General features: G+C 59.9%; 60 protein-coding genes and 1 tRNA gene (2 of these 61 running past the window's edge). 31 read left to right on the top strand and 30 right to left on the bottom strand.

The annotated features are described in order from the left end of the window. The 3 genes from Q4577_RS13880 to Q4577_RS13870 form a co-directional block, all read left to right on the top strand. Positions 1-411: the 3' portion of a 6,7-dimethyl-8-ribityllumazine synthase gene (locus tag Q4577_RS13880; protein WP_303467904.1), read on the top strand. It extends 141 nt beyond the left edge of the window; 411 of the gene's 552 nt are visible here — the last part of the coding sequence; its start codon lies off the left edge, out of view; it ends in the stop codon at positions 409-411. Further along, positions 408-929, top strand: coding sequence for a transcription antitermination factor NusB (nusB, locus tag Q4577_RS13875; protein WP_303467902.1), 522 nt, complete (start codon positions 408-410; stop codon positions 927-929). Before Q4577_RS13880 ends, nusB begins: the two co-directional genes overlap by 4 nt. A 176-nt stretch (positions 930-1105) precedes the next feature. Continuing rightward, on the top strand, positions 1106-1423 hold the full coding sequence (locus Q4577_RS13870; protein ID WP_303467968.1) for a hypothetical protein: 318 nt from the start codon (positions 1106-1108) through the stop codon (positions 1421-1423). Between the two features lie 484 nt (positions 1424-1907). Here the strand turns inward: Q4577_RS13870 and Q4577_RS13865 are convergent, their stop codons facing one another. Further along, positions 1908-2660: a hypothetical protein gene (locus Q4577_RS13865; protein ID WP_303467900.1), complete on the bottom strand. Its 753-nt coding sequence runs from the start codon at positions 2658-2660 to the stop codon at positions 1908-1910. Then, positions 2657-4012, bottom strand: coding sequence for a hypothetical protein (locus tag Q4577_RS13860; RefSeq protein WP_303467898.1), 1356 nt, complete (start codon positions 4010-4012; stop codon positions 2657-2659). Before Q4577_RS13860 ends, Q4577_RS13865 begins: the two co-directional genes overlap by 4 nt. 114 nt (positions 4013-4126) lie before the next feature. Between Q4577_RS13860 and Q4577_RS13855 the strand changes: the two genes are divergently transcribed. Beyond that, positions 4127-4582, top strand: coding sequence for an MmcB family DNA repair protein (locus Q4577_RS13855; protein WP_303467896.1), 456 nt, complete (start codon positions 4127-4129; stop codon positions 4580-4582). Positions 4583-4621: 39 nt separating this feature from the next. Here Q4577_RS13855 and Q4577_RS13850 read toward each other — a convergent pair whose 3' ends face one another. Further along, on the bottom strand, positions 4622-4810 hold the full coding sequence (locus Q4577_RS13850; protein ID WP_244690225.1) for a DUF6324 family protein: 189 nt from the start codon (positions 4808-4810) through the stop codon (positions 4622-4624). Between the two features lie 95 nt (positions 4811-4905). Here Q4577_RS13850 and Q4577_RS13845 point away from each other — a divergent pair, with 95 nt between their 5' ends. The 5 genes from Q4577_RS13845 (at position 4906) to Q4577_RS13825 (ending at position 7697) form a co-directional block, all read left to right on the top strand. Next, positions 4906-5388 (top strand): GNAT family N-acetyltransferase, encoded by a 483-nt coding sequence (locus tag Q4577_RS13845; RefSeq protein ID WP_303467894.1) that lies wholly within the window; start codon positions 4906-4908, stop codon positions 5386-5388. A 71-nt stretch (positions 5389-5459) separates the two neighbouring features. Then, positions 5460-5536 (top strand) — tRNA-His (locus tag Q4577_RS13840). Between the two features lie 192 nt (positions 5537-5728). After that, a complete protein-coding gene (locus Q4577_RS13835) occupies positions 5729-6385 on the top strand; it encodes a hypothetical protein (RefSeq protein ID WP_303467893.1) in 657 nt (218 codons plus the stop codon). Then, complete coding sequence (locus Q4577_RS13830; protein ID WP_303467892.1) at positions 6382-7212, top strand: DUF3365 domain-containing protein; 831 nt, start codon at positions 6382-6384, stop codon at positions 7210-7212. Before Q4577_RS13835 ends, Q4577_RS13830 begins: the two co-directional genes overlap by 4 nt. Beyond that, the gene (locus tag Q4577_RS13825; RefSeq protein WP_244690216.1) at positions 7209-7697 is read left to right on the top strand and encodes a hypothetical protein; all 489 of its coding nucleotides are present in this window, start codon (positions 7209-7211) and stop codon (positions 7695-7697) included. Before Q4577_RS13830 ends, Q4577_RS13825 begins: the two co-directional genes overlap by 4 nt. On the opposite strand, the gene Q4577_RS13820 is transcribed toward Q4577_RS13825, so the two are convergent. Further along, complete coding sequence (locus Q4577_RS13820; RefSeq protein WP_244690213.1) at positions 7691-8011, bottom strand: DUF6476 family protein; 321 nt, start codon at positions 8009-8011, stop codon at positions 7691-7693. The genes Q4577_RS13825 and Q4577_RS13820 overlap by 7 nt on opposite strands. Here Q4577_RS13820 and Q4577_RS13815 point away from each other — a divergent pair. The 3 genes from Q4577_RS13815 (at position 8010) to Q4577_RS13805 (ending at position 11282) form a co-directional block, all read left to right on the top strand. After that, entirely contained in the window at positions 8010-9032 is a 1023-nt protein-coding gene (locus Q4577_RS13815) for an RluA family pseudouridine synthase (protein WP_303467891.1), read from the top strand. The two genes, Q4577_RS13820 and Q4577_RS13815, sit on opposite strands and share 2 nt — an antisense overlap. Before the next feature lie 258 nt (positions 9033-9290). Next, positions 9291-10187: an RNA polymerase sigma factor RpoH gene (gene rpoH, locus Q4577_RS13810; protein ID WP_303467889.1), complete on the top strand. Its 897-nt coding sequence runs from the start codon at positions 9291-9293 to the stop codon at positions 10185-10187. A 114-nt stretch (positions 10188-10301) separates the two neighbouring features. After that, a complete protein-coding gene (locus Q4577_RS13805; RefSeq protein ID WP_303467967.1) occupies positions 10302-11282 on the top strand; it encodes a Gfo/Idh/MocA family protein in 981 nt (326 codons plus the stop codon). Between the two features lie 94 nt (positions 11283-11376). Here Q4577_RS13805 and phaZ read toward each other — a convergent pair whose 3' ends face one another. Then, positions 11377-12639, bottom strand: a complete 1263-nt coding sequence (phaZ, locus tag Q4577_RS13800; protein WP_244690209.1) for a polyhydroxyalkanoate depolymerase — start codon at positions 12637-12639, stop codon at positions 11377-11379. Between the two features lie 111 nt (positions 12640-12750). Between phaZ and phaC the strand changes: the two genes are divergently transcribed. The 3 genes from phaC (at position 12751) to phaR (ending at position 15961) form a co-directional block, all read left to right on the top strand. Continuing rightward, a complete protein-coding gene (gene phaC, locus Q4577_RS13795) occupies positions 12751-14544 on the top strand; it encodes an alpha/beta hydrolase (RefSeq protein ID WP_303467888.1) in 1794 nt (597 codons plus the stop codon). Between the two features lie 133 nt (positions 14545-14677). Further along, a complete protein-coding gene (locus Q4577_RS13790; RefSeq protein WP_244690205.1) occupies positions 14678-15133 on the top strand; it encodes a phasin family protein in 456 nt (151 codons plus the stop codon). A 273-nt stretch (positions 15134-15406) separates the two neighbouring features. Then, a complete protein-coding gene (phaR, locus tag Q4577_RS13785) occupies positions 15407-15961 on the top strand; it encodes a polyhydroxyalkanoate synthesis repressor PhaR (RefSeq protein WP_303467887.1) in 555 nt (184 codons plus the stop codon). Positions 15962-16065: 104 nt separating this feature from the next. On the opposite strand, the gene Q4577_RS13780 is transcribed toward phaR, so the two are convergent. The 12 genes from Q4577_RS13780 to Q4577_RS13725 all read right to left on the bottom strand — a co-directional run bounded on the left by Q4577_RS13780 (position 16066) and on the right by Q4577_RS13725 (position 28716). Further along, positions 16066-17259: a DegT/DnrJ/EryC1/StrS aminotransferase family protein gene (locus Q4577_RS13780; protein ID WP_303467965.1), complete on the bottom strand. Its 1194-nt coding sequence runs from the start codon at positions 17257-17259 to the stop codon at positions 16066-16068. 111 nt (positions 17260-17370) lie between these two features. Then, positions 17371-18666, bottom strand: a complete 1296-nt coding sequence (locus Q4577_RS13775) for an FAD-binding oxidoreductase (protein WP_303467964.1) — start codon at positions 18664-18666, stop codon at positions 17371-17373. A 102-nt stretch (positions 18667-18768) separates the two neighbouring features. Further along, positions 18769-20127 carry a glutamine synthetase family protein gene (locus tag Q4577_RS13770; protein ID WP_244690201.1) on the bottom strand — a complete coding sequence of 453 codons (1359 nt, stop codon included), beginning with the start codon at positions 20125-20127 and terminating at the stop codon, positions 18769-18771. 1 nt (position 20128) lies between these two features. Then, positions 20129-20818, bottom strand: a complete 690-nt coding sequence (locus Q4577_RS13765; RefSeq protein WP_303467886.1) for a type 1 glutamine amidotransferase — start codon at positions 20816-20818, stop codon at positions 20129-20131. A gap of 34 nt (positions 20819-20852) precedes the next feature. Further along, the gene (locus tag Q4577_RS13760) at positions 20853-22187 is read right to left on the bottom strand and encodes a glutamine synthetase family protein (RefSeq protein WP_244690419.1); all 1335 of its coding nucleotides are present in this window, start codon (positions 22185-22187) and stop codon (positions 20853-20855) included. Positions 22188-22285: 98 nt separating this feature from the next. Next, complete coding sequence (locus tag Q4577_RS13755; protein ID WP_244690196.1) at positions 22286-23092, bottom strand: ABC transporter permease; 807 nt, start codon at positions 23090-23092, stop codon at positions 22286-22288. Positions 23093-23186: 94 nt separating this feature from the next. Beyond that, positions 23187-24071, bottom strand: a complete 885-nt coding sequence (locus tag Q4577_RS13750; RefSeq protein ID WP_303467963.1) for an ABC transporter permease — start codon at positions 24069-24071, stop codon at positions 23187-23189. A gap of 96 nt (positions 24072-24167) precedes the next feature. Further along, positions 24168-24896, bottom strand: a complete 729-nt coding sequence (locus tag Q4577_RS13745) for a transporter substrate-binding domain-containing protein (protein WP_303467884.1) — start codon at positions 24894-24896, stop codon at positions 24168-24170. Positions 24897-24921: 25 nt separating this feature from the next. Further along, entirely contained in the window at positions 24922-25698 is a 777-nt protein-coding gene (locus tag Q4577_RS13740) for an ABC transporter ATP-binding protein (protein WP_303467883.1), read from the bottom strand. Between the two features lie 178 nt (positions 25699-25876). Then, positions 25877-26314 (bottom strand): TerB family tellurite resistance protein, encoded by a 438-nt coding sequence (locus Q4577_RS13735; RefSeq protein WP_303467882.1) that lies wholly within the window; start codon positions 26312-26314, stop codon positions 25877-25879. A gap of 87 nt (positions 26315-26401) precedes the next feature. Beyond that, on the bottom strand, positions 26402-27967 hold the full coding sequence (gene guaA / locus Q4577_RS13730; protein ID WP_303467880.1) for a glutamine-hydrolyzing GMP synthase: 1566 nt from the start codon (positions 27965-27967) through the stop codon (positions 26402-26404). Positions 27968-28005: 38 nt separating this feature from the next. After that, positions 28006-28716, bottom strand: coding sequence for a DUF2270 domain-containing protein (locus Q4577_RS13725; RefSeq protein WP_244690187.1), 711 nt, complete (start codon positions 28714-28716; stop codon positions 28006-28008). A gap of 192 nt (positions 28717-28908) precedes the next feature. On the opposite strand from Q4577_RS13725, the gene Q4577_RS13720 reads away from it, so the two are divergent. The 3 genes from Q4577_RS13720 (at position 28909) to Q4577_RS13710 (ending at position 31291) form a co-directional block, all read left to right on the top strand. Next, positions 28909-29256, top strand: coding sequence for a Lin0512 family protein (locus Q4577_RS13720; RefSeq protein ID WP_303467879.1), 348 nt, complete (start codon positions 28909-28911; stop codon positions 29254-29256). Then, the gene (locus tag Q4577_RS13715) at positions 29253-29624 is read left to right on the top strand and encodes a Lin0512 family protein (RefSeq protein ID WP_303467878.1); all 372 of its coding nucleotides are present in this window, start codon (positions 29253-29255) and stop codon (positions 29622-29624) included. Before Q4577_RS13720 ends, Q4577_RS13715 begins: the two co-directional genes overlap by 4 nt. A 122-nt stretch (positions 29625-29746) precedes the next feature. After that, a complete protein-coding gene (locus tag Q4577_RS13710; RefSeq protein ID WP_303467877.1) occupies positions 29747-31291 on the top strand; it encodes a trimethylamine methyltransferase family protein in 1545 nt (514 codons plus the stop codon). Between the two features lie 86 nt (positions 31292-31377). Here Q4577_RS13710 and Q4577_RS13705 read toward each other — a convergent pair whose 3' ends face one another. Then, on the bottom strand, positions 31378-31701 hold the full coding sequence (locus Q4577_RS13705; RefSeq protein ID WP_303567621.1) for a DUF6477 family protein: 324 nt from the start codon (positions 31699-31701) through the stop codon (positions 31378-31380). Between the two features lie 176 nt (positions 31702-31877). Here Q4577_RS13705 and Q4577_RS13700 point away from each other — a divergent pair, with 176 nt between their 5' ends. Continuing rightward, positions 31878-33068: a DUF6456 domain-containing protein gene (locus Q4577_RS13700; protein ID WP_303467962.1), complete on the top strand. Its 1191-nt coding sequence runs from the start codon at positions 31878-31880 to the stop codon at positions 33066-33068. A gap of 44 nt (positions 33069-33112) precedes the next feature. On the opposite strand, the gene Q4577_RS13695 is transcribed toward Q4577_RS13700, so the two are convergent. Together Q4577_RS13695 and phhA are read right to left on the bottom strand one after the other, a co-directional pair. Beyond that, on the bottom strand, positions 33113-33442 hold the full coding sequence (locus Q4577_RS13695; RefSeq protein WP_303467876.1) for a 4a-hydroxytetrahydrobiopterin dehydratase: 330 nt from the start codon (positions 33440-33442) through the stop codon (positions 33113-33115). Between the two features lie 9 nt (positions 33443-33451). Next, positions 33452-34288: a phenylalanine 4-monooxygenase gene (gene phhA, locus Q4577_RS13690; protein ID WP_303467961.1), complete on the bottom strand. Its 837-nt coding sequence runs from the start codon at positions 34286-34288 to the stop codon at positions 33452-33454. A gap of 79 nt (positions 34289-34367) precedes the next feature. Here phhA and Q4577_RS13685 point away from each other — a divergent pair, with 79 nt between their 5' ends. Beyond that, complete coding sequence (locus tag Q4577_RS13685) at positions 34368-34835, top strand: Lrp/AsnC family transcriptional regulator (RefSeq protein ID WP_244690174.1); 468 nt, start codon at positions 34368-34370, stop codon at positions 34833-34835. A gap of 97 nt (positions 34836-34932) precedes the next feature. Here the strand turns inward: Q4577_RS13685 and Q4577_RS13680 are convergent, their stop codons facing one another. Next, positions 34933-35484 (bottom strand): peroxiredoxin, encoded by a 552-nt coding sequence (locus Q4577_RS13680; protein ID WP_303467875.1) that lies wholly within the window; start codon positions 35482-35484, stop codon positions 34933-34935. A 264-nt stretch (positions 35485-35748) separates the two neighbouring features. Between Q4577_RS13680 and lipA the strand changes: the two genes are divergently transcribed. Next, complete coding sequence (gene lipA / locus Q4577_RS13675) at positions 35749-36699, top strand: lipoyl synthase (RefSeq protein ID WP_244690170.1); 951 nt, start codon at positions 35749-35751, stop codon at positions 36697-36699. 126 nt (positions 36700-36825) lie between these two features. Here the strand turns inward: lipA and Q4577_RS13670 are convergent, their stop codons facing one another. Genes Q4577_RS13670 through Q4577_RS13660 form a run of 3 tightly spaced genes read right to left on the bottom strand, consistent with a single transcriptional unit; the run spans position 36826 to position 39305 of the window. Then, positions 36826-37878: an NAD(P)/FAD-dependent oxidoreductase gene (locus tag Q4577_RS13670; RefSeq protein ID WP_303467874.1), complete on the bottom strand. Its 1053-nt coding sequence runs from the start codon at positions 37876-37878 to the stop codon at positions 36826-36828. A 53-nt stretch (positions 37879-37931) separates the two neighbouring features. Further along, positions 37932-38840 (bottom strand): cytochrome c, encoded by a 909-nt coding sequence (locus Q4577_RS13665; protein WP_303467873.1) that lies wholly within the window; start codon positions 38838-38840, stop codon positions 37932-37934. A gap of 9 nt (positions 38841-38849) precedes the next feature. Continuing rightward, positions 38850-39305: a cytochrome c gene (locus Q4577_RS13660; protein ID WP_303467872.1), complete on the bottom strand. Its 456-nt coding sequence runs from the start codon at positions 39303-39305 to the stop codon at positions 38850-38852. Between the two features lie 96 nt (positions 39306-39401). On the opposite strand from Q4577_RS13660, the gene Q4577_RS13655 reads away from it, so the two are divergent. Beyond that, the gene (locus Q4577_RS13655) at positions 39402-40259 is read left to right on the top strand and encodes a LysR family transcriptional regulator (protein ID WP_303467871.1); all 858 of its coding nucleotides are present in this window, start codon (positions 39402-39404) and stop codon (positions 40257-40259) included. Between the two features lie 50 nt (positions 40260-40309). Here the strand turns inward: Q4577_RS13655 and Q4577_RS13650 are convergent, their stop codons facing one another. Together Q4577_RS13650 and hpt are read right to left on the bottom strand one after the other, a co-directional pair. After that, positions 40310-40489 carry a hypothetical protein gene (locus Q4577_RS13650; RefSeq protein WP_303467870.1) on the bottom strand — a complete coding sequence of 60 codons (180 nt, stop codon included), beginning with the start codon at positions 40487-40489 and terminating at the stop codon, positions 40310-40312. A gap of 135 nt (positions 40490-40624) precedes the next feature. Next, a complete protein-coding gene (gene hpt / locus Q4577_RS13645; protein ID WP_244690158.1) occupies positions 40625-41167 on the bottom strand; it encodes a hypoxanthine phosphoribosyltransferase in 543 nt (180 codons plus the stop codon). A gap of 73 nt (positions 41168-41240) precedes the next feature. Here hpt and Q4577_RS13640 point away from each other — a divergent pair, with 73 nt between their 5' ends. Next, complete coding sequence (locus Q4577_RS13640) at positions 41241-41705, top strand: type II toxin-antitoxin system RatA family toxin (protein WP_303467868.1); 465 nt, start codon at positions 41241-41243, stop codon at positions 41703-41705. 133 nt (positions 41706-41838) lie between these two features. Here the strand turns inward: Q4577_RS13640 and Q4577_RS13635 are convergent, their stop codons facing one another. The 4 genes from Q4577_RS13635 to Q4577_RS13620 form a co-directional block, all read right to left on the bottom strand. Further along, positions 41839-43020, bottom strand: coding sequence for an ammonium transporter (locus Q4577_RS13635; RefSeq protein ID WP_303467866.1), 1182 nt, complete (start codon positions 43018-43020; stop codon positions 41839-41841). A gap of 144 nt (positions 43021-43164) precedes the next feature. Next, complete coding sequence (locus tag Q4577_RS13630) at positions 43165-43638, bottom strand: CinA family protein (RefSeq protein ID WP_303467865.1); 474 nt, start codon at positions 43636-43638, stop codon at positions 43165-43167. After that, a complete protein-coding gene (locus Q4577_RS13625) occupies positions 43638-44126 on the bottom strand; it encodes a phosphatidylglycerophosphatase A (protein ID WP_303467864.1) in 489 nt (162 codons plus the stop codon). The genes Q4577_RS13630 and Q4577_RS13625 overlap by 1 nt, the downstream gene beginning before the upstream one ends. Continuing rightward, positions 44123-45247, bottom strand: a complete 1125-nt coding sequence (locus tag Q4577_RS13620; RefSeq protein WP_303467863.1) for a bifunctional 2-C-methyl-D-erythritol 4-phosphate cytidylyltransferase/2-C-methyl-D-erythritol 2,4-cyclodiphosphate synthase — start codon at positions 45245-45247, stop codon at positions 44123-44125. Before Q4577_RS13620 ends, Q4577_RS13625 begins: the two co-directional genes overlap by 4 nt. A 161-nt stretch (positions 45248-45408) precedes the next feature. Between Q4577_RS13620 and dusB the strand changes: the two genes are divergently transcribed. The 8 genes from dusB to trkA form a co-directional block, all read left to right on the top strand. Further along, a complete protein-coding gene (dusB, locus tag Q4577_RS13615; protein WP_303467862.1) occupies positions 45409-46404 on the top strand; it encodes a tRNA dihydrouridine synthase DusB in 996 nt (331 codons plus the stop codon). Beyond that, positions 46401-47534 (top strand): nitrogen regulation protein NR(II), encoded by a 1134-nt coding sequence (locus Q4577_RS13610; RefSeq protein WP_244690144.1) that lies wholly within the window; start codon positions 46401-46403, stop codon positions 47532-47534. Before dusB ends, Q4577_RS13610 begins: the two co-directional genes overlap by 4 nt. Continuing rightward, a complete protein-coding gene (locus tag Q4577_RS13605) occupies positions 47534-48898 on the top strand; it encodes a response regulator (RefSeq protein WP_244690142.1) in 1365 nt (454 codons plus the stop codon). The genes Q4577_RS13610 and Q4577_RS13605 overlap by 1 nt, the downstream gene beginning before the upstream one ends. A gap of 94 nt (positions 48899-48992) precedes the next feature. Then, positions 48993-51308, top strand: coding sequence for a PAS domain-containing sensor histidine kinase (locus Q4577_RS13600; RefSeq protein ID WP_303467861.1), 2316 nt, complete (start codon positions 48993-48995; stop codon positions 51306-51308). A gap of 21 nt (positions 51309-51329) precedes the next feature. Continuing rightward, positions 51330-52745, top strand: coding sequence for a sigma-54 dependent transcriptional regulator (locus Q4577_RS13595; RefSeq protein ID WP_244690140.1), 1416 nt, complete (start codon positions 51330-51332; stop codon positions 52743-52745). Positions 52746-52749: 4 nt separating this feature from the next. Then, complete coding sequence (locus tag Q4577_RS13590; RefSeq protein WP_303467860.1) at positions 52750-53412, top strand: hypothetical protein; 663 nt, start codon at positions 52750-52752, stop codon at positions 53410-53412. 118 nt (positions 53413-53530) lie between these two features. Further along, entirely contained in the window at positions 53531-54088 is a 558-nt protein-coding gene (locus Q4577_RS13585; RefSeq protein WP_303467859.1) for a hypothetical protein, read from the top strand. A gap of 145 nt (positions 54089-54233) precedes the next feature. After that, positions 54234-55379 carry the 5' portion of a Trk system potassium transporter TrkA gene (trkA, locus tag Q4577_RS13580; protein ID WP_303467858.1) on the top strand. The gene runs 231 nt beyond the window's last position, so the window shows 1146 of its 1377 coding nt (coding positions 1-1146); it begins with the start codon at positions 54234-54236; its stop codon lies off the right edge, out of view.

The following is a 55379-nucleotide window of genomic DNA, read 5'->3' as shown; positions in this document are numbered from 1 at the left end:
GGTGGGACTTGGGATTTGATCGAAGTGCCCGGCGCGCTGGAAGTGCCATCCGCGATTGGCATTGCAGAGCGGATGAGCAATTTTGACGGCTATGTCGCCCTGGGCTGTGTGATCCGGGGCGAGACCACGCATTACGACACCGTCTGCAACGATTCGTCGCGCGGGATTACCCTTTTGGGGTTGCAGGGGCTTTGCATTGGCAATGGCATCCTGACCGTGGAAAACAAACCCCAGGCAGAGGTGCGCGCAGATACGGCGCAGGGCAACAAAGGCGGCGGGGCGGCGGCTGCGGCCTTGCATCTGATCGCGCTCAGCCGTAAGTGGGGCGCTTCCCGCAAGGGGGTGGGTTTCCGCCCCGACCGGGACGAATACCAGATCGCTGGTGAGACAAAAGGCAACCCGACCGCATGAGCCAAGATTTCGACGACACGGCCCCCGACACCCCGGCTGAACCACCGGCCAAACCCCTGTCAGGCAACCAGAAACGCAAGATGAGATCCGCCGCGCGGCTGTATGCCGTGCAGGCGTTGTTCCAGATGGAACACAGCGGCCAATCGGTGCCCAGCATCACGCATGAATTCATCGAGCATCGTTTTGGCGCCACATATGACGGTGACGAAATGAACGAGGGCGATGTCGACATGTTCCGCGCCTTGGTGGGCGATGCGGTGAACAATCAGGCCAGAATCGACCAGATGACCGATCGGGCGTTGGTGGCGAAATGGCCGATTGCCCGGATTGATCCGGTGTTGCGCGGGTTGTTTCGGGCCGCAGGCGCCGAATTGGGGGCCGGCGAAACGCCGCCCCGGGTGGTGATCAAAGAGTTCGTCGATGTGGCCGGGGCGTTTTTCCCCGAAGGCCGCGAGCCGCAATTTGTCAATGCGGTGCTGGATCATATGGCACGCGAGGCCCGCCCGGAGGCTTTTTAAGCAAAAAGCCGCAGGGTAAGCAAAAAGTCGCAGGGCGGCACCGCGCCGCACCCGGATGACGTGCATAGCCCGCAGGAATGTTGTAGAGTCAACCGACCGCGCCGAATCTGGTGCGGCATATGGGGGATGGCATGCAACAACCGAGGCCGCAGCGGCGGGATGTGACCAGACAGGAACTGCCGAAACTGGTGCGTCACTACATCAAACATGTGCTGATCGGCTTTGCCGCTTCTGCGGTGTTTGTTGTCATGCTGCTTGGCTTCAATATCGCCAATCTCTGGCATTTGGTCTCGACCTCGCAGGTCGGGCCGCTGGCGGTATTCATGCTTTGGGTTTTCAACGGGATCGTCTTTGCCGGGGTGCAATTTGGCATCTCTATCATGTCGATGGGCGATGATGATGATGACACCACCCCCGGTGGCGGTCTGCGTGCCCCGCAGACGGACTATGTCCCGGTGCGCATTCCCGTGACGCCCCCGCGCCGGAAACTTTGATCCAGCCCGCTTTTTTCAGGCCCCTTTGATCGCCAGCCCGTCGGCAATAGGCTGACAAAAGTGGCGCTTCGGAGTTATGCCGATATTCGACGCCCTTCTGCGTTATGCCGAAAGGGGTTTCCCGGCGGCGTCGTGCCGAAAACCAGGCAGTTTGTTTTCAATAGGTAAAAGTGGCGGGCCCGCAAACGCGACCGTGGGGTTATCTCATTCCCGAGGACCTGTTTGTACAGGTGGGCGCCAGGTAACCAGGCCAGGACCAGGACAGAGCCAGCTCCCTCGGAATTGCTTAAGGCCACCGGAATGCAACCATTCACGGGAAGGGCAGAACCCGCCTTGAACGAAAATAGGGACTTGCGCGGCGGGGGGCAAGGGCCGGCGTGAAATTAACCGCGGGCGGGCCTTGGTGCCGGGTCGGGAAGGGGGCCAGCCCCCTCGGGCTTTGCCCGACCCCCGGGATATTTTTGAACAGAAGAAGGTCTTGGGTCTAATTTGCCGGGGCGTTTGTGGTGAAGCCATAGGTATCCAGCTCTTGCGGCAGCAACACGTAGATTTCATCAGGCGGGGTGGCGAGGGCGTGGCGCATGACCAGCGGGTCGATGCCCATGTCGGACAGATATTGCATGACGTCGGCCTGGCCGCGTTGGATGTCTTCGACCGCGACAAAGGCCGGCAGCAGGCTGCTTTCGCCGAAGTAATGTTGGTGGACGCCGACGGATGCATCTGGGTGGATGTCGCGGGTTGCGCCGCCGGCCAGAAGATATGGACAGGCGGAATAACAGAATTCGCCAGCCAGCATTTCGGTGGCGATGCCACTGTCATGCAGATGTCGGCCCAGCGCCAGCGCCTCTTGCACGGCACCGCCCGGCGATTGCAGGATCAGCCGTTCCGGGCGCGGGTCCGCTGCGGCGAGCTGGGTGATAATGCGCTCTGCATCCCCTTCGGCGATGGCGCCTTCCAGCCGCTGGGTGGTGTCGGTGACAGGGCTGAGCACCAGCCGTTTCGGCAGATCGCCGGGATCGCGGATCGGGGAAACCGCCGGGCGGTCGCGGCGCGGATCAAAGACGCGGCGTTGATCGCCGGGGCGGATCGGTTCGCTGAGCCGCGGCGTGTTGGTCCATATTTTTGGCAACCGCAGACCGCCACGCTGGACATCGCCAAGCACCAGCAGCGCGCCCAGGGCGAGCTGAAAGACCAGCACAGCGGTCAAGATGCGGCGGATTTTGCCGCCGCCGGTCATGGGGTTTTGCCGGGCAGGGGATGGATCTTTGCGGCGTCGGTGGGGGGTGGTGATGGGTCCGTTTCAGCCGGTGGGTTGGATTGCGGGGCGGATGTGTCAGGCGCGGGGTTGGAATGTTGCGGCGTGGTCTGCATTGCGTTTTCCACATCGCGCACTGCCGCCAGCGCGGCGCGCAGCTCTGCCAGGGTCAGCGTGTCTTCGACGGCGGCGCCTTCGCGGCCGGAACGAATGGCGGAATGTGTGATCGCCAGAATGAACACCAGCACAGCCGGCAGAAGGTCGATGGCAATTGCCCCCGCCCAGGAGGGCACAAAATTCCCGGCATAAAGGATCACGGCGTCAGCGGCGGAAATCGGTGCATAGCTGACCTCAGGCGGCGGGGCGAGGGCCAGCACCTGACGTGCCGCGCCTTCCAGCGTTGCGGCGCGTTGGGCCAGGACATCCAGAACGGATGTGATGGTCGCAGCTTGATCGCCGCGGTTTTCCGCTGTCGCCCCGTCGAGTTCCGGCAGCACAACCGAGGCCGCCAGATCCTGCGCCGCGCGTTCCACCAGCGAGGCGACGGACAGCTGGCGGAGTTGCGTGATAAGCCCCTGCAATTGCACGGCCAGTTCTGAAAACTCGACCGAGCGGGGCTCTACCGCGCCGGATTCGACCGTGAGCGCGCGCATGCGGCTGAGCAGGGCGTTGCCTTGGGTGAAGGCGGCATCGACCCTGGGGGTTTGGGCGGCGATCTGGGTTTCCAGTGCGACCAGTTCCGATGATTTCTGTCGCAGGACCCGGAACACCGCGCCGCGCCCGGCCAAGCCGGATAGATTGCCGGTGGCCTCTTGCTCTGAAAGATCTTCGAATCCCTGTCTGGTGCGGGCGACATCGCGTTCCAGGGCCTGACCGCTGAGCGCAACCTCATGTGCCCGTTCGAGCGAGGTTTGATAGCGTTGTACGGTTTCGGCCAGATGTTGTTCCACCGCCGCCGACCCGGCCAGGGCCGCCGCGTTCAGCCAGCTGGACATGGCCACGATCGCCAGCGACCCAAGCCCCATCGCCGCCAACAGGCCGATGCGTGCCTGTGCCGTGCGCACCGCCGGAAACAGCCGCATCATATAGGACCAGAACACGAAAATCCCGACCGAGACCGCCACCGAGTAGGCGATGGCGGCAAAGACCGACATGGCGCCGTTTTCATCCAACAGCGAGGACACCCCTAGATAGGTGTAGATCCCTGATGCCACCGCCAACACGCCAAGCGCGGTGCCGGAAAATGTGTCTAGCCAGGTAATATGGCCCTGTAATTCACGCGCATAGCGCACGCCACGCGCCTGCGCGTCTGACATTCTGGTATCTGTGTCCATCGGGCCCTCAACGGTTCATGGGTTCAAGATATGGCCAAAGCGGCGATTGGCAATGTCTGATCGGGGGCTGGGCGGGGGATTGCATGTGTTCGCGATATGTTCCATGTTTGACCCATGTCCGACCTGACCAACATATCTGCGATTGATGCGATGCAACCCGGCCAGTTGCTGGCGCGCGGGGTCTGTCGCCATATGGCGGCGCTGGGCTTTGTCACGATTGAGGAATTTACCGTCACGCGCGGGCTGCGGGTGGATGTTCTTGCGCTTGGGCCCAAAGGCGAAATCTGGGTGGTGGAATGTAAATCGTCACGCAACGATTTTACGTCGGATCAGAAATGGCAGGGCTATCTGGAATGGGGCGACCGGTATTTTTGGGCGGTGGATGAGGCGTTTCCAACCGATCTTTTGCCCGAAGGCACGGGATTGATCATTGCCGATGCCTATGACGCCGAGGTGCTGCGCATGGGCAAAGAAACCCGGCTGGCCCCGGCACGGCGCAAGAAAATGGTGCATATGTTCGCAACGCAGGCCGCGCGGCGGCTTCAGGCGCTGCGCGATCCGCGCATTTGACGACGCGGTTTTGGGGTCACACCGAAGCTTGTGACCGGCTTATTTGCCCATCTGCTCTGCGGCCATTGCGGCGGCGAGCATTTCTTCGGCGATTTCACGTGCTTCGTCGGGATCGAAATCCATCGGAACCTCGGTATTGCCTGCGCTGATGAACAGACGCACCATGCCGCTATCGGTGGGACCGATCTGAAGATTGGCCTCGATGTCGCGTTCGGTATTGATGCTCATGGTTTTTTTCCTCTGGCCGGGCCCGTATCGGGCGCCCTCGTATCAGGCCCCTGGGGCCGCAATGGGCTACAGCAGCGCGCATGGAAAGGCAAGTGATGACAGACATTGGGTTCCGCGGGCTGGAGGTGGGCGACGCCGGGTGGCTGGTGATGCAACATGGGCTGTTATACGCCCGCGACGAAGGATTTGATTCGACGTTTGAGGCTTTGGTCGCTGAAATCCTCGCTGATTTTATCCGCAATCATGACCCCACCTGTGAACGGGCCTTTATTGCCCATCGGGGGGCAGAGCGGCTGGGCAGTATTTTCTGCGTGCGCCAGGATGACGTCACCGCCAAACTGCGGATGTTTCTTTTGCTGCCAGAGGTGCGGGGGCAGGGGGTTGGCAAAAGGATGTTGGCGGAATGTTTGGCCTATGCCCGCAGCTGCGGATATCGCCGGATGGAGCTGTGGACACACAAGAGCCACCGGGCGGCCTGTGCGCTTTATGCTGCGACCGGATGGACCCTGATGGAGCGCCGGCCGGTGGTCAATTTCGGGGTGGCATTGGAAGAGATGCGCTGGGTTGTGAATTTGTAGCCTTTTTGGGTAATTTTTCCGTGGCAAACGTCTTGCAATCGCCGCGCACCGGGGGTATTCCGCCCGTCAGTGCCGCCTTAGCTCAGTTGGTTAGAGCGCTTGATTGTGGATCAAGAGGTCCCTGGTTCGAGACCAGGAGGTGGTACCATTTCCCTTTAGTGTAAATGATGATGTATCGCCGGTACGCGTGTCGCGGTCGGTGTGTTTTGTTCGTCGAATGTTGCCTATTTGGACACAATTTTGGATAATTTGTCTTATTGTCCCCAGTTAACCATTTGTTAACTAATAGTTAACAACCTGAACGCGATACATTTTCTGCATTGCAACCGGGGGATATTTCATGAATTTGCGCCTTTCGGCGTTCATTGTCGCTGTGCCTGTGGCTTTGCTAGGGGCGGTCGGTATTTGGTCGGAACCGGCCAACCACTGGATGGCGCATGGGCCGATTCAATCTGGCCATGCCGAGGTGTCCTGCCGCGGATGTCATGTGGAAAGCCCCGGCACCACACGCCAGCAAATTCAGGCCAAACTGGCCTATGTGATGGGGCGTCGTGAGGAACCCGCCGATTTCGGCAGATCCGAGGTAACAAGCGATCAATGCCTGGACTGCCACCAGCGCCCGAATGAACGTCACCCGATTTACCGTTTTCGCGAACCGCGTTTCATCGAGGCGCTACAGCAGGTCGAGGCCGACAGCTGCCTTGGGTGCCACACCGAACATGCGGCTGCGCGCGTGTCGAGTGACACCAGAATTTGCAGCGCCTGCCACAGCGATTTGAAATTGGCGAACGACCCGGTGAACGTCCCGCACATCACCCTGATCAAAAATGAAAAATGGGGCACTTGCCTGGGGTGTCATGATTTTCATGGCAACCATTCCTATGAACCGCCGACCCATGTCCGCGATTTGATCCCGGAACCTGAAATCCGGGCGTTTTTTGGCCAGGGCCCCAGCCCTTATGGCCCGTTCAAGATGTTCGAGGGGAAAACCCAATGAGCCTGAAATCCATTATTGCCGTGGGCCTGTTTGGCTGTTTGGCGATCTATTTGTTTGTCACCGCGCCGCCGCCTTTGCCAAGCCAAGCGGCGCAGGGGCTCGATTCGCGGCCTCTGCCGGCGCGGCATTTGTTTGACGCGGCCAATGCAATCAATGATGCGGCGCGGTCGATCTATACCGCGCGCGTTGTGGGCGGCGGGGTGAAGGCCGGGTTGAAGTTCGGCGAAGACTGGGCCGAGCCGGGGGTGGAAAAGGGGCCATTGCCGGCCTTGTTCCTGCGGCTTGCCGCCGCCCGGATGGAGGCCAAGCCACCGCGGTTGGGGCTCTATCTGGGGTCTGATGCGCCGATCAATGCGTCAAACCTGTTCAATGGTTCCCAGGCAGAGGCCTTTCAACAGGTGCGCGCCACCAAAGGCCCGGTGTTTTCCAGCACCGAACGTGGCGATCTGGTTGGCATGTATCCCGATTTTGCCTCGGCTGAACCCTGTGTGACCTGTCACAATGATCACCCCGACAGCCCGCGCCATGATTGGGTTCTGAATGAAATCATGGGGGCCACCACCTGGACCTATCCGCGCGACACCCTGGCCGCTGATGAATATCTGGATGCGACAGAGGCGTTTTATTTCGCGGTTGCAGAGGCTTATCAGGGCTATCTCGACAAGGCGGCGGGGTTTGCCATTCCGGTTCCGATCGGGGCGGAATGGCCGGATGAAGGCGCGCGGGTTCTTCCGGATTTGGCGACCTTCATGGCCGAGGTGCGGGCCAAGGCCGGCGGCACGGTGCTGAGCGCGCTGATCGTGACGGATGCGGAGGTGGGACAATGATTGTCGTTTTGACCCGGCTGCGTCAGCGCCCTTATGCCATGCTGGGGCTGTTCGGATTGGCGCTGATCACCACGGTTTTCACCGCCGGGGTGGCGCTGCGCCCGGCGTTTGATCTGACCCTGTCCTGGCAGATCGTGACCGGGGCGCTTTTGGTCACCGGCATGGCCTATCAATGGATGTTGCTGGTGGCGCGCCAGACCGGCAAGGCGGCAGAGGTGCGGCGGCATTATGCGGCCCATCGCTGGGTCGGGGTTGGCATGACCCTGTTGTTTGCGGTCCATGCGGTGCGGTTTGGCCATGCCTGGACCTCGGTTCTGGCAATGTGTTTCATTGCGGTCGCGGCCACTGGCCTGTTGAACCGCGAAGTGATCCCCTATCGCAGCAAGCTGCTGTATAATGTCTGGCTGTGGCTGCACATCGCGCTGTCTTCGGCATTGATCCCGTTGACTGCCTTGCACATCTGGATTGCGCTTACGTATCAGTGATCGCTGGGCGCGGTGATGGCGACGTCCTGGGTCATGCGCCCGGTGATCCGGTCGAAAATCAGGATGCGGTTGTCCTGTGTGACCACCGCGACCCAACCGGTGCCAAAGGTGACGGCCTGGGCCGTGACACCGGCGGGCAGGGTCAAATCTTCGGGCAGTTGCGGGCCGGTGTCGCGGAAGCGGATGACAAGCAGTGTGATGATCAGTATGACCCCAGCGATCATCACGCCCGTCAACACCGTCACCAACACGCGCAAGAAGCGCAGCGAGGGCGGTTCGGGCATATCCGCCTGCGTATCAGAAGGGTCATCCATGCCGGAACTCCGTTTCACCATTGGCGCCAATCCGCCCGCCCGTCTTGATAAAGCTTTGGCGCGTGATGTGCCAGAGGAGGCCGCATTGTCGCGCACCCGTCTGGGGCGTCTGTTGGAAAGCGGCGCGGTGATGGTTTCAGGTGCGGTCGAGGTCAATCCAAAGGCCAAAGTGGGCGAGGGCGCCGAGGTGGTCATCACCGTGGAGGCGGCCGAAGAAAGCCACATCCTGCCGGAAGATATCCCGCTCGACGTGTTGTTCGAAGACGAACATTTGATTGTGGTCAACAAACCCGTCGGCATGGTGGTGCATCCCGCGCCCGGCACGCCGTCGGGCACATTGGTCAATGCGTTGCTGCATCATTGCGGCGATACGCTGTCTGGGGTGGGGGGGATGAAACGCCCCGGCATCGTGCACCGGATTGATAAGGATACATCCGGCGTGCTGGTGGTGGCGAAATCCGATGCCGCGCACCATGGGCTTGCCGCGCAATTTGAAAAACACACCGCCGAACGCGCCTATCAGGCGATTGTCTATGGTCATCCGGATGCGGCGGATCCGCGGTTGCGTGGCCTGCGCGGCATCAGCTTTGAGCCGGGAAATGTGATGAAGATCACAACTCAACTTGCCCGCCATCGCACGGACCGCCAGAAACAGGCGGTGTTTTTTGAGGGCGGTCGCCATGCGGTGACCCGCGCGCGGGTGGTCGACACCTTTGGCACGCCGCCAGTGGTGACGTTGATGGAATGTCGTCTGGAAACCGGTCGCACCCATCAGATCCGGGTGCATATGGCCCATGCCGGCCATGGTTTGATCGGCGATGCAACCTATGGCGGGAAACGCAAATTGCCGAAAACCGCGCTGAGCGACGTGGCACAGGCCGCGCTGGCGGCATTTCCACGTCAGGCGCTGCATGCGCAGAAACTGGGGTTCGCGCATCCGGTCAGCGGCGAGTGGCACGCGTTTGAAGCGCCGCTGCCCGATGACATGGCTGACCTTCTTTCGACGCTTCGGGCGATTTGAAACATTTAATGTGCGTTTTTGCGTAGTATTCCGGTGTGTCGCCGGGTCTGATGTGCGTCTATGCTATTTTCAGACGATATCTGTAGCAAAAGTAACAGGGTTTGTCGCATCTCGCACATGGGCGTGAGGCAGCGACATGGCGCTGGAAAACTGAACAGATCAGTACAATAATTAACGCAATCGGGTTTATGTGCCCTTGAAGCACAGATTTCCCACACCATATTGAATGTTAACGGTCTAAACATCGGAGGGACGACCATGGCTAATTACGCAAATCTCCCGGCCCCGACGCCGGAAGGCGGAATGTCACGCTACCTGCAAGAAATTCGTAAATTTCCGCTGCTGGAGCCTGAAGAAGAATACATGCTGGCAAAACGCTGGGTTGAGAAACAGGATACCGAAGCGGCGCACAAGATGGTCACAAGCCACCTGCGTCTCGCGGCCAAAATCGCGATGGGCTATCGCGGCTATGGTCTGCCCCAGGCCGAGGTGATTTCCGAAGCCAATGTTGGCCTGATGCAGGCGGTCAAGAAATTTGACCCGGAAAAAGGTTTCCGCCTCGCAACTTATGCGATGTGGTGGATTCGCGCCTCGATCCAGGAATATGTCCTGCGGTCGTGGTCGATGGTCAAACTTGGCACAACCTCGGCGCAAAAGAAGTTGTTCTTTAACCTGCGCAAGGCAAAAGCCCGTATTGGCGCGCTGGAGGAAGGCGATCTTCGCCCCGAAAACGTCAAACGGATTGCCACCGATCTCGGTGTGACCGAGGACGAAGTGATCAGCATGAACCGCCGCATGTCGGGGGGGGATGCCTCGCTGAATGCGACTGTCGGCTCCGAAGGTGAGGGGACGATGCAATGGCAGGATTGGCTGGAAGATGAAGACGCCGATCAGGCTGGCGATTACGAGGCCCGCGACGAGCTGGAAACTCGCCGTGCCATGCTGGCCGAAGCGATGGATGTGCTGAATGACCGGGAAAAGGACATTCTGACCCAGCGCCGCCTGTCGGACGAAACCGTGACACTCGAAGATCTGTCCGGGCAATATGACGTCAGCCGCGAACGCATTCGCCAGATCGAAGTGCGGGCGTTCGAGAAGCTGCAAAAACGGATGCGTGACCTGGCCAAGCAACAGGGCATGCTGGAATCCGCGTAAATCAACGCGACAAGTTCGTGACCAGAGGCCGGGGTGAAAATCCCGGCCTTTTTCGTGTTGTCGGCCAGATGTCTTCGCGCCATGTTACCCCAAACATTTTAGGGGAAGAATATGATGGCGGACCATGTGCGTTGGGGAGTTCTGGGGGCGGCAAATTTTGCCCGCCGGCATATGGCACCGGCCATTCATCTGGCGGGGCGGGGCACGCTTGCGGCGCTTGCGACCTCCAGCGCGGACAAGGCCGCCGGATTTCAGCGATTGAACCCCGACCTTCACCTGTTTGACGATTATGATGCGCTTTTGGCCAGTGACACCATTGATGCGGTCTATGTGCCGCTGCCCAATCACCTGCATGTCGAATGGGCGGAAAAGGCGCTGCGCGCGGGCAAACATGTGTTGGTGGAAAAACCGCTGGCGATGAAGGCCGAAGAATTCGACAGTGTGATTGCGCTGCGCGATGAGACCGGTCTGGTCGCAGCCGAGGCCTATATGGTGGTGCATCACCCGCGCTGGCAGAAGGTGCGCGAGCTGGTGCAGGGTGGCGAGATTGGCGAAATCATGCTGTGGGATACGGTGTTTTCCTATGACAATCGGGCCGACACCGGCAATATCCGCAACCGGGCGGATACCGGCGGCGGCGCAATTCCCGATATCGGCGTCTATACCTATGGCACCGCGCGGTTTGTCACCGGCGAAGAACCGCAAGAGATCCTCAGCACCGCGATCACCTGGGAAAACGGCGTTGATGTCTGGTCACATATCACCGCGCAATTCCCGTCGTTCCATTTTTCCGGTGTCAATTCCATGCGCATGGTGCCGCGGCAAAACGTGACCATTCAGGGCGACAAGGGGATGATCTCGGTGCAAGCGCCGTTCAACGCCGGGGTGTTTGATCAGGCCGAGGTCACATTGGACCGCCCCGGAATGGAGCGGGTGACCTGGCGTTGGCCCGGCGTGAATCACTATGTGCATCAGGTCGAAAATTTCAACGCATCGGTGCTGGATGGGGCGGATTATCCCTGTCCGCTGGAATTTTCGCGCGGCACCCAAGCCATGATTGACATGGTTTTTGCCAAGGCCGGCCCCGCAACATAGGCGCATCCGCCCTTGCGGGGGGGGGCTGGCAGTAAATCGTAATTTGAGGGCTTGTCTGAGGTCGCTGTCCCGCGACCTCAAATGCATATGGCGTTTAAACCGCGCGGATTTTTGTCGCGGGTGTATCGCCGCTGTTGGCATCAATGAAGTCCAGCACCAGTGGCCGGATATTGTTGCGCCAGGATTTGCCGGCAAAGATGCCGTAGTGGCCGGCGTCCGGTTCCAGGTGGCTGGCCTTTTTCGAATCCGGCAGGCCGGTGCACAGGTCGAGCGCCGCAATACATTGGCCGGGGGCCGAAATATCGTCTTTTGCACCTTCGACGGTTTTGACGGCGACGGTGGTGATTTTGCCGATATCGACATGTTTGCCGTCGATCGAAAAGACGTTCTTGGCGATATCCCGGTTTTTGAAGATGCGTTCGACGGTCGACAGATAGAATTCCGCCGGCATGTCCATCACCGCCAGATATTCGTCATAGAATCGGTTGTGGGCATCATGATCGGATGCTTCGCCGCGCGCGACGCGGGCAATCTGGTCGCTGAATGCCTTGGAGTGCCGTTCGCTGTTCATCGACATGAACGACTGCAACTGCAACAGGCCGGGATAAACCTTGCGCCCGACACCGGGGTATTTGAATCCGACGCGCTGGATCATGGATTGTTCCAGCTGGCCCATGGTGACACGATGGCCGAAATCGGTCACATCGGTTGGCGTCGCATCCGGGTCAATCGGCCCACCAATCAGGGTCAGCGACCGCGGCTGGGCCTCGGGGTCTTCGCCTGCAAGATAGGCAGTGGCCGCCAAAGTCAGCGGCGCGGGCTGGCAGACAGCGATAACATGTGTGTCTGGGCCCATATGTCGCATAAAGTCAGCGAGGTAGAGGGTGTAGTCCTCGACATCGAACTTGCCTTCGGAAACCGGAATATCGCGTGCATTGTGCCAGTCGGTCACATAGACTTCGCAATCAGGGAGCAAGGACAGAACTGTCGAGCGGAGGAGCGTGGCATAGTGTCCAGACATCGGGGCAACCAACAAAACCTTGCGGGACGCTGGCGCACGGCCGGCGATCTCAAAGTGAATAAGGTCGCCAAACGCACGGCTGACTTCGGTGCGGACGTTGACCAGATGGTCGCGGCCGTCCGAACAGGTGATCGAATGAATGCCCCAATCGGGCTTGGCGACCATACGTTCAAACGTGCGTTCCGTAACCGACCCCCAAGCCGCAAGCCAGTTCATGGCCGGGTTTGGCCACATGGATACCGCCGGGTACGAGGCCATGGCTTCGGCCGTCGCACCAAGCCATTGGTTCGTGTTTCGAACGGTTTCCATCCAGTCGTAAGTGAGCATATAGCGCATGTGCGTGGCTCCGGAGCTGAGGGGGCACTGTCGTGCCCTGTTGTTCGCCGCTTTGGCCCCTCCTCCAAAACGACTAATTCTGCACACGCACGATAATGAGGATTCGTTAAGATGACAATCAAAGAGACCGAGCAGAGTAATAATATTGCGCATCTCGACGAAAATATAGCCAAAATTGAGGGGTTAACCGAACGTCTGGCGCGTGCGCTGACCAAGCGTCAGCCGACAAATCCCGGCATTGCCGGCCCGGACAAGGAATTATTCGCGCGTGCAGCATCGGCCTATTGGCAGGAGTGGATGCAAAATCCCGCCAAGATTCTGGAGCATCAGGTGGCCTATTGGGGCAAATCGCTGAAGCATATTGTCGATGCGCAGCATGTGCTGGCGCAGGGCAAGCTGGCCGCGCCAGAAGATCCGACGCCGGAAGATCGCCGGTTCAGCAATCCGGTCTGGAAGACCAACCCCTATTTCAACTTCATCAAACAACAATATCAGATCAACTCCGAGGCGTTGAAACAGGCGATCGAGGACATCGAGGATATCGACGAAACCGAAAAACGTCGGTTGCGCTATTTCTCGCAACAGATCGTCGACATGATGGCGCCGACAAATTTCTTTGCCACCAACCCCGATGCGCTGATGAAGGCGATCGAAACCGAAGGGGAATCGGTGGTTAAAGGGTTGGAAAACCTGGTGGCCGATCTGGAGGCAAATGACGGCGAATTGGTCGTGCGTCTTGCCGATGACACCGCGTTTCAGGTCGGCGGCAATATCGCAACCTCACCCGGCAAGGTGGTTTTCCGCAACCGCATGATGGAGCTGATCCAATATTCGCCCAGCACGGAAAAGGTGCATAACATCCCCGTGGTGCTGTTCCCGCCCTGGATCAACAAATTCTATATTCTCGATCTGAAAGAGAAAAACAGTCTGATCAAATGGGTTGTGGATCAGGGCTATACCTTGTTTGTGGTCAGCTGGGTGAACCCGGACCGGTCCTATGCCGATGTCGGGATGGAAGATTACGTGCAGGACGGCTATCTTCAGGCCATCGACACCGTCAAATCCATCTGTGGCACCAAACAGGTCAACGCCATCGGCTATTGCATTGCCGGCACGACATTGCATCTGACGCTGGCCTTGCTGAAGAAACGCGGCGACACGTCGATCAAATCCGCCACATTCTTTACCTCGTTGACAGATTTTTCGGAGCAGGGGGAGTTCACCCCGTTTCTACAGGATGATTTCGTCGACGGGATCGAGGCCGAGGTGAACCAGAATGGCATTCTGCGCTCCTTTATCATGGGGCGGACGATGTCGTTCTTGCGGTCGAACGATCTGGTCTATCAGCCCGCAATCCGAAATTACATGATGGGTGAAACCCCACCGGCCTTTGATCTGCTGTATTGGAATGGCGATGGGTCCGGTCTGCCGGGGCGGATGACCGTGCAATATCTGCGCGGCCTGTGTCAGCGCAACGAATTGATCGAAGGCACGTTCGAACTTCTGGGCGAAACCCTGTCGATCAAGGATGTGTCGGTGCCGATCTGTTCAATCGCGACAGAGACCGATCACATCGCCCCCTGGAAAGATTGTTATCGGGGATTTGGCAAGACCAGCAGCCGGTCGAAAACCTTTATCGTCGGCCAGTCCGGCCATATCGCGGGGATCGTCAATCCACCGTCGAAAAAGAAATATGGCCATTACACCAATGACGACGTGAAACTGTCGGCTGATGACTGGATGGCGGGTGCGGAATTTCATGAAGGTTCCTGGTGGCCGCGGTGGGAGGCCTGGTTGAAACCGCGCTCGGGCAAGCTTGTGCCTGCACGTGAACCGGGTGATTCTAACCATCCGGCACTGGCGGATGCGCCGGGGGACTATGTAAAGGTCAAGGCAACCATCTGATATCTAACGGTATCCGAGGTTATGCTGCGGTGCAGCAAAAAACAGTTGAAATGCTGCGACGCAGCGGCTATATGTTTTGCAGACGCAGCAAGCGGGGTGGGCCCGCTCTGCGCGGAAACAAAGGATTGAGAATATGGCCGCTGCAAAAGCACAAGACGTTACCGCACTGCTGAAAGACATGATGGGCGCGTTCCCGGTCGACACTTCCGCTCTGGAAGATGCGTTCAAAACCCAAGCAACTTTGAACGAAAAGCTGTCGGGTGTTGCGCTGGACGCCGCATCGAAGTCGACCGAAATTTCGTCGAAATGGACCAAAGACACCCTGGCGAAATTGGCTGACCTGTCGTCCGCCAAATCCGAGCCTGCCGATTACGCCAAAGCAATGACCGATTTCGCTTCGGCTCAAGCTGAAGTTGCTTCGGAAAATCTGGCTGCTTTCGCTGAAATCGCGAAAAAGGTTCAAATGGACACAGTTGAGCTGATGATGGCTGCTGGCAAAGACTTCTCGGAAGAAGCAACTGCCGCTGTCAAAAAAGCGACTTCCGACGCGACAGCCGCTGCCAAAAAAGCGACAACAGCTGCTAAGTAAGCTTTTGTGATGTTTATCACACCTCCTCCTCCTCCCTGAGGTGTGAGACATCGAACGAGGCGGGTCCATTGGGCCCGCCTTTTTCTTTTTGCCATCTTAAATGCGCCAATTACTGGGCGCTTTTGGTGGTTTTGGTTTGATGATTGCGCCAAAGAGAACGTTGATTTCGCCGAAATCGACTTTTTCGCACTTGCGGCGACAGGGCGCTTTTCTTTTGTGCTGCACTCGCATAGGCTTTTCTGCAGCGCTGAAACTTTCGAGAGGAAAGCCCAAGTGGCGGACACACCCAAGCCTCTGTTGATCAAACGATACGCCAGCCGCAGGCTCTATAACACAGAGACCAGCGATTATGTCACGCTGGAGGATATTTCCGGTTTCATTCGCGATGGCCGCGATGTGCAAATTGTTGATTTGAAATCCGGCGATGATCTGACGCGGCAATATCTGCTTCAGATCGTGGCAGACCACGAAAGCCGCGGTGAAAACGTGTTGCCGCTGGGGGTCCTGACCGATCTGGTGCGCAGCTATACCACCCAGGCCCAAAGCGTCGTGCCACAGTTCCTGACCGCCAGTTTCGATATGTTGCGCGAAGGCCAAAACCGGATGCTGGAAATGAGCCCGGTTGCCAAGATGCCCGGCTTTGAGGCGATGAAGGCCCAGCAAGAGGCTTTCGTCAAGGCGATGACCGGCGGGATATCGACAAATTGGTCCGGGCCCGAAGCCGAGCGCAGCGAAAGCACCGCGCCCAAGGCAGAGGCCGAGGATCTGGAGACGATCAAGAAACAACTGGCAGCGTTGCAAGACAAGCTGTCGAAGCTGGACAAATGACCGGTTGATAACGCGCGGTCCCGGGAAATTTCCCGGATCTGCCCCGTAGAATGACAAAAGCCCCGCAGTTTTGCGGGGCTTTTGCGTTTCAATGTGGTCCCGGATCAGGTGCCATAGGCGCGCCGGGCCCCCATCACCTGATCTGCCGCCGTGATCAGCGCATCGGCCACGAAATCGCATTCCGCCCGGGTCAATCGGGCAGGCAGGCGCACATCACAGGCCCGCATCAACATCGCCCGTGTGCTGGGCAGATCGGCGGGCAGGTCGGGGATGAACTTCCAGTTCCAGAAGGCGCGGGCATTGTCAGCGGACAGGCCAAAGATCTGAACCTTGACCCCCATCGCCGCGGCCGCATCGGCAAAGGCGCGCCGTTCGCCTTCATCCATACCATCAAGATTGAATTGAATGGAATCCGGTGCGCGGTCTTCCGGTTTCAGACAGTCCGGCACCTGCATCCAGGGGCTGGTGTTCAGCCGTGCGGCGACATGGTCGTGATTGGCGCGACCGTCATTTACCCGGCGCTCCAAATGGCCCAACTGCGGCCGGATCACCGCCGCCGACAGGTTCGACATGCGCAGGTTATAAAGCGGCAGCGTGTTCTGAATGGCCGGGAACACATCCTTCAACACCGAATGTTTGTTCCAGTTATGCTCATAGGCGCCGGACATGATGATCGCACTGGCGACAAGTTCCGCATCATTGGTGATCATGATCCCGCCTTCGCCGGCATTGATCATCTTGTAGGATTGAAAGCTGAAACAGCCGATTTTGCCAAGCGTCCCGATCTTTTGGCCATTCCAGGTGGTGCCCAGCGAATGCGCCGCATCTTCGATCACGGGGATCGACCGGGCGTTACACAGCGCCATGATTGCGTCCATATCCGATGTATGGCCACGCATGTGGCTGATGATCACCGCCTGCACATCGTCCAGCTTGGCGGCGAAATCGGACATATCAATCCGGTAATTGTCACCAACTTCGCAAAGAACCGGGCGGCATTCCGCATGAACCACCGCCGAAGGCACCGCCGCAAAGGTAAACGCCGGGATCAACACCTTGGAATCGCGCGGCAGGCCCAGCGCCTTGAGCGACAAAAACAGCGCCGCCGAACAGGAAGAAACCGCCAGCGCATATTTCACGCCCATCATCTCGGCGAATTCCGCCTCCAGCAAAGAGACAGGCGCATTCTCTGGCGCAGTGTAGCGAAACAGATCCCCGGATTGCAGCAAACGATCTATTTCGGCGCGGGCCGCTTCCGGGATCGGCTCTGCGTCATGCACATTGGGCGCCTGTACCACACTGGTCATTTTCGTTTTCCTTAATCCAAGTTTTCGAATTAGTAAAACAATCCGCTGGACCGCAAAAGTGAAATTTCTGCGACGGGGGCAAATCGGCGGTGAAATGTTGCGTCAGATACCCAGCCGGTCGCGCAGCGCAAACCACGACATGGCCAGTGCCAGCAAGGGCGTGCGCACCGCCCCCGCACCGGGAAACCGTGGGGCGGGCAGGGCGGCCATGGTGGCGAACCCGTCCTGTTCGCCCATGATCGCGCGGGCCATCAACCATCCGGCGTGGGTGGCCGTGCCAACCCCATGGCCGGAATAACCCGAAGCCGAAAGAACACCCGGCGCCACCTCGGCCAGAAAGGGCAGGCGCTTCATGGTGATGGCCAATGTCCCGCCCCAGGCATAGTCGATCCTGACGTCCTTCAAATGTGGAAAGACCGTTGCCATCGGTTTGCGCACCTTGGCGGCGATATCTTTGGGAAAGCGATAGCCATAACTCTCGCCGCCGCCAAACAGCAACCGCTTGTCATGGGACAGACGAAAGTAGTTGACCACAAACCGGCTGTCGGCCACGGCGATGTCTTCGCTCAGGACATCCGCAGCCGCCGCGCCCAAGGGTTCGGTGGCCACAATGAAATTGTTGATCGGCATCACCCGCGCCGACACCTTGCGATCCAGTGACCCAAGGTATCCGTTGCCTGCCAGAATGACATGTGGCGCACGGACCCGTCCCTGGCCGGTCTGCACCAATCCCGGTGCAACATGATGCACCAGCGCGCCCTCATGAATGACTGCGCCGGCATCCCGCGCCGCCCGTGCCAGCCCAACAGCAAACCGCAACGGATGCAGATGCGCCGCATCCCGGTCAATCATCCCGCCCTGATAATCGGGCGAGGGGCACAGCCTGCGAAATGCATCGCGATCCAATGCTTCGGCATGACGATAGCCATAGCGATCCGACAGGACATCCACATAGGAATGCAGCTCCGCCACCTCTGCCGCACTTGACCCGGACCAGGCCACCCCCGGCGTCAGACAACAGTCAATCTCATGCTCGGACACCAGCCGTTTGACCAATGCCTTGGCATCTTCGCCCAATTGCCAATATGCGGCGGCCGGCCCGTGACCCACCAGCTTTTCCAGACCCTGCTGGTCCACCCTCTGGCCCGATCCCAATTGCCCGCCATTGCGCCCCGAGGCGCCAAAACCCACCCGATGCGCCTCCAGAACCACAACCCGCCGCCCCGCGCGCGCCAGCTCCAGCGCCGCCGACAGGCCGGTATAGCCCGCGCCGACAATACAAACATCGGCATCGACCGTGCCGCGCAGGGGCGCAAATCGGGGCAAAAACTCCGTGGTCGCCGCATACCAGCTGTTTGGGTATTCCCCCTGGGCGTCATTGGAAAACAACAGGTTCATCGGCCCATCTTTCGGTTTCTTCTTGGTCAAAATATCCCGGGGGAGGCCCTGCTTGCAGGGACGGGGGCAGCGCCCCCATCACGCCCCCGGTATCGCGCCTGATCACACGTTCAACAACAGATGCTCACGTTCCCAGGGCGAAATCACCTGCAGGAATTCTTCATATTCCGCGCGTTTCACAATGCCATACACCCGGGCAAAATCCGGGCCCAGCACCTCATGCAATTCGCTGGCCTCTTCAAACAGATCCAAGGCACTGCCAAGCACCTGCGGAATGTCGCCATCGCCGTCATAAGCATCGCCGCGAAACTGCTTTCCGGGGCGTTCTTCCTGGACCAACCCAAGATAGCCACACGCCAAAGAGGCGGCGATCCCCAGATAGGGATTGCAATCCATGCCAGCCAGACGGTTTTCCACCCGGCGTGCCTTGGGCTCGGAAATCGGAATGCGAATGCCGGTGGTGCGGTTGTCGCGCGCCCATTCCAGATTGATCGGCGCAGCGTGATCTTTGACATAGCGACGATAGGAATTCACATAAGGCGCGATCACCGCAATCGCTGCGGGCATATGTTTCTGCAACCCGCCGATGAAGTGATAGAACGCTTCGGTTTCGCCACCTTGCGGACCCACGAAAATATTTTGCCCGCTTTCGAGATCCAGAATGGAATGGTGGATATGCATGGCGCTGCCGGGTTCTTCGGCGATCGGTTTCGCCATGAACGTGGCAAAGCAATCATGGCGCAGCGCCGCTTCGCGGATCAGCCGTTTGAAGTAAAACACCTCATCCGCCAGTTTGACCGGATCGCCATGGCGCAGGTTGATCTCCAACTGGCCGGCACCGCCTTCCTGGGTGATGCCGTCGATCTCAAACCCCTGCGCTTCGGCGAAATCATAAATATCGTCGATCACCGGGCCAAATTCATCGACCGCCGTCATCGAATAGGCCTGCCGCGCCGCAGCCGGGCGGCCAGAGCGCCCCATCATCGGTTCGATATTCTTGGCGGGATCAATATTGCGGGCGACGAGGAAAAATTCCATTTCCGGCGCAACAACCGGTTTCCAGCCCTTCTTGTGATACATCTCGACCACGCGTTTCAACACGTTGCGCGGCGCACAGGGCACCGGCTGGTCCTCGCGGTCAAAGGCATCATGGATCACCTGCAAGGTCCAGTCCCCGGTCCATGGCGCGGCGCTGGCCGTCGACATGTCGGGTTTCAGGATCATGTCACGTTCGATGAACCCTTCGGCGCCTGCCGCCTCCCCCCAATCGCCGGTGATCGTTTGGAAAAAGATCGAATCCGGCAAAAAGAAATGCGATTGCCGGGCAAATTTCGAAGCGGGCACCGCCTTGCCGCGGGCAATGCCGGGCAGGTCGGAAATGATGCATTCCACCTCGTCCAGACGACGGCCTTCCAGATAGGCGCGGGCCGCTTCGGGGATCTGTTCCATCCAATCGCTCATGTCAGGCTCCTGTCCGCGAAATGTCTCTGTGGCGGAAAAACCGCCCGATCTGCTCTGCCAAACGGGCATTGTCCACCGGCTGGCCAAGGGTTTCGCGCGCCGCCTCCAGCCGATCCTGCGCCACGACCTTGCCGCGGGTCCGCATCAGCCCGTCAATGAAATCCGCGCCATATTCCGGGTGCGCCTGAAGCGAAAACATGCGGTCGCCATAGACCAGCGCCGCGTTTTCACAGAAATCATTGCGCCCCACGACCCGCGCCGCGTCGGGCGCCGTTACCACCTGATCCTGATGCCAGGCATGAAGCCGCAGCGTCTCGCCCAGGAAATCATATTCCGTGCGCCCCAGCGCCCAGCCGCCGTCAAACTTTTCGACCCGCCCGCCAAGCGCCTGTGCCATGATCTGATGACCAAAGCAGATGCCAACCACCGGGATCGCCGCGTCATAGGCCGCGCGGATCAGATCCTCGAGCCGGGCAATCCACGGCAGATCCTCATATGCACCATGTTTCGACCCGGTGATGAGCCAGCCATCGGCGTCATTCACATGATCGGGAAACACCCCATCCACGACATCGTAATTCACGAATTCAAAGTTCTGCCCCGCCAGAAGCTCGGCGAACATGTCGGAATACGTCTTAAACTCTGGCAGCGCCTCGGGCTTGTGCCCGGTGGTGAGGATGCCAATTTTCATAAGTCACCTGTTTGCTTGTCGTCGTGTTTCGATTTCAAACCGTGTCGAGATAGATTTCCACCCGCTCGGCCTCGGTCAATTCTTCCATATAATGTGCCTCCTGCCGTTTGGTCAGAAGGAAGTTGCGGATCAATTCCGCCGGAAAGATCCGTTTGATGTGCTCGCTGGCCTCGAATGCATCCAGCGCGCCGGTCCATGTCATCGGAATCCGGGGCAGATCAATCGCATAGGCGTTGCCGGTGATCGGCTCTGACGGTTCCAACCCGTCTTCAATGCCGTTCATCGCCGCGCCCAACACGGCCGCCAGCATCAGATAGGGGTTCACGTCGCCACCCGAAACCCGATGTTCGATCCGCCGCGCGCGGTGATCCCCCGACGGCACCCGCACCGCCGCCGTGCGGTTTTCATAGGCCCAGCAAATCCCGGTCGGCGCATGCGCCCCGGGCACCATCCGGTCATAGGAATTGGCATGTGGCGCAAACACCAGCGCCGACCCCGCCATCGCGTCAAGACAGCCGCCAATCGCATGGCGCAACACATCGGTGCCTTTGTCGCCGCCATCATCGAAAATATTGGTGCCCTCGGCATCGAGCACCGAAAAATGCATATGCATGCCAGAGCCGGCATAATCGTCATAGGGCTTGGCCATGAAGGACGCGGCAAAGCCATGCCGCCGGGCCAATCCTTTGACCAGCATCTTGAACAGCCAGGCATCATCGGCGGCGCGCAGCGCGTCGTCACAATGCATCAGGTTGATTTCGAACTGCCCCAGACCTGCCTCGGAAATGGCGGTATCGGCGGGAATGTCCATCTCTTCACAGGCGTCATAGAGATCGGTAAAAAATTGATCAAAACTGTCCAGCGCCCGGATCGACATGGTCTCGGCCGCCTTGCGCCGCTTGCCCGATCTTTCGGCCGCCGGCACCTGCAACGACCGCCCGGAATCGTCGATCAGATAGAATTCCATTTCCACCGCGACCACCGGCGTCAGCCCACGGGATTTGAACCGGTCCAGCACAGCGCGCAGCGCATGGCGGGGATCGCCGTCATAGGGCCGGCCATCTTCGCGAAACATCCAGATTGGCAACAGGGCGGTAGGGGCCTCCAGCCAGGGCATGGGCAGGAAACCACGTTCGGTCGGCAGCAATACGCCATCACGATCGCCGCTTTCGAACACCAGCGGGCTGTCGTCGATATCTTCGCCCCAGATATCAAGGTTCAGCACCGAAACCGGAAAACGGGTGCCATTTTCGACCACCTTGTCCGCATAACGTGTCGGCACGCGCTTGCCGCGTGGTTGACCGTTCAGATCCGCGGCAGCCACACGAATTGTGCGCACCTGCGGGTTCTTGCGCAGCCAGGATTTCATCGCATTGACAGACATGTCAGCCACCCGAAAATAATTTGATCAAATTATGGATAGCGACAGAGCCCCCCGCTTGGCAAGCGGGAAAGATGTTTTCGCGCCTAACGGATCAAATTTGGACGAATGCGCATCCGGGCGCGACGTGCGACGGGCAAATGCCGGTTCAGCCGTCGATTGATCAGCCCAAACACCGCAATCAAAACCAGCGTTAACAAGATGAAATACCCGGCCAAAATCGGATAGGGCACAAAGGGGTTGAACGTCTTGTCGGCAAAATAGCTGGCGTAATAGAGCGCATCACCGCGTTGCTGAAACGCCGGAAACCCGGACAAATACACCAGCGTTGTGGCGTGAAACAGGAAAATCGCCTCGTTGGTATAGGCCGGCCAGGCCAATCGCAGCATGGTCGGCCAGATCACCCGGCGAAATCGCGACCACCCCGACAACCCATAGGCATCCGCCGCTTCAGTTTCGCCCTTGGGCACCGACAACAACGCCCCATAAAAAATCTCGGCGGAATAGGCGGCGGTGTTCAGGAACAACACCACCAACGCCCCCAACCAGGCCGAGGTGAACGGCGTGAACACCGGTGCGACCTGTTTCAGCGACAGGAACAAGAAATAGGCAAAGAAGAACTGGATAAACAGCGGCGAGCCGCGAAACAGGAAAATGAACCATTCCGCCGGTTTGCGCAGCAAGGGGCTGGCGGAAAATTTGCCCATCGCCAGCGCCGTCGCCAAAAAGAACCCCGACACCAGGGCCAGCACCCCGAAATAGACATTCCAGATCATGCCAGAGCCGATCAATACCACCTGCTGGCAGATCGTGAAATCAGATCGCGGCAGCAACCGCTCGCCCACACCGACAGAGCGCAGGGCATAATCCGCAATTGTGTCCCAGCAACTCATCACAGCGCCCTCATTTCATCTGACCGGAAATATCCCGGGGGAGGCCCTGCTTGCAGGGACGGGGGCAGCGCCCCCACTTTGCCTATCATGACCCTCATGCCGCGGCCTTTCGCTGTGCTTCGCCGCCTGCGGTGGCCTGCCCATGTGTCAGCCGCGACATCAGGCGGCCCAACACGACCTCGGATAATTTGGTAAACCCAAGGTAAAACACCAGCAGCGCAAGGAAATACCACATCCGCCAATCGCCATGGGGATAATCGGTGAAACGGGCGGTTTTCGTCCCGCCCAATTCCCGCGCCCAATAGACAATGTCCTCAACCCCCAGCAGGAACAAAAGCGGCGTCGCCTTGATCAGCACCATCCAAAGGTTCGACAGCCCGGGCAGGGCATAGACCCACATCTGCGGCACCAGAATACGCCAGAACGTCTGGCGCGGGCTCATGCCATAGGCCGCAGCGGTTTCCAATTGCGCATGTGGCACCGCACGCATCGCGCCATACATCACATTGGCGGCAAAGGCCCCGAAAACGATGGCAAATGTCAGCACCGCCAACAAAAACCCATAGGTTTCATGCACCCATTGTGCCGCATTGCCCAGCGGCAGCTTGGCAATGTCACAGACCACAAAATCGCTGCCCTGACGAATTGGCTGGTCCCAATCGGGGCATTTCACCTTATGGCGCAGCCATTCGAACCCCTGATCAAGCGCGATGACGAAGAACAGGAAAAACGCGATATCGGGCACGCCACGGACAATGGCGATATAGATCCGCCCCATCCAGTTCAGCGGGAACACATGGCTGCGCGCGGCCGCCGCCCCGGCAAAGCCAAACCCCAGCGCCACCGGCGCCGTGATCGCCAGAAGCAACAGCACAGTGCCGAACGAGCCGTAGAACGCCATATGCTTGCCGGTGGTCAGGTAACACGACAGCCAGGAAAAGCCGGCCAAAGTCTCTGGATCTGTGCAATAGCTGAAAATGAGGGGCCTCGTGAAATCAATCTGGGCGAATTGCCCACCCAATGCCGCATGCGGGCAGGCGGGCGTAACGCCCGCCACCCATTTTAATTGATCGTCTTAGAATGTCGCGCCGACTTCCCATTTTTCGATCAGGGCGTTCAGGCTGCCGTCGTCTTTCATCGACTGGATGGCCGCGTCAAACTTGGCGCGCAGCTCTGCATCGCTTTCGCGGAACCCCATGCCGATGCCGCCACCCAGAAGGATGTCTTCGGCCACAAAATCCAGCTCTGCGTCTTCTTCGACATAAGGCGCGAGGAAGGATTTATCGGCCAGAACCGCATCCGCTTCGCCGTCGCGCACCGCGCCGAGGGTTTCTTCCGGGTTGGAGAATTCCAGCAGCGTCGCGCCGATTTCCGCCACATGGCTGGCCTGGATCGTGCCGGTCTGTGCCGCGATCACCGCGCCCGCAGGATCAACCATCATGCCAGCCTTGCCGACAAAGGACGACGGATCAGGCTGGGTATAGTTTTGCGTGAAATCAATCACTTCTTCGCGTTCGTCGGTGATCGACATGCCCGCGATGATGGCGTCATAGTTGCCGCTGACGAGGTTGGGAATGATCGAATCCCACTCGTTTGTGACCCATTCACAGGTCAGTTCGGCACGCGCACACAGCTCGTCGCCAACTTCGCGCTCAAAACCGTCAACCTCGCCTGCGTCATTCAGGAAGTTGAACGGAGGATAGGCGCCCTCGGTGCCGAGGCGCACGGTCATCGCGTGGCTTTCTGCGAAAGCAAAGCTGGCCGTCAGCGCCAGCGCGGCGGTGCTCAAAAGGATGGTTTTCATTTTTATGCTCCCTTGTTTTTGTTTTTCAGACGGCCATCGTCGAGGAAAGGAACCCCCGCAACCGTTCCGATTTCGGCGCGCCAAACACCGCGTCGGGCGCACCTTCTTCTTCCACCAACCCCTGATGGAGAAAGACGACATGGTCGCTCACATCATGGGCCATTTTCATGTCATGGGTCACAATCAACATTGTGCGGCCTTCGCTGGCCAAGTCTTTGATCACCTTGACAACTTCCTGTTCCAGCTCCGGGTCGAGCGCGCTGGTGGGTTCATCGAACAACAGCGCCTCAGGCTCCATCGCCAATCCGCGCGCAATCGCGGCGCGTTGTTGTTGGCCACCGGACAACTGGGCCGGCCAGACATCACATTTATCGCCAATCCCGACTTTGTCCAGATAGTGTCGCGCGCGTTCCTCAACCTCTTTGGGATCGCGCCCCAGCACCGTGACCGGCGCCTCCATCACGTTTTGCAGGATCGTCATATGCGCCCAGAGATTGAACTGCTGGAACACCATGGAAAGATTGGTGCGGATGCGCAGCACCTGTTTGGCGTCACCGGGACGGCGGGATAGACCAGAGCCTTTCCACTGCACCGGTTCGCCTTTGAACAGGATGTCACCTTGCTGGCTGTCTTCCAACAGGTTGGCACAGCGCAAAAGCGTCGATTTGCCCGACCCGGAAGAGCCGATGAGCGATATCACCTGACCGCGCTGCGCGGTGATCGACACGCCCTTCAGGACTTCGAGTTGACCATAACATTTGTGCAGGTCGCGGATTTCTATGACGGGTGTCGGGTCTGGCACGGGAAACCATCTGTCAGGGAATTTGCCTGCCAGAAGGGCCGAAAAAACGCGCCAGTGCAACGAGAAACACGACAAAACCGGTCCATTCGCGCCCGATTTGCCGTAAGGGAATGCCTAATTTCGGTGCGGGCGGTAAAATTCCGGGCGCTCGGCGCAAATCCGGCGGGATTTGAATGGCCTATTTGCCGCTGACACGCTGGCGGGCGAGGGCGGATTCGACGTCGCTGACCCCCAGAAGTGGCGCCACCATGCGCATCAGCGCATTTTCGGCCTCATCGCGGCTGCCATCGGCCAGCACCACCTGCCAAAGCGACTCGATCACTTCGATCCGCGCCTCATAGGGCACCGCGTCCTTGATGGCGCGGGTAAAGCGCACGGTATCCGGTGCCTCGGATTCCAGAACCTCGGCATTCTTGCGCAGGGCAGTGGCCTCGAACGGGGAAAGGGCGAAACGCGCGGCGACAATCCTGTCGATCAGCGCGCTTTCGTCAGCATCGAACTGGCCATCAGACCGGGCCACCCGCACCAAAAGCGCGGTCATCGCCAGACGGGCGTCGTCATCGGCAAGCGGGGCGGGCTCTGGCTGAATCAGCCGGGAGAGGAAATCAGCAAACATGTTGCAGATATAGGGCAGGGGCGGGCGGGGGCCAAGATGGCTTGGCCCGCTTATGCCCAAGACAACGCGAAGTTTACCACGCGCGCCTTATTCCCATTCAATTGTACCCGGAGGTTTCGACGTCACATCATAGGTCACGCGGTTGATGCCCTTGACCTCGTTGATGATCCGGGTCGCGGTTTCCCCAAGGAATTCATGGCTGAACGGATAATAATCCGCCGTCATACCGTCGACCGAATTCACCGCCCGCAGCGCGCAGGCATAATCATAGGTCCGCCCATCGCCCATCACGCCAACGGTGCGCACCGGAAGGATGGCAACAAAGGCCTGCCAGATATCGTCATACAGCCCGTGTTTGCGGATCTGGTCGATATAGACCGCATCGGCCTTGCGCAGAATCTCCAGCTTTTCGCGGGTGATTTCGCCGGGGCAGCGGATCGCCAGACCGGGACCGGGGAAGGGGTGACGCCCGATGAAAGACGCGGGCAGGCCCAATTCGTGGCCCAGTGCGCGCACCTCGTCCTTGAACAATTCGCGCAGCGGTTCGACCAGTTTCAGGCCCATCTTCTCGGGCAGGCCACCAACATTGTGGTGCGATTTGATTGTCACCGACGGGCCACCGGAAAAGGACACCGATTCAATCACATCGGGGTAAAGCGTGCCTTGGGCCAGGAACTGCGCGCCTTCGATCTGATCGGCGTATTTCTGGAACACGTCGATGAACAGCTTGCCGATGATTTTGCGTTTGGTTTCGGGATCGGACACGCCGTCCAGCTCGCCCAGGAACAATTCCTGTTCCTCGGCGTGAATCACCGACAGGTTCATGTGATCGCGGAACATGCCGACAACTTCTTCGGCCTCGTTCATGCGCAGCAACCCGTGGTCGACAAACACACAGGTCAGCTGATCGCCGATCGCCTCGTGCAGCAGCGCGGCGGCAACCGAACTGTCGACACCGCCGGACAGGGCGCAGATCACCTTGGCGTCGCCCACCTGATTGCGGATCTTGGCAATTGCTTCTTCGCGGTAGGCGCCCATGGTCCAGTCACCGGCAAACCCGGCGGCACGGACAAAGTTTTCGTAAACGGTTTTGCCGTTCGGGGTATGGTGTACCTCGGGGTGGAATTGCACCGCAAAGAACTGGCGCTCCAGATCTGCGGTGATGGCGAAGGGCGCGCCGGGCGATGTTCCGTAAACCGCAAAACCGGGTGCGATTTCAGATACATGGTCGCCGTGGCTCATCCAGACCTGTTCGCGGCCTTCAAGGAACCAACCGGCCAGGAAATCGGGCCGTGTTTCGGTGGGCTCTACATAGGCGCGGCCAAACTCGGCGGTGGCGTGATCGCCGGCCTCAACCTTGCCGCCAAGATCCAGCATCATCACCTGTTGTCCGTAACAGATGCCAAGGATCGGCACGCCAAGGTCATAGACCGATTTTGGCGGTCGCGGCGACCCCTCGCGCATCACCGAATCCGGTCCGCCGGAAAAGATGACCGCCTTTGGCGCGAAATCCGCCAAAAAGGCGTCAGTCACGTTCTGATAGGGGTGGATTTCGCAATAGACATTCAGCTCGCGCAGGCGACGGGCAATAAGCTGCGTTACCTGGCTGCCAAAGTCGATGATAAGAAGGCGGTCATGGATGTCCTGTGTCATGAAACGGCTTTAGGCGGGGCCGCGTTCAAGGGCAAGAGCTAACCCATGCTATCGGACTTTGGACGGCCCTGTTTGCGGCTTTTCAGGATGTCCTGACGATAGGACCACATGGCAATGCCAGCCCAGACAGACACATAAAGAAATCCACCCACAAACAGGAATTCCCCCGGAATAGGCCCGACATTGGCGCGATCCACCGCCTGGGCCCAGCTTTCCACCGGGGTGGGATGCACCGCGATCTTGCCGCCAAAGGCCAATGTCTGAATCAGCAGGATCCACAAATAATTGCTGCGGATACGCCGCCCGACGGATGTCAGGAACCCGACATGGTATTTGGGATGAAGGTAATCTTCGGCCAGGGTTTGTTGCCATTGCTCCTCAAGATGCAGATCGCCATCATGCAGCATGGGCGCGTAAAAATGCGTCTCAAGCCAGCGTGCCCGGGCGCGCCAAACGTTGAAATAGCGATAGCGCCGCGCCTCAAGCATCAGGAACAACAGAATCAGAACCCCCACCAAAACCAGGGGCAAAGGCGAAGAATTCGGGGTGGAAAACGAAATCGACAACGCCACCCCAAGGGTCACAACCGCCCAATTCGTGGTGGTGTCCAATCGCGTTCGCCAGATCGTGCTGCGATACACTTCGCCGCGATAAAGATGCGCAACCGCCGTAATTTCGGGCGAAGTCAGCTCTTTACGCTCGGATTTCGGTGTTTGTTTCGTGTTTAGGGCTTCGGTCTTGATCGTCATGTGCTCGCCGTGTTTTGCCCGCTCTCCGAGGAGGGGTATGCACCTTCCGCAAGGGAAGGTAAAGGAACGCGAAGGCGGTGATGGTCGACACAACGGCCTTGGCCCTTGCAGTTGATCGGGCGATCAGGTGTCTTGGTGGACATCACGCACAGACTTCAGCGCAAATAACGGGGCAAATACGGGGGGCATGGAATGGAACGCATTCTGACCGAATTCGGGATGGGGACATCCCTGCGACGGGGCGATTACACCCAGGCGGCCAAACGGGCGATTGAAAACGCGCTGTGGCACAATTCAATCAATGCCGCCGAGTTGTTCGGCTTTGACAAACAGGACATGCGAATCGCGGTGCAGATTGCGGTGCAGGATCCCGATGCCGTGGATCGCACTGCGGTGGCGGCGGTGTTTCCCTATGGTGTGCCCGAGATCACGGTTGTGCGCGGCGGATTGGCGATTCCCCGTCCCGAGGGCAGCGGAAATCCGACCCTGATCGCCCATGCCGCCATCACGGTTCGTTTCGATATGGAGCGTGTCGCATGACGGATCGCCGCTTGATTATCGAGATGGGACAAGGTGTTGACCTGCACGGCGGGGATTATACCAAGGCTGCGGGTCGCGCGATTGACGACGCTTTGCGCCATTCAAGTTTGCACATCGTCAAGACACTGCACTTGTCACAGGATGACGCGCGAATTCAGGTCACGATTGGCGTGCAGGCACCGGATAAGGTGCACATCGACGTGTTGCTTGGCAAATTTCCGTTTGGCCGGGTGACAATCACCCCGGTGCTGGGCGGTATGGATGTCTGTTTCCCCGACAGCGATGACATTCAGGTGGTTGCCAGCGCCGCGATCGAGGTGTTTCTGCCGCCGCAAACCGAATGGAGGCTGCGCAAAACGGCCCCCTAGGATCGCCAACATGTCGTTTTCCGGTCTCAAAGGACGGATTTTCGCCATGGCGCATCGGGCCCCTGCTGTAAATCCAGAAGAAACGCCGGCACATGCCCGGATCGGATCGAAAGGGTGACAACATGTCAGAGGCAGGGACCCGCAGACGGGCAAGAGGGGGCGGCGGCGCAGCCCGGCGCGCGGCACGTTCGGCCGTGAGCTTTGACACGGCGAAATACATCGAACGCAACATCCCATTGTACGACCTTCTGTCGGATGAGGTGCTGTCGATCATCGAAGCCAACGCCGAAACCGTTCTCGAAGAGATCGGGGTGAACTTCGTTAACAATCCCGCCGCCCATGCCCTCTGGCGCGAGGCCGGTGCCGATGTCCGTGGCGAGCGGGTGCATATTCCCCGTGGATTGGCGCGCAAGCTTTGTGCCACCGCGCCCGCCACCTTCACCCAACATGCCCGCAATCCCGCCCGCAACGTCGACATTGGCGGCAAGACATTGGTCTGTGCCCCGGTCTATGGCCCGCCCTTTGTGCGCGATATGGCCGGTGGGCGGCGCTATGCGACGATGGAGGATTTTCGCAAGTTCGTGAAGCTCGGCTATATGTCGAAATGGTTGCACCATTCCGGCGGCACAGTGTGCGAGCCGACCGATGTGCCGGTGAACAAGCGTCATCTGGACATGTTGCTGGCGCATATGACGTTGTCGGACAAACCGTTCATGGGCTCTGTCACCGAACCCAGCCGCGCGCAGGATTCGGTCGACATGTGCGAAATTCTGTTTGGGGCGGATTTCGTCCAGCAAAACACGGTGATGACCTCGCTCATCAACGTCAATTCGCCGCTGACCTTTGATGATGTGATGATGGGCGCGCTGGAGGTTTATGCGCGCAACAATCAGGCCTGCATCATTTCGCCTTTTATCGTGGGCGGCGCGATGGCCCCGGTGTCGGTGGTGGGCACCCTGACCCAGGTGCTGGCAGAGGTGCTGGCCGGCATCGCCTATGCGCAATTGGTGCGTCCCGGCGCGCCGGTGATTTTCGGCGCATTTGTCACGTCGATCGACATGGGGTCCGGCGCGCCGACATTTGGCACACCAGAGGCCAGTCAGATCCTGTACGGGGCCGGGCAATTGGCGCGACGCATGGGATTGCCCTTTCGGTCCGGTGGCGGGTTGTGCGGGTCGAAACTGCCGGATGCCCAGGCGGCCTTTGAAACCGCGCACACCCATAACGCCGCTTTGCTTGGCGGCGTGAATTTCATGCTGCATGCCTGCGGCTGGCTTGAGGGTGGGTTGGTGTCGAGCTTTGAGAAGTTCGTCATGGACGCCGACCAATTGGGCGTATTGCACAAAATGGCAGCAGGCGTTCGCGCCGACGAAAACGCCCAGGCGATGGATGCCATCCGCGAAGTGGGCCCCGGCGGCCATTATCTGGGCTGCGCCCATACCCAGGCCAATTTCCAGGACGCGTTCTGGAAAACCGACGTGCTGGATTACAAGCCGTTTGAAACCTGGGATGAAGAGGGGGCCAAGGACACGATGGTGCTGGCCGCCGAACGGGTGTCAAAGATGCTGGCGGATTACCAGCAGCCGGCGATGGACCCCGGCGTGAACGAGGCTTTGACCGCCTATGTCGCGAACAAGAAAGCCTCGATGCGCGATTCGTTTACCTGATACTGGCGCAAGGGGCGGCGTCGGCACATCATGGTCTGCGCCGCGCCGGCCCTGGCCGTGCGCAGGGGAAAGGTGCCTGACGCGCCTCATCGCGCGGCACGGATCAACGCGGCTTCGCCCATCATGGCGATCATGATTTCCACATGGCGCGCCACATCATAGCTGGCGCTGCGTTCGACGCGCGCGTCGTTCAGTTCATGTTCCATTTCCAAAAGTTTGATCAACGCGGGCCCGGACCTGCGTGGGGTGGATCCGCCCATGGCGCGCTGCAAATGCAGGTCGCGACGATAGTCGATCAACCCGGCACGAGCGGCGCGAATCAACAGACGGGGACGGCGAAGTTGGCTGAGAAGTGACAAAGCATCTTGCATGGTTTTGGTCTCGCAATCGTGGGTTTGTGTCAAAACCATGGCACAGCTTTAGCGGGTGTTGCGCGGTCCTGCGAAATAGCGTTCGGCGGCCTCAGTATTGTTTATCCTTTAGAAACAATGATGTCCTAAGGCGGAAACTATTAACGAATGAGTAACCAAATCGCCTTTAGGTTGTGGATAATTTTACAGAACGCGGGATCTGAACCTTGCAAAAGATGGAAAATGGACCTTCTTCGGTGATCAACTGGCCAGGCCAGTCGACTCTCGATTGGCCGGGCTGGGTGCCAAAGGCCGCAGCGCATTACATCCGTCATGTCGAGCAAGGCCAATCGTTGCGCCAATTGGCGCAGCAATCCGGCTGCCACCCCTCCACCGTTTTGCGGCAAGTGCGCCGGCTGGAAAGCCGCCGTGACGATCCGCTGGTGGATTCCGCTCTGCGGCTTCTGGGAATTTCCATTGCTCAAAAGGCGACGGTGACCAGGAAAGGCAAGAGCATGGCAGCACAACCCAAGCTTGATAACCACCCGACCGATGACGAAACCCTGAACCGCGAGGCGCGCCGCGTGCTGCGCCGGATGAGCGAGAGCGGCGCGGTGCTTGCTGTGGTGCCGGACATGGAAAAGGCCGTTGTGGTGCGCGAAACCGCCAGCGGATCAACCCAGCGCACCGCAGTTGTGGATACCGAAATTGCCCAGGCCATGGCGCTGAAGGAATGGATTACCTGCAAGACCCCCGGACGGATAACGCGGTATCATATCACCGCTGCCGGGCGGGCTGCGCTCAGCCATCTTCTGGCGCAGGACGAATGTCAGGTGCAGGCCACAACCGGTCGCGAAACCCCCGGCAGACAGTCGGGCAGATCGGGCGAGGGCAGCCGCGCGACCGGCATGGCCGAGGCCCAGGCCGCCTTTTCCGCCGCGCCGGATATGGCGACAGCGGAAAAGGTGCGCCCACGCCGGCCACGCGTACGCTACAGCGCCAATGAAACGCCGCTGACCTCTCTGGCGCGGCGCCGTACCAAGGACGGCACCCCGTTTCTCAGCGATGATCTGGTTTCGGCGGGCGAGCGGCTGCGCGAAGATTTCGAAATTGCGCAGATGGCGCCGCGGACCACCCAGAACTGGGACAGTTTCCTGACCGGCGGCACCGACAGCGGCCTGGCCTCGGGCGATGGCCCATTGGCCACAACCGAAGCGCGCCGTCGCGTTGCCGAGGCCCTGGGCGAACTTGGCCCCGGACTGGGGGATGTCGCCCTGCGGTGCTGTTGCTATCTCGAGGGGCTGGAAACCACCGAACAGCGCATGGGCTGGAGCGCGCGGTCGGGCAAGATCGTGCTGCGCATTGCGCTGCAACGCCTGCGCCGCTTCTATCAGGACGTCCAGGGCGGCGACGCGATGATTGGCTGACCGCGATGTGACACGGTCAGGACCATGCGCGTGGATGACAGCCCTCAGGCGATCAGATCATCGAAATCCCGCGCACAGGTGATGTCGACCTCGGTCAGCCCGCCGGCCTCGTGGGTGGTATAGCTCAGGCTGCAATAGCCCCAGCCAAAGGCCACATCCGGGTGATGCCCATGCCGGTCGGCAACCCAGGCCGCGAGATTGGCCAAATAGACCGCCTTGGCGAAACCCTTGACCGTGATCTTGCGGGTGATGGTGGTGCCATCCCCCGACAGCGCCCAATCCCCATGCAGCCCGGCCATCTTTTCCCGTGCGCCGTCGCGGTCCAACAGGGGCGTTTCGGGCGAACAGGCCCCACCAATCGTGCAAATTGTCATTGTGTCACCTCAGGCTGCATTGGGTTTGGCTGGATAGGTCGGCGCATGTAGCCCCATACTCTGGGCGCGGCGCACATCGGCCAGCAGATCACGTTCGGCCGCGGCAAACAGATCATCCAGATCCTCGATCACAAAATAGATCGGCTGATGAATGTCGATCCGATAGGGCGTGCGCAGGATGTCGATAATGTCAAACGGCCGCCGTTCCGGCCCGACCTCACTGACGCTCCAGGGCAGCTCGATCACAGACGACGCAAGACCAGAGCCCAACGCCTTGTAGCCGCCATTTTCCACCACCAGACCAAATTCAATCGTGAACCAATACAGCCGGATCAACCAACTGTAATTTTCCCGGGTGGCCAACAGGCCCGCCTTGCCGATCGCCTCAGAAAATCCGGCAAAACGCGGATCGGTCAACAACGGCGCATGGCCGAACAATTCATGAAAAATATCCGGCTCTTCGATATAATCGAAATGCTCACGGCGGCGGATGAACGAAGCCGCGGGAAAGGTCTTGGTCGCCAACATCGAAAAGAACCGGCCAAACGGGATCAGGGCCGGGACCGCCTCGACCTGCCAACCGGTCAGATCGCGCAGAGTGGTCGAAACCTCCGGGCATTGCGGCACCCGCGTCTGTGACATGCCCACCCGCGCCAAACCATCAAGATAGGCCGTGGCCGCATGGGTCTGCACATTCGGCAGTTGCTGGGCATAAAGATCGCGCCAAACAGCGTCTTCCTCGCGGGAATAATCGATAAAACCGGCGCTGTCCGGCTGTTTGGCAACATATGTGGTGTTCTTGGGCATTTTGGGCCTCCTCCTAAGGGGGAGCTTGCGCCAGTGCAGGAGGAAATTCTTGCCTTTCCTGCCTCTCTATGGCGATATCTTGGCAAAATATGCCTCAGTTTTGGAAGAGGAGGGTAAAATGACCCTGACAGTCGACGACACCGACCGCCGGATTCTGCAACTGCTGCAAACCGACGGCAAAGCCAGCGTTCAGGACATCGCCGCCAAGGTCGCGCTGTCGACCTCACCATGCTGGCGGCGGATCAAACGGATGGAGGAGGCCGGATTGATCACCGGCTATACCGCGCGGCTCAATCCGAAATTGCTTGGCCTGCACGCGCTGGCCTATGTGTTTGTCTCGCTGATGGACCACCGAGAGGACACCATTGCCGCATTTTCCCGGTTGGTTGACACTCAGGAACGTATCATCGAATGCGCCAGCGTGACCGGCGAAAGCGATTACATCCTGAAAATCGCGGCGCGAGACCCCGAAGACCTCGATCACTTTCTGATGCGCGGCATCCTGTCGTCCGGTCTGGTCCGCGCCAGCCACACCCATTTCGTGTTGCGCCGGACAAAGCCGACTTCGCCCTGGCCCTTGCTCTGACGAAAAAAGGACCAGAGCGCACCCTGGTCCTTCTTCTGTTCACAAATATCCCGGGGGAGTCCCGCAGGGACGGGGGCTGGCCCCCGATTGCATCCGCTTATTCCGCAGCAACGCCTTTGGCCTCTTCTGCCAGATAGTCCAGCAGAGTTTCGGGCGAGGACACACCATAAGGATCTTCGCCGTGGTTGTCGGCGAGGCCGGGCTCTTCGAACCAGGCTTCGATCACCCCATCCTTGACGATGGCCGCATAGCGCCAGGAGCGCATGCCAAAGCCCAGATTGTCCTTGGCCACCAACATGCCAACCTTGCGGGTGAATTCGCCCGAGCCATCAGGAATGACCGACACGGCCTTCAGATCCTGCGATTCGGCCCATTTGTTCATCACAAAGCTGTCGTTGACCGACATGCAGTAAATGGCGTCGATGCCATTGGCGGCAAATGTTTCGGCGTTCTTCTCGAAACCGGGCAATTGATAGGTCGAACATGTCGGGGTGAAGGCGCCGGGCAGCGAAAACAGGATCACCCGTTTGCCCGCAAAATAATCCGCGGTGGTCTTGTCTTCCCAGCGGAACGGGTTCGGGCCTTCGATGCTCTCGTCGCGCACACGGGTGTGAAAGGTCACGTCGGGCAGGGTGTAGCCAGTTTTCATCTTGCTCTCCATTTGCATCAAGTTCTGGAATGATTCCAATCTGAGCGGAATGGAGTATTCTGCGGCTGCGAAGTCAAGGCTTTGCACCTGCAGAATTTTCCCGAACCAAGGAGAAATCCGCCTTTGCACGGCAAACTTGCAGCGAGCACAACTGATTAAATAGGGGATGCGCGACAGCATGACAGCCTTGATGACTTGGCATGGCTCGCTGCAAGTGCTTATGTTATAGGCGTTGAAACCAATTCATGTCGCGGGGAATAAATCGTGCGAGACCTCAAGATCCCGGAACAACGCCACCCAGAAAAGGCGCATCGCCCCGACAACGCCCAGCCAAAGAAACCGTCGTGGATCCGGGTCAAGGCGCCAGGCGGCGAAGGCTATAACACCACGCGCAAGATCATGCGCGAAAATAACCTTGTGACGGTCTGTGAAGAGGCCGGTTGCCCCAATGCCGGTGAATGTTGGTCCCAGGGCCATGCGACGATGATGATCATGGGCGATATCTGTACCCGTGGCTGCACCTTCTGCAACATCGCCACCGGCAAGCCCGACACGCTGGATGCGTTTGAACCGGGTCGGGTGGCGCATGCGGTGGAAAAACTGGGGTTGAACCATGTGGTGATCACCTCTGTCGATCGGGATGACCTGAAGGATGGCGGGGCAGATCATTTTGCCCAGACAATTCGCGCGGTGCGCCACCGTTCGCCGAAAACCACGATTGAAATCCTGACACCGGATTTCCTGAAATGCGCGCCTGAAGTGTTGGAAATCGTCGTCGAGGCCAAACCGGATGTGTTCAATCACAATCTGGAAACCGTGCCGGGCCTGTACCCCGAGGTGCGCCCCGGCGCACGCTATTTCCATTCCCTGCGTCTGTTGCAGCGGGTCAAAGAGATGGACCCGTCGATCTTCACCAAATCCGGCATCATGGTCGGACTGGGCGAAGACCGCCAATCGGTCATGCAGGTGATGGAAGACATGCGCGCCGCTGACATCGATTTTCTGACCATTGGTCAGTATCTGCAACCCACACCCAAACACCATGCTGTGGAACGGTTTGTGCACCCGGATGAATTCGCCACTTATGAAAAAGCGGCTTATGGCAAGGGGTTCCTGATGGTTTCGGCCACGCCGCTGACCCGGTCGTCGTATCACGCGGGCGATGACTTCGCGCGGTTGCGGGCCAATCGCGAAGCGAAACTGGCCAAGGGCTGAACGCGCTTTGCGCGCTGGGCGAAGAGGCTGAGCGAAGAATAAAGAGAAGAAAAAGAGAGGGGGCCAGCCCCCTCACCCCCGGGATATTTTTGGTCAGATGAAACCAAAGACCGTGTTGCCGGTTGATCAGCCCGAGGCCAATTGCCGGATCATCGCGCGCCCCAATGCGGGGATGGCGGTGCCGAGTTTCAGCGCCCGGATGGCAAAGCCACGGCGCAGCGGGTTGGTGGTGTTCACCATCCGCCGCCCACGTTCCGAAAGGCGGATCACCCGCGCCCCTTCTGCATGGCGGGCAGCGTGATAGCCATCGGTGGCCTTGGTCATGATTCTATGTGCAAGATCTGCGGCGTCGGCCATGCCGAGGTTCATGCCGCGGCCGCCAACCGGGGAATGGCAATGCGCCGCGTCCCCGGCCAGAAACACCCGGTCACGCTGGTATGTTTGCACTTGGCGGATTGAAATGGGAAAGCTGCCTTTGCGGTGCACGCGGCGCACATCCATCTTGACCGGCAGCGCCGCCAGCGCATCTTCGCTTGAGGAAATGACCCGAAACCGGTTTTCCTCCAGCGGGGCGACCACCAACACGTCACCACCGTCGAGCAGGAAAATCTGAAACCTTGTTGGATCGCGCCAATTCTCGGCCTCGACATCGGCAATCGACCACAGACCGGGCAGGTCGTGGCCGGGGAAATCAAGCCCCAACGCGGCGCGCACGCTGCTTCTGACGCCATCGGCCCCGATCAGGTAATCCGCATGCAACATGCCGTCGCTGGTCTCGATCTCGACCCCGTCGGGGGTTTGCTGCAATCCCTGAAAGGCGACGCCGTATCTGACGATTTCGCCATAATGGGTCAGGGCGGTTTCTAGATGGGATTCGGTGCGGTCCTGGGCCAGCCCCCAAATGCGGCTGGCAGTGTCGAAGCCCAGAGGCAGGCGGGCGATTTCCTCGGCGCGGAGGTGAACAGATACGCCGGAAAAGGCAATTGCCTCGGCCAGGATTGCATCGGCAACACCCGAGGGGCGCAGGATTTCAAGTGAGCGAGGTTGCAGCCCGACAGCGCGCGACAGATGCGACGGGCCGTCACGCGATTCAAGTGTGGTGACCCGCGCCCCAAGGCGCGCCAGTTCCACCGCAGCAGTAAGACCGGTCGGGCCGGCCCCGGCAATCACGACGTGCATAGCTCCCCCCAGAACATGCGGATGTGGGGAAAGCTTACACCGATTCTAGGTAATCACCCGGCATCTGCTGTGTCCGGCATCGGCAATGCTTTGACATATGCGGCAATTGCGGCACGGTCTTCGCTGCTCAGCTGTCCGGTATTGGCCACCACATTGGCCATATGGCCACCGGCGCTGTCAAAGTCCGGGGTGAAGCCGGTTTCGAGATAATAGGCGATGTCCTGGGCGGACCAGGTCAGCTTGTCCGGGGTAAGTGCCGGGATTGTGCCGGTTCCGGATGGGTCCGGGGCACCGGCCATCCATTGCCCGCGATCCAATCCGCCAAGCACGTTGCGTGGCGTATGACATTCTGCACAATGGCCCAGCGCCTCGACCAGATAGCGACCACGGGTCAGATCCGGGCCAAGGTCATTGCCGTCCATCACCCAACCCGTGTTGAGGAACAGCATTTTCCAACCGCCAAGTGAGCGGCGGATATTGAAGGGAAAGCCGACGTTATGGTCCTGCGATGCGTCGGAACTGGGCGGCAGGGTCTGCATATAGGCCCAAAGATCGACGATATCGCGATCATCCATCCGGGCATAAGACGTATAGGGAAACGCGGGGTAATAATGCTGACCTTCGGGCGATACCCCGTGCAGCAGGGCATTGGCGAGGTCACGCATCTGCCAATCGCCGATGCCCTGTTGCGCATCGGGCGAAATGTTTGGCGCAATGAAGGTGCCAAAAGGCGAGGGGAACTCCTGGCCCCCCGCCAGAACCAGTTTGTCGGCGCCACTGGCCCCCGGGGCCGCATGACAGGACGCACAACCGGCGGCGGTAAACACCTGTTTGCCCCGTTCGACATCACCCGTGGCATCGGCAAATGCGTCACTGGCCACGGTTTGCGGCGCAGTGGCGACCCATCCGACCCCGGCCGCAACGATCGCGGCCGGGATCAGCAATTTGAGGAATTTAGACATGTTATCCAATTACTGCGGAATGCGGAAAGACTTGTGGCAGTCCGAACATGTGGCGCCCAGCGCCCCAAGGATCGGGCCAACCGCCTCTTGTCCATTGCCCGCTTCGGTTGCAGCTTTGGTCGCCGCAAGGCCAAAGGCCTCCCATTTGGCGTTAAAGCCGTCCACGTCGGCAGCAATGCTGTCTTTGGCCGTGGTGCCATCGATCATACCGCCATCGGACCCTTCGGGAAACAGTGACGCAAAGTGGACCATCGAAACGCCTTGCAGCGATTCACCTGCGGCGGTGGCAACTGCGGCGTCGTATTCCATTTGGCCCTTGGCCATGGCGCCAAGCGTGCCAAGGTTCAGTGCGATCACCTGCATCAAACCCTGACGGGCCTTGATCTCTTTTTTGTAGTCTTGCGCGGTGGCGGCCGTGCCGGCCAGAATTGCCGTCGCGGCAACAAGTGTTACAAGCTTCTTCATCACTACCTTCCTGGTGTTGGTGGCTAGATCCAAGGTTAGTATGCATGGCGCAGATGACAAACATATTCTTTATCGCTGCAAATCGGGTGCGTTTTTATGCACAACGCTAGCTGGGATGATCTGCGCTATGTGCTGAGCGTGGCGGAAACCGGGTCGGTCAGCGCCGCCGCGCGGGCGCTTGGGGTCAATCATGCAACGGTTTTGCGCCATGTCGCCGCGTTCGAGGACAGCCACGGCGCCCAGGTCTTTGAGCGCACACACCAAGGCTATCAGCTGCGCCCGGATCGCGCACATGTGATCGACGCGGCGCGAAAAGCGGCGCTTGCCTTGCGGCGGGTCAGCCATTTGATGCGCGATGGCGGCGGCGGGTTGGGCGATACGTTGCGGCTGACCTCGACTGATACTTTCTGCACCACGGTTCTGGCGGCGGGTTTGGCGGGGATGAGCCGGGATCTGGCACCTCAGCGGATTTCCCTGATGTCGAGCAATGCGCATTTGGATATGGCGCGGCTGCAGGCGGATGTTGCCGTGCGCCCGGCTTTGGCGCGCCCGGCGGATATGGCGGGGGACAGCGTGGCCGAACTGGGCTTTGGCGCTTATGCCCGCGACGGGGCGGTTCGCCATTGGCTGGGACTTGCCGGGCCATTGGTGCGGGCAACCCCCGCGCAATGGATGTCGGAACATGTGGCGCCGGATGACATTGTCGCCTGCGCCGACAGCTTTGTGGCGTTGCGGGCGATGGCCCTGGCGGGGCAGGGCATTGCGATCCTGCCGCATATTCTGGCGCAAGGGGATCCGGGGTTGCAGCCGATGCAGGTCGGATTGCCGGCCATGCGCAGTCCGATCTGGGTGCTGTGCCACCGCGATCTGGCTGACTCGCCCGGGATGCAGCGGGTCATGACGGTGGTTGGTTCCGTGCTGATCGCTGCGGCGGACCGGCTTCGCGGGCCATAAGTTTCGCGGGCCAAAAGCCGCCGACGCCATGGGCCCATAGATCCATGGCGTTATTGGCCGATGATCCCCCGGCGCGGTAGACGCTCTGCGGTCAGAGCATCCGGCCAGCCAATCCATTTTTCAATCGCATAGAGTACCAGACAGGCGGCAATCACCCCGAAAACCAACATCACCTTGCGGGTCGAAGGTGGATTGCGCGCCCATCGCGACATGCGTAGCAGCCAATGCATTGCACCAAATCCTGTGTGACGCCGCGAACCTCCGGCTGACCAAGACCTAACGCGTTTCGCGGGCTGGTTCAAATTCGCGACCCGGATCAAGTTAACGGCCCGGCCCAAACCGCAGCCCACGCGCCCAAACCGCCGCTATTCGCCGGTAAACCGCACCTTGCCGATATAGGGCAGATTGCGATTGCGCTGGGCAAAGTCGATGCCATACCCGACAACAAATTCATCCGGGATTTCAAAACCAATCCAATCGGCACGGAAATCAACCTCGCGCCGGGTCGGCTTGTCCAACAAGGCAATCGACCGCAGCTTTGCAGGATTGCGCGACAACAACAGGTTGATCACATGGTGCAGCGTGTGCCCGGTATCAACAATGTCTTCGACCACCAGCACATCACGCCCCTCGATCGCCCCGCGCAGATCTTTCAGAATGCGGACCTCGCGGCTGGATTCCATTGCATCACCATAAGAGGACGCCTCGATGAAATCGACCTCGACCGACATGTCCAGCTCGCGCACCAGATCGGCAATGAACACGAAAGATCCGCGCAAAAGCCCAACCACAACAATCTTTTCCGATGTGCTGAATTCGGTCCGGATGTCGCGGCACAACTCTTCGATTCGGGCCGCAATGGCCTTGGCCGAGATCATCTGATCTATCACATATGGTCGTTCGGTCATGGGCCACCCCTTGAAATTCCTGGATCAAAGGGCGACACCGGCCCCGCAATTGTCATGACAAATCCGGGGCCCTATGCCAACCCATTCCGAAACCCGCCACCTGCCGTATACCGCGCAACAGATGTACGATTTGGTGGCTGATGTGGGGCGTTACCCCGAATTTCTGCCGTGGTGCGCCGCGGCCCGCATCCGGCGCGAGGTGGCACAAGCCGACGCATCCACCCTGTTAGAGGCGGATCTGGTGATTTCCTTCAAGGTGTTTCGCGAAAAATTCGGCAGCCGCGTTGTGCTCTGGCCCGAGGCCCGCAAGATCGACACAGAATATCTCGACGGCCCGTTCAAATACATGAAATCCAACTGGGGCTTCGCCGACAGGCCGACCGGTGGCTGCGACGTGTCCTTCTTTGTTGATTTCGAATTCAAGAATGCGATCCTGCAAAAGATCATCGGTGTGGTGTTCAACGAAGCCATGCACCGCATCGTGCGCGCCTTTGAAACCCGCGCCGCCGCGCTTTATGGAACCACCGGATCAACCTGAAATCTGACCCAGGTCAAGAATCTGTCCCATGTAAAAAGGACCCCGCAGGGCCCTTCTTCTGTTCACAAATATCCCGGGGGAGTCCCGCAGGGACGGGGGCTGGCCCCCGCCTTGTCTTTAACTGGCGTGATCCCTAGCTGGCGTGGTCATAGGCCCGTTCGCCATGTACCGCCATGTCGAGCCCGTTGGTCTCGGTCTCTTCATCGACCCGCAGCGGCGTGATGGCCTTGACCACATAGATCAGCACCACGGTGACCACTGTTGTGAACACGCCCACAATAGCCAGGGAGCCGAGCTGCGCGACAAAACTGCCCGCACCAAAGACCGCAATCATGATCGTGCCAAAGATGCCGCCAACGCCGTGCACCGCAAAGACGTCGAGGGTGTCGTCAATCTTGAGCGCGTTGCGGATGAAGTTCACCGCCTCCTGGCACAGCACCCCGGCAATTGCGCCAATGATCAGCGCCTCGACCGGGCCAACAAAGCCGCTGGCAGGTGTGATCGACGCAAGGCCCGCGATGGTGCCGGTGACCAGACCCACCAGAGAAGATTTGCCAAATTTGATCTTTTCCCAAAGCGCCCAGGTCAGCGATGCGGTCGCCGCCGAGATATGCGTCACGGTCAGCGCCATTGCCGCGCCACCGTCGGCGGCCAATTGCGATCCGCCGTTGAAGCCGAACCAACCGACCCAAAGCATCGCCGCGCCGATCATCACGTATCCGGGATTGTGCGGTGGTGTGGTCCGGTTGCGGCGCGGCCCAAGGAACACCGCCAGGATCAGGGCCGCAAGACCCGCCGTTTCATGCACCACAATGCCGCCGGCAAAGTCCTTGACGCCAACCTCGCCAAAGATGCCCCCATCGGCCAGCATCCCGCCGCCCCAGATCCAATGCACCACAGGTGCATAACAAAGCAGCATCCAAAGCCCGGAAAACGTCAGGACAAAGCCAAAACCAACCCGTTCGACATAGGCCCCGACAATCAGCGCCGGAGTGATGATCGCGAAGGTCATCTGAAAGGCAAAGAACAAAATCTCGGGCAGGGTGCCGGACAGATCCTCGGTCGTCATGCCAAGCAGCAGAAGTTTGTCCAAACCACCCCAATAGCCGCTGTCGCCGCCGCCAAAAGCGATGGAATACCCGGCAACGAACCAAAGAATGCTCATCAAGCAGGCAATCGCATAGCAATGCATGAAGACACTCAGCACATTGCGCGCGCGCACAAGCCCGCCATAAAACAGGGCAAGCCCCGGCAATGTCATGAAAAGGACCAGCGCGGTTGCAACTATGATCCAGGCTGTATCGGCACCATTCATCCCTAAGAATCCTCCTGATTGGCCACTTTCGGGGGCAGAAAGCGTACCGGAGGTGCAAAAAAAAGCAGCAACCGACCGAAGCGGCGCACAAATGGGCCGCGATTCATGTATGCCTGAATATTGCGCGAAAAAATCGGATAAAGATTAATTGTTGCGCAGAGTATGCAGGAGCAGGCCGAGCGCGTGATCGCGGGCGGCGGCGCGCACGTTTTCCCGGCCCAGGGCCCCGAATTCGACCGTCTGTGCGGTGGTGCCATGGGCATCTGCCACCGCGAAACAGACCCGGCCCTCGGGTTTGAATTCTGACCCGCCGGGTCCGGCAATGCCAGAGATCGAAACAGCGGCACTCGCATCTGCGGCGGCGCGCGCGCCTTCGGCCATTTCGATCGCCACTTGTTCCGATACCGCGCCAAATGTCGTCAGGGTCTTGGGCGACACGCCCAACATGTCCTGTTTGGCGGCATTGGAATAGGTGACAAAGCCCCGTTCGAATATTGCCGATGATCCCGCCACATCGGTGATGGCGGCGGCAACCATGCCGCCGGTGCAGCTTTCGGCACAGGTCACGGTGGCCCCGGCGGCGCGGGCCGTGGCCAACAGATCCGTCGCCAGCGACATCAGACCAGCACCCCATGCGCAATCGCGGCCAGGACAATGGCGACCAAAGCCGCCGCAACCCCGGCAATCACATCATCCAGCATCACCCCCAGCGCATCGCCGCGCCGGTCGGCCTTGCCGATTGGGCCGGGCTTCCAGATGTCGAACAGACGGAACAACACAAACCCCGCCACAATACCGGGCCAAAGCCGCAGCACCTCTGCGCCCATGAAGGCCGCACCAAAAGAGACCGGCAAGAGCGCGATCCACTGGCCTGCAACTTCGTCGATGACAACTTCGGACGGGTCGTGATCGTCCTGACCGGCGGTGACCTGTGCCGTGGCCCACCAGCCAAGCGCAAAGATCACCAGCGTCGCACAGAGCAAAAGCCACGGGCCCCCAACCACATGCAGGATCCAGGCAAAGGGCAGGGCGGCCAGCGATCCCCAGGTGCCGGGCGCGGGCCGCATATAGCCGACATAAAACCAGGTGGCGACAAGTTGGCTCATATCCGCACCAAAAGAACGCTGGCCTGTGCCGCGATCCCCTCTGAACGGCCGGTAAAGCCGAGTTTTTCCGATGTGGTTGCCTTGACCGAGATCTGATCCACATCCGCCGTCATGATATCTGCCAAGGCGGCGCGCATCGCATCCGCATGCGGGCCAATCTTGGGCCGCTCACAAATCAGGGTGACATCGGCATTGCCCAGACCAAATCCCATCTCGCGTGCCAGATCCATCGCGTGACGCAGGAAGATATGGCTCTCGGCGCCTTTCCATTGCGGATCAGAGGGCGGAAAATGCTGGCCGATGTCACCGCGTGCCAAAGCACCATAGATCGCATCGGTCAGCGCATGCATGCCGACATCGGCATCGGAATGCCCCAACAGCCCGCGATCATGTGCCACCTGCACCCCGCAAAGGGTGACATGGTCGCCGTCGCAGAAGGCATGCACATCATATCCATTGCCAATGCGCATGGGGCGCGCTCCTTTCAGAAACTGTTCCGCACGGGCGAAATCCGCCGCATGGGTAATTTTGAGGTTCTCTTCTGCGCCCATGGTAATGGTCACGTCCAGCCCAAAAGCACGCGCCACCGCGACATCATCCAATGCGTCGCCGTCAAAGGCGCGGTGCGCCGCGAGGATCATATCAAAGTGAAACCCCTGCGGTGTCTGGGCGCGATACAGCCCGGATCGGTCGCGCGTGCCGGTCACGCGGCCATCCTCGCCGGTCCAAAGCGCATCGGTCACCGTCAGCGCCGGCGCGGCGGCGGGGCCATGATGCAGCGCCGCGATCACGCCATGGATCACCGTGGTCGAAACGCAGGGGCGGGCCACATCATGGATCAGGACCGCATCAAAGCCCTGATCGGCCAGCGCCTCTAACCCCCGGCGCACGCTGTCGGCGCGCGTCGGCCCGCCGGTCACCAGATCAACGTTCAGCCCCCGGGCCTCGGCCTGATCATCGGGGTGGATCACCAGCACGGTCTTGGCGATGTCCGGCAGGTCAAATGCCGCCAAAGTCCAATCCACCACCCGGCGCCCGCCAAGGGGCCGCCATTGTTTGGGCGCACCGGGGCCTGCGCGGGTGCCACGCCCGGCGGCGACTATCAAAACGGCAATCTTCATGCCGCGGTTGATATTCCCTGCTGATGCAACTGGCAATTGCCCCGGGGTAATTGCCTATTTTTTTGGCAAACGATCTTTTCGCAGATGCAGCAACGCCTCGGATTGTTGCAGTTGCCCCCTCAAGCGGATATTCCAGAAGGTGCTGCACAAGGATTAAGCATGTGACCATTCAGGTGGCAGAAATCTCCCTAGACCCGCCGGTCTTTCTCGCGCCATTGGCCGGGATTACCGATTTGCCGTTCCGGAATCTGGTTCAAAGTTTCGGCGCGGGGCTGGTCGTATCGGAAATGGTGGCCAGCCAGGAAATGGTTCAGGCCAAACCCGGCGTGCGCGAAAAAGCTGAATTGGGATATGGGGTTGCGGCGACGGCGGTGCAGATTGCTGGGCGCGACGCCTATTGGATGGCCGAGGCCGCCCGCCAGATCGAGGCGAATGGCGCCCGGCTGATTGACATCAATATGGGTTGTCCCGCCAAGAAAGTGACCAGCGCCAGCGGCGCAGGCGCGGCGGGATCGGCGCTGATGAAAGATCTCGATCATGCGCTGACCCTGATCGAGGCCGTGGTGGGGGCGGTTGACCTTCCGGTGACGCTGAAAACCCGGCTGGGCTGGGATGATGCGCTTTTGAATGCGCCGGATCTGGCGCAACGGGCGCAGAACGCGGGGGTGAAGATGATCACCATCCATGGCCGCACCCGATGCCAGTTCTACAAGGGCCGGGCCGATTGGGCGGCAATCGCCAATGTCAGCGCGGCGGTGGATATTCCGGTGCTGGCAAATGGCGACATCAAGAACAGCCAGGACGCGCGCCGCGCCCTCGACGCGTCAGGCGCGGCTGGGGTGATGGTCGGGCGCGGGGCACAGGGGCGGCCCTGGATACTGGCGCAAATCGCCCATGATCTGTTTGGCGCACCCGCGCCGGAAATTCCGAAAGGCGATGCATTTTGTGACATGGTTTCAGGACATTACGAAGAGATGTTGAGGTTTTATGGCACCGATCTTGGACGGCGCGTCGCGCGCAAGCACCTTGGCTGGTATATGGATGAGGCCGGCACAGAAGCCGGGTTGCGGCGCGTGGTTCTGACCGCGCCAGACCCCAGACAGGTTCTGGCGCATCTGCGGGATGCTCTGGCCTCAAATGGACAGGTGGCAGCATGATTTCCTTGTTTAACCGCGGCGCATCGACCCCCGATCTGTCCGAGGACAATGCGGTCTGGTCATCCCTGCCGGTGCCGGGCGTGTTGATTGATGCGGAAGACCGCATCCTTGATGTGAACCCGGCGGCAGAGGGGTTCCTGAATTCTTCGGCCAAATCGCTGCGCGGTGAGCCATTGTGGGATCGGCTGGCGGTTGATGCCCCATTGGAAGAAAGCTTTGCCCGCGCCCGCGAACATGGCACGCCGTTGTTTGTCAACGATGTCGATGTCGGCTCGGGCAGCCGCGCGCCGTTGCAGTGCAACCTTCAGGTCGCGCCGATGCAGGGGCATGACGGCATGATGATCATGCTGATTTCCCCGCGTGAGCTGGCCGGCCGCATGACGCAGAGCCAATCGGTGAAATCCGCCGCCAAATCCGCGATTGGCATGGCCGAAATGCTTGCGCATGAAATCAAGAATCCGCTGGCGGGAATCGCGGGTGCGGCCCAGTTGCTTAGCATGAACCTTAACGCAGAAGATCTTGAAATGACGGACCTTATCGTCGGTGAGACCCGGCGTATCGTCAAGCTGCTGGAGCAGGTCGAGCAATTCGGCAACCTGTCGGCACCAGAGCTGCGGTCGGTCAATATCCATGATGTTCTGGACCGCGCACGCCGGTCGGCGCTTGTTGGCGCGGCGGCGCATATGAAGATTGTCGAGGATTACGACCCCTCGCTGCCCAATGCCTGGGGCGATCCCGATCAGCTGCTTCAGGTGGTGTCAAACCTGGTCCGCAACGCCGCCGAAGCGGCCGGGCCAGAGGGCGGCACCATCCGGCTGCATTCCTATTACGAGCGGGCCTTTCGTCTGCGCCGGTCTGATGGCACCGGCCAGACCCTGCCGCTTCAGGTCGAGGTCATTGATGATGGCCCCGGTCTGCCAGAGGCGTTGAAGGGCGACATTTTTGAACCCTTTGTGTCCGGCAAAGAAAACGGCACCGGCCTTGGGCTGGCGCTGGTCAGCAAGATCATTTCGGACCACGACGGATGGATTTCCGTCAGCTCCGTGCCCGGGCGCACGGTGTTTCGCATATCGCTTCCGATGGTGCCCAAGGGCATGGAAGCCGACCCGACGACCCAGGAGGCTGAATAATGGACGGCACCATTCTAGTAGCGGATGACGACCGCACGATCCGCACGGTATTGACCCAGGCACTGACACGGGCGGGATGCAAGGTGCATGCCACATCGTCGCTGACCACGCTGATGCGCTGGGTGGGCGAGGGCAAGGGCGACGTGGTGATTTCCGACGTGGCCATGCCGGATGGCAACGGGTTGGAAATGCTGCCGAAAATCCGCTCGGACCGGCCGGATCTGCCGGTGATCGTGATTTCGGCCCAGAATACCATCATGACGGCCATTCAGGCCGCCGAGGCCGAGGCCTATGATTACCTGCCCAAGCCGTTTGACCTGCCGGATCTGATGAAACGCACGGCACGGGCGCTGGAATCGCGCAGCGCGCCGTCGCGTCCGGTAATGGACACCCCGGATCAACCGGACGAATTGCCCTTGGTCGGGCGCACGCCGGTGATGCAGGCGCTTTACCGGTTGGTGGCGCGGGTGATGAACACCGATCTGCCGGTGTTGATTTCCGGCGAAAGCGGAACGGGCAAATCGTTGATTGCGCGCGCTATTCATGACTTTTCGGATCGGCGCACCTTGCCGTTTGTGACCGTCACCGGCAACGACCTGCGTGATATCGAGGGTCCGGCCCGCATTCTGGCGCGGGTCAAGGGCGGCACGCTGTTGTTTGATGAAATCACCGATATTCCCGATGAAATTCAGGCCCGTATCGTGCGGATGGTCGACACGCCGGGCGAACATGTGCCGCGGTTCATGGCCACCAGCCAGGGCGATCTGGCCGAGGCGCTGGACAAGGGGCGGGTGCGGCAGGATCTTTATTACCGGCTGTCCGGTGCCACGATTCAGGTGCCGTCGCTGCGCGAAAGGGTCGAAGACATCGCGCTTTTGACTGATCACTTTCTTGCCCGTGCCGAACGTGATGGCGCGCCGAAACGCTGGCTTTCGGCGGATGCGGTGGAATTGTTCCGCGCCTACAGCTGGCCGGGCAATGTGCGGCAATTGGAAAATGCGGTGCGCCGTCTGTCATTGACCAGCCGCGCCGAAGAAATCACCCGCACCGAGGTTGAATTGGTTCTGGGCAATCAACCCGATATGGAACCGGTGCTGTCGGGGGGCAGCAGCGAAAAGCTGGGGGCCTCTGTTTCGCGCCATTTGCGGCGGTATTTCGACCTGCATGGCGCGCTGTTGCCGCCGCCGGGTCTGTATCAGCGGATTTTGAAGGAAGTGGAATTTCCGCTGATCGAAATCGCGCTGGAAGCGACCGGCGGGAATCAGGCAAAATGTGCCGAACTGCTTGGCATCAATCGCAATACGTTGCGCAAAAAGATCACCGACCTCGATATTCCCGTGACACGGCGCCGCAAGTTGATGTAAAACAGCCACAGGAGTGGCCCCGAAGCCGCAGTCGACGTGCTGTAGCGGGAGAGAGCCACATAATATGGTGGTTGGTCGCGCAAGCGGCACGTCAATGCGAGGGCAGTCTGTGGCCACAGGGGCACATACGGCATCAGGCGATTTAGGCGTCAGCGGTAGGATTCCGCCGAAACGGCAGTCCTATTGGGACCGGCTGCGTCGGTGGTCACGCCAGCGCCGGGTTCAGAATGTTGCGACGCTGGGGCTGGTGCTTTTGGGGCCGGTGCTGGCGTTCACGACGTTTCTGGTCATGGGCCCCTTGAACATGGGGGCCAGCGCGCCGGGGCTGCGGTTGGTGCTGCTGGCGGATTTCGTCTATGTCCTGCTGATTGCGGCGCTGGTTCTGGCGCGGGTGGCGCGGATGGTGGCGGCGCGGCGGGCACGGTCGGCGGGATCGCGATTGCACCTGCGGTTGACCGGGGTGTTTGCCCTGATGGCGCTGATCCCGGCGGTCACTGTGGCGGTGTTTGCGGTTTTGACCATCAACATCGGGTTGGAAACCTGGTTTTCCGATCGGGTGCGTCAGGTGGTTGGCGCCTCTCTCGCGGCGGCAAAGGCCTATCAGGCCGAACAACGCGAAGACCTGAGCGAAGATGCGGCGGCTCTGGCGGGCTATATCGACGCCCAACAGCGCAACATTGAACGCGACCCGACCACCAATCTGCGCAAGGTTTTGACAGATGGGCAATTGCTGATCCAGCGCGGGCTGCGCGAGGCCTATTTGATTGATGGCACGGGGGAACTTCGGGCGCGGGGGGAGCGGTCGTATCTGTTTGATTTTGAACGCCCCTCAACCGACCAGATCCTTGCCAGCCGCGGTGCCGAGGGGCTTGCGCTGGTTGAGGATTGGGACAACAGCGAATTTCGCGCGATTGTGCCGCTGCGCGCCTTTCCGGACCGTTATCTTTATATCTCGCGGGCGGTGAACGGGGAATTGCTCACACTGTTGGACAACACCCAGGAGACCGCCCAGTTCTATCAACAACAAGAGAGCGAGCGGGGCCGGCGGCTGTTTGATTTTGCGCTGATCTATCTTGGCTTTGCGCTGCTTCTGGTTCTGGCGTCGATTTGGTTGGGGCTTTGGTTTGCCGAACGTCTGTCGCGCCCGGTGGGCCGGTTGACCGGCGCGGCGCAGCGGGTTGGCGGCGGCGATCTGGACGTGCAGGTGCGCGAAGAAGAGGGCGACGATGAAATCGCCATGCTCGGGCGGTATTTCAACCAGATGACCCGGCAATTGAAGGGCCAGCGCGAAACGCTGTTGGACAACACCCGCCAGATCGAGCGCCGCCGCCGGATGTTTGATTCCGTGCTGTCGTCGGTCACATCCGGGGTTGTGGGCCTGGATGATCAGGGGCGGGTGTCGTTTGTCAATCGCTCGGCAGAGCGTCTGTTGGGCTGGTCCGAAGATCGCCAATCGGTGCCGCTGAATGTCGCGGTGCCGGAATTCGGCGCGCTGTATCAGCAATTGGTCAGCGGCGAGCGCAATGTCGTGCAGCAAGAGGTCAAGGTGGTGCGCGACGGCCAGCAGGAAAACCTGTTGGTGCGCATGGCCACCCGGTCCCGCGACGATGGCAGCCTTGAGGGCTATGTGGTGGCGTTTGACGACGTGTCGGATCTGGTGGCGGCCCAGCGGATGGCGGCCTGGGGCGATGTCGCCCAGCGGATCGCGCATGAGATCAAGAACCCGCTGACCCCGATCCAATTGTCCGCCGAACGGATCAAGCGCAAATTCCGCCGTCAGCTGGACGAAGAAAATGCCGCAACGCTAGAGGATTTGACCGGGGTCATCGTCCGCCAGACAGAGGATCTACGCCGTATTGTCGATGAGTTTTCCAAATTTGCCCGGATGCCGGAACCCAAACGCGCGCCAGAGGATGTGGTCCAATTGCTGCGCGGGGCGTTGTTGCTGCAAGAGATGGGCCAACCGAATGTGCAGTTCACCATGGAGCTGCCGGATCAGAAACTGATGGCCGATCTGGATGCGACGATGATCTCTCAGGCGTTGACAAATTTGATTAAGAACGCCGGAGAAGCGATTGAAAGTCTTGTTGAAAGGGGCGCCCCGGAGGGGCATTCGCCAATGATCGGCGTGACCCTGATGCAGGACGGAAAACAGGCCTTGATCCGCATAATGGACAATGGCATCGGCCTGCCAGAGGACCGCGCGCGGTTGTTTGAACCCTATGTGACGACCCGGGAAAAGGGCACTGGCCTTGGCCTGCCGATCGTCAAGAAAATCATCGAAGAACACGGCGGCACCCTTGTGCTGGAGGATGCGCCGCAATTCAAAGGTCAGCCCAATGCCGGGGCAATGGCCGTTGTGCGTCTGCCGCTGGCGGGTGCGGAAAACCCAGCAAATGGTGTGGTTTAAGAGGACAGAGTGGAGCAGAAAATGAGCGATATTCTTATTGTCGACGACGAACGTGATATTCGGGAACTGATTGGCGATATTCTGGAAGACGAAGGATATGCCACGCGGCTTGCCGGTGGGTCGGATGAATGCATGGCGGCGCTGAACGACGAGGCCCCGGCATTGATGATCCTCGACATCTGGCTGAAAGACAGCCGGATGGATGGCATCGACATCCTGAAAACCGTCAAACGCGACAATCCCGGCGTGCCGGTGGTCATCATTTCCGGCCACGGCAATATCGAAATTGCCGTCGCTGCGATCAAACAGGGCGCTTATGATTTCATCGAAAAGCCGTTCAATATTGATCAGCTGCTGGTGGTGATCCGCCGCGCGATGGAAACCTCGCGTCTGCGGCGCGAAAATCAACAACTGCGGCGCAAGGAAACCTCGGCTGCGAAAATGGTCGGCGAAAGCGCGTCGTTCCGGGCTTTGGTTGGCCAGCTTGACAAGGTGACCAAATCCAATGGCCGGGTGATGTTGTCCGGCCCTGCGGGCAGCGGCAAGGAAGTGGCCGCACGCTATATCCATGCCCATTCCAACCGCACCGAAGCGCCCTTTGTCACCGTCAACTGTGCGTCGATCGAACCGGAAACCATGGAGGATGTGTTGTTCGGTCGCGAAACCCCGGAACGCGGGGTCGAGGCCGGATTGCTGGAACAGGCCGACGGTGGTGTGATCTATTTTGATGAGGTCGCCGATATGCCGCTGGGCACCCAGTCCAAGATCCTGCGCGTGTTGGTCGATCAGCAATTCACCCGCGTTGGTGGCGCGGACAAGGTGCGGGTTGATCTGCGGGTCATATCCTCGACCAACCGTGATCTTGAGGCCGAAATCGAAGCGGGCCGGTTCCGTCAGGAATTGTTTCACCGGCTGAACGTGGTGCCGATTTCCGTGCCCTCGCTTGAGGAACGGCGCGAAGACATTCCGGTGCTGGCGAATTATTTCATTCAGGCCTGCCACGAGGCCCAGGGCCTGCCGCAGCGGGTGTTGTCGGATGAGGCCGTGGCGCTGATGCAGACCATGACCTGGCCGGGCAACGTGCGCCAGTTGAAGAACCTGGTGGAGCGGGTGTTGATCCTGGGCGATGGCACCGGCGAGATCGAGGCGCAGGAACTGCCGCAGGATGCACCAAGCAGCAATGAAGAGGGCCGGGTGGTTCTGGCGGGCACTTTGGCGACCTTGCCGCTGCGCGAGGCGCGCGAAGCCTTTGAACGCGAATATCTCTTGACGCAGATCAATCGTTTTGGCGGCAATATCAGCCGCACCGCGGCCTTTGTCGGCATGGAACGTTCGGCCCTGCACCGCAAGCTGAAATCGCTTGGGGTTGTGACCTCGGCCAAATCGGGTGCGCGGGTGGCGCGGGTCGACGAAGACGTGACGGCACAGGCGGGCTGAAGATATGGCACAGGATTGCGCGGCGCAGCGCAGAGTGGTTCGGCTCTGCGGGGTGATGATCTGCGCCGCTTTGGTGGCCGGATGTGAGGCCCCGAAGCCGGAGGCCACAGCGCCGACCATGGCGCTTGTCGACAGCCCCCGGCCCACTTCGGTTGCGGCCACATCGGCCACGTCCCCGCAAGCGGAACAGATCGAGGCCGTGCGCGCGGCGCTTTTGGCATTGGGGCCGGGGGTTGACCCGCGCGAAGCGGCGCGTGTGGCACGGATTTCGGTACAGGAACCGCTGGTCTGGGCGCAGCAATGGCAGGTGGTTGATCCGCCGCTGGTGCATAATTTCAAGGTTGTGAACGGGTTTCGCGACAAAGGTGTGTGTCAGGATTGGGCCAATGCGATGCAAGCAGCATTGCAGGCCGAAGGGCTGCGCAGCCTTCAGATTCACCGCGCCATGGCCAATGCGCGCAATGTGCGATTGGAACATGCCACGGTCATCGTGACGGCCCGGGGGCAGCCGATGGAACAGGGTCTGATCCTTGATCCCTGGCGGATTGGTCAGGGGCAGCTATGGTTTGGCACCTTGGCGCAGGACGACCGGTACGAATGGGAATCGCTGGCCTCTGTGCGGGCCTGGAATGCCCAGTGGCGGGCACGGGCCGCGGCGGCGCAATAGGCGATTTTATTGGGTATTTCCCGTCAAAAGGCGGGAATACCCGACCTGTGGCGGGCTTGTTTTGCGCAGCCCGGATTGGCAGGTTCGGGGCAGACTTCATCACATGAGATTTGGACCCATGCACAAAACATTTTTGACCCTTTCGGCCCTGACCCTGTTGGCTGCAACGCCAAGTTTGGCGGATGACATTACCGATGTGCTGCAAAGCGCAATGGACGCTTATGAAGAGGGCGATGTGCAATATGCGCTGGATGAACTGGAAATCGCCAAACAGAAACTTCTGGATCTGAAAACCAATGCGCTGGGGGCCTATTTGCCGCCGGCGCCGGATGGCTGGACCCGGGAAGACAATCCAGAAGCCGCCGCCGGCATGGGGATGATGGGCGGCGGCGTCGCGGCCGAGGCGACCTATTCCGACGGCACAACCCGCTATACCATCAATATGATGGCGGATAACGCCATGGTGGCCAGCCTGGCTGGGATCATCAACAACGCCGGGGTAATGGGGCTGCGGATGGAGCGGGTGAACCGACAGAAATTTGCGGTGCAGGACAATGAAATCATGGGCTTGGTCGCCAATCGCATCCTTGTGCGGATTTCGGGGGCGGACGTTGACACCATGCTGGCGGCCCTGGGTGAAATAGATTTCCGCGCGATGGCCGGTTTCGGGTCGTGATCTGCCCAAAGTGACAGCGACAGGCCCAAGGGAGAGGCCCTGACCCATCTGTGGCGGCGTGGCTGCATTGACCCTTCCGGCGCGGTCTGACAAGGATGATCCTTGCAGACCCGTTCGGGGCGTTTGGGGCAGGGGAGCCTGAGCCATGAAAGTCATCATTTGCGGTGCCGGCCAGGTTGGCTGGCAAATTGCGCGCCATCTTTCCGGGGAACGCAACGATGTGACCGTTGTCGACAGCAACCCCGATCTGGTGCGCCGTGCCACCGATACACTGGACGTGCAGGGGGTGGCGGGGTTCGCCAGCTATCCTGATGTTCTGGGTCGGGCGGGCGCGCGGGATGCCGATATGATCATCGCCGCCACCCATTCGGACGAGGTGAATATGGTCACCTGTCAGGTGGCGCATTCGGTGTTTTCCATCCCGCGCAAGGTGGCGCGCCTGCGGGCGCAAAGCTATCTGGATGCGATTTATTCCGATCTCTACCGGCGGGATCACATGCCGATCGACGTCGTGATCTCGCCCGAGAAAGAAGTGGCCGATGCGGCGCTGCAACGGCTGGCGGCCCCGGCGGCATTTGACACGGAAAGCTTTCTTGACGGTCAGGCACAGTTTCTGGGGCTGCGGCTGCATGCCGAATGCCCGGTGCTGAACACGCCTTTGCGTCAGCTGACCGATCTGTTTTCGACCCTGCGCTCTGTGGTGGTGGCCATCCGGCGCAAGGGCACATTGTTTGCGCCAACCGCCGATGACCAACTGTTTGCCGGGGATGATTGTTACATCATGGCCCATGTCGAAGACGTGCCGCGCACGATGGAGATTTTCGGCAAGACCCAGACCAAACAGGAACGTGTTGTGCTGGTCGGGGGCGGCAATGTCGGGCTGGCGGTCGCACATGCGCTGGAAACCCGCACCGAACGCATTCGCGCCAAGGTGATCGAGAAGAACCGCAAATGTGCTGAACGCGCGGCGGATCTACTGGAACGCACCATTGTGCTGAACGGCGACGGGTTGGATGCGCAATTGCTGCATGAGGCCAATATCAACCGCGCGGATGCGGTGCTGACCGTGACCGACGATGACAAGGTCAACATGCTCGCGGCGGTCCGGGCCAAGGCCGAGGGCTGTCCCTTTGCGATTGCGCTGATCAACGATCCGACGCTGGTGCCCCTGATGGGGCCGCTGGGGATTGATGCCTATATCAACCCGCGCGCCACAACAGTCAGTTCGATCCTGCGTCACATTCGCCATGGCCGGGTGCGTGGGGTTTATTCCGTCGGCGATGCCGAGGCC

Source organism: Marinovum sp. 2_MG-2023 (genome assembly GCF_030548265.1).
GTDB lineage: Bacteria > Pseudomonadota > Alphaproteobacteria > Rhodobacterales > Rhodobacteraceae > Marinovum.
The sequence above is the reverse complement of the archived record's forward strand: the minus strand, read 5'-3'. Positions and strand labels throughout refer to the sequence as shown.

Bases quoted from the DNA above. Each gene is read 5' to 3' on its own strand.
- phaZ (WP_244690209.1), bottom strand. From the start codon at position 12,639: ATGCGCTATATGCTCACTTACGACTGGATGGAAACCGTTCGAAACACG.
- Q4577_RS13825 (WP_244690216.1), top strand. From the start codon at position 7,209: ATGATTGTCGTTTTGACCCGGCTGCGTCAGCGCCCTTATGCCATGCTG.
- rpoH (WP_303467889.1), top strand. From the start codon at position 9,291: ATGGCTAATTACGCAAATCTCCCGGCCCCGACGCCGGAAGGCGGAATG.
- Q4577_RS13725 (WP_244690187.1), bottom strand. From the start codon at position 28,716: ATGACGATCAAGACCGAAGCCCTAAACACGAAACAAACACCGAAATCC.
- Q4577_RS13700 (WP_303467962.1), top strand. From the start codon at position 31,878: ATGGAAAATGGACCTTCTTCGGTGATCAACTGGCCAGGCCAGTCGACT.
- Q4577_RS13625 (WP_303467864.1), bottom strand. From the start codon at position 44,126: ATGAGCCAACTTGTCGCCACCTGGTTTTATGTCGGCTATATGCGGCCC.
- Q4577_RS13665 (WP_303467873.1), bottom strand. From the start codon at position 38,840: ATGTCTAAATTCCTCAAATTGCTGATCCCGGCCGCGATCGTTGCGGCC.
- Q4577_RS13835 (WP_303467893.1), top strand. From the start codon at position 5,729: ATGAATTTGCGCCTTTCGGCGTTCATTGTCGCTGTGCCTGTGGCTTTG.
- Q4577_RS13790 (WP_244690205.1), top strand. From the start codon at position 14,678: ATGGCCGCTGCAAAAGCACAAGACGTTACCGCACTGCTGAAAGACATG.
- Q4577_RS13820 (WP_244690213.1), bottom strand. From the start codon at position 8,011: ATGGATGACCCTTCTGATACGCAGGCGGATATGCCCGAACCGCCCTCG.
- Q4577_RS13845 (WP_303467894.1), top strand. From the start codon at position 4,906: ATGACAGACATTGGGTTCCGCGGGCTGGAGGTGGGCGACGCCGGGTGG.
- nusB (WP_303467902.1), top strand. From the start codon at position 408: ATGAGCCAAGATTTCGACGACACGGCCCCCGACACCCCGGCTGAACCA.
- Q4577_RS13685 (WP_244690174.1), top strand. From the start codon at position 34,368: ATGACCCTGACAGTCGACGACACCGACCGCCGGATTCTGCAACTGCTG.
- Q4577_RS13830 (WP_303467892.1), top strand. From the start codon at position 6,382: ATGAGCCTGAAATCCATTATTGCCGTGGGCCTGTTTGGCTGTTTGGCG.
- Q4577_RS13720 (WP_303467879.1), top strand. From the start codon at position 28,909: ATGGAACGCATTCTGACCGAATTCGGGATGGGGACATCCCTGCGACGG.
- Q4577_RS13620 (WP_303467863.1), bottom strand. From the start codon at position 45,247: ATGAAGATTGCCGTTTTGATAGTCGCCGCCGGGCGTGGCACCCGCGCA.
- Q4577_RS13865 (WP_303467900.1), bottom strand. From the start codon at position 2,660: ATGACCGGCGGCGGCAAAATCCGCCGCATCTTGACCGCTGTGCTGGTC.
- Q4577_RS13660 (WP_303467872.1), bottom strand. From the start codon at position 39,305: ATGAAGAAGCTTGTAACACTTGTTGCCGCGACGGCAATTCTGGCCGGC.
- Q4577_RS13760 (WP_244690419.1), bottom strand. From the start codon at position 22,187: ATGAAATCCTGGCTGCGCAAGAACCCGCAGGTGCGCACAATTCGTGTG.
- Q4577_RS13635 (WP_303467866.1), bottom strand. From the start codon at position 43,020: ATGAATGGTGCCGATACAGCCTGGATCATAGTTGCAACCGCGCTGGTC.
- Q4577_RS13680 (WP_303467875.1), bottom strand. From the start codon at position 35,484: ATGAAAACTGGCTACACCCTGCCCGACGTGACCTTTCACACCCGTGTG.
- Q4577_RS13650 (WP_303467870.1), bottom strand. From the start codon at position 40,489: ATGCATTGGCTGCTACGCATGTCGCGATGGGCGCGCAATCCACCTTCG.
- Q4577_RS13605 (WP_244690142.1), top strand. From the start codon at position 47,534: ATGGACGGCACCATTCTAGTAGCGGATGACGACCGCACGATCCGCACG.
- Q4577_RS13805 (WP_303467967.1), top strand. From the start codon at position 10,302: ATGGCGGACCATGTGCGTTGGGGAGTTCTGGGGGCGGCAAATTTTGCC.
- Q4577_RS13670 (WP_303467874.1), bottom strand. From the start codon at position 37,878: ATGCACGTCGTGATTGCCGGGGCCGGCCCGACCGGTCTTACTGCTGCG.
- Q4577_RS13850 (WP_244690225.1), bottom strand. From the start codon at position 4,810: ATGAGCATCAATACCGAACGCGACATCGAGGCCAATCTTCAGATCGGT.
- Q4577_RS13640 (WP_303467868.1), top strand. From the start codon at position 41,241: ATGCCAACCCATTCCGAAACCCGCCACCTGCCGTATACCGCGCAACAG.
- Q4577_RS13770 (WP_244690201.1), bottom strand. From the start codon at position 20,127: ATGAGCGATTGGATGGAACAGATCCCCGAAGCGGCCCGCGCCTATCTG.
- Q4577_RS13815 (WP_303467891.1), top strand. From the start codon at position 8,010: ATGCCGGAACTCCGTTTCACCATTGGCGCCAATCCGCCCGCCCGTCTT.
- Q4577_RS13695 (WP_303467876.1), bottom strand. From the start codon at position 33,442: ATGACAATTTGCACGATTGGTGGGGCCTGTTCGCCCGAAACGCCCCTG.
- Q4577_RS13745 (WP_303467884.1), bottom strand. From the start codon at position 24,896: ATGAAAACCATCCTTTTGAGCACCGCCGCGCTGGCGCTGACGGCCAGC.
- Q4577_RS13600 (WP_303467861.1), top strand. From the start codon at position 48,993: ATGCGAGGGCAGTCTGTGGCCACAGGGGCACATACGGCATCAGGCGAT.
- Q4577_RS13655 (WP_303467871.1), top strand. From the start codon at position 39,402: ATGCACAACGCTAGCTGGGATGATCTGCGCTATGTGCTGAGCGTGGCG.
- Q4577_RS13855 (WP_303467896.1), top strand. From the start codon at position 4,127: ATGTCCGACCTGACCAACATATCTGCGATTGATGCGATGCAACCCGGC.
- Q4577_RS13630 (WP_303467865.1), bottom strand. From the start codon at position 43,638: ATGTCGCTGGCGACGGATCTGTTGGCCACGGCCCGCGCCGCCGGGGCC.
- Q4577_RS13590 (WP_303467860.1), top strand. From the start codon at position 52,750: ATGGCACAGGATTGCGCGGCGCAGCGCAGAGTGGTTCGGCTCTGCGGG.
- Q4577_RS13735 (WP_303467882.1), bottom strand. From the start codon at position 26,314: ATGTTTGCTGATTTCCTCTCCCGGCTGATTCAGCCAGAGCCCGCCCCG.
- Q4577_RS13775 (WP_303467964.1), bottom strand. From the start codon at position 18,666: ATGAACCTGTTGTTTTCCAATGACGCCCAGGGGGAATACCCAAACAGC.
- Q4577_RS13755 (WP_244690196.1), bottom strand. From the start codon at position 23,092: ATGAGTTGCTGGGACACAATTGCGGATTATGCCCTGCGCTCTGTCGGT.
- Q4577_RS13710 (WP_303467877.1), top strand. From the start codon at position 29,747: ATGTCAGAGGCAGGGACCCGCAGACGGGCAAGAGGGGGCGGCGGCGCA.
- hpt (WP_244690158.1), bottom strand. From the start codon at position 41,167: ATGACCGAACGACCATATGTGATAGATCAGATGATCTCGGCCAAGGCC.
- phaC (WP_303467888.1), top strand. From the start codon at position 12,751: ATGACAATCAAAGAGACCGAGCAGAGTAATAATATTGCGCATCTCGAC.
- Q4577_RS13765 (WP_303467886.1), bottom strand. From the start codon at position 20,818: ATGAAAATTGGCATCCTCACCACCGGGCACAAGCCCGAGGCGCTGCCA.
- Q4577_RS13705 (WP_303567621.1), bottom strand. From the start codon at position 31,701: ATGGTTTTGACACAAACCCACGATTGCGAGACCAAAACCATGCAAGAT.
- Q4577_RS13860 (WP_303467898.1), bottom strand. From the start codon at position 4,012: ATGGACACAGATACCAGAATGTCAGACGCGCAGGCGCGTGGCGTGCGC.
- guaA (WP_303467880.1), bottom strand. From the start codon at position 27,967: ATGACACAGGACATCCATGACCGCCTTCTTATCATCGACTTTGGCAGC.
- Q4577_RS13595 (WP_244690140.1), top strand. From the start codon at position 51,330: ATGAGCGATATTCTTATTGTCGACGACGAACGTGATATTCGGGAACTG.
- Q4577_RS13610 (WP_244690144.1), top strand. From the start codon at position 46,401: ATGATTTCCTTGTTTAACCGCGGCGCATCGACCCCCGATCTGTCCGAG.
- Q4577_RS13715 (WP_303467878.1), top strand. From the start codon at position 29,253: ATGACGGATCGCCGCTTGATTATCGAGATGGGACAAGGTGTTGACCTG.
- Q4577_RS13585 (WP_303467859.1), top strand. From the start codon at position 53,531: ATGCACAAAACATTTTTGACCCTTTCGGCCCTGACCCTGTTGGCTGCA.